This is a genomic window from Pantoea sp. SGAir0430, assembly GCF_043549295.1.
This window is the reverse complement of record NZ_CP039427.1, coordinates 1,605,037-1,660,816: the sequence shown is the minus strand read 5'-3', so window position 1 is coordinate 1,660,816 and position 55,780 is coordinate 1,605,037. Positions and strand designations below refer to the sequence as shown.

Below are 55,780 nucleotides of genomic sequence, written 5' to 3'. Positions count from 1 at the left end.
TGCGTCAGGCGACACTCAAAGTTGACCGGGCTCTCCGCTACCATGCTGACGTTAACGTGGGAAGCGGCCAGCGGCGTCAGGCCGGCGAGGGCAAACTCGTCGTGATCGGGCGGCACTGAGGCGGAGCTCTCATTCATGGCTTCTGCCAGCGGACGCGTCGCCAGGTTCCAGACAAACTCGCCGGTTTCGCTGATGTTCTTGACGCTGTCTTTCCAGCCGCTGCTGGCAAAACCAATGATTGGCGGATGGTAGTTAAAACAGTTAAAGAAACTATAGGGCGCCAGATTGCGCTGGCCGCTGGCGCTTTGCGAGCTGACCCAGCCAATCGGGCGCGGGCCGACGATGGCGTTGAGCGGATCGTGAGGCAGACCGTGTCCACTGCGTGGCTGATAAGTGTAACGTTGACGCATTTGCGCTCCTGATTCGTCCTTTATACTGCGTGTTCCGGCGGCGCTGGCGGCTGGACGCAGTATTGCGGATGCAGTTTTAGGGAGAATAGATTTAAATTCGTTGCACTAAATTTTCCTGGCGGATTGTGCGCTGCCGTCATCCAGCGTATCTTACGCGCGCATTAATGTCCGGAGAATCTATGAACAAGCCTGCCGCTACCGCGCTCTTTCATCCGCGTAACCGCCATCAGGGCCGTTATGATTTTGCTGCCCTGACTGCCGCGCATCCGCCGCTGGCGGACAAAGTGCGCCCCAACGGTTACGGTGAGCTGTCGGTTGATTTCGCCGATCCGCACGCGGTGCTGCTACTGAATCAGGCGCTGCTGAAACTGTTTTATAACCTGAACTGGCAGCTGCCGGAAGGCTATCTGACGCCGCCGGTGCCGGGCCGCGCTGACTATATCCATGCGCTGGCGGATCTGCTGGCCAGCGATAACGGTGGCGTGCTGCCGCGCGATCTCGACGTGATGGATATTGGCTGCGGTGCCAACTGCATCTATCCGCTGATCGGTCACGCGGAGTATGGCTGGCGCTTTACCGGCACCGACATCAGTGCAGACGCCGTTAACGCCGCCAGTCAGATTGTCGCCAGCAATCCCGGCCTGCAGCGCGCCATTCGCCTGCGCCGTCAGAAGCAGGAGAGCGCGATTTTTGCTGGCGTGGTGCACAAGAACGAACGCTATCACGCGGTACTGTGTAATCCGCCGTTTCATGCTTCGGCGGCCGATGCGGCGGCCGGCAGCCAGCGTAAAGTGCGCAATCTCGGCCTGAGCAGGCAGGCGCCGCTTAACTTCGGCGGTCAGCATAACGAGCTGTGGTGCGACGGCGGTGAGCGCGCGTTTATCGGCCGGATGATCGATGAAAGCGTCGCGTTAGGCGATCGCATCGTCTGGTTTACCTCGCTGGTGTCGCGCAGGGAGCATCTGCCCGAGCTGCGCGATCGGCTGAAGGCGCACGACGCTTATCAGGTACGCATCGTCGACATGGCGCAGGGCCAGAAGCAGAGCCGCTTTATCGCCTGGACATTTTTACCGCCCGCCACGCGCGCGCAGCGGCTGGCACGCTAAGCGCTGCTCAGGTAAAAAAAAAGCCGCTACGGGGATCCGCAGCGGCTTTGTTGTTTTTACGCCGTATTAAGAAACGTGCTGCAGGAACTCACGCAGACGGTCGCTCGGCGGGTTAGTGATCAGATCGTCCGGATTGCCATCTTCCGCGATGGTACCTTTGTCGATAAAGATCAGGCGCGACGCCACTTTCTGTGCGAAGCCCACTTCATGGGTCACGATCACCATGGTCATGCCTTCTTCCGCCAGATCCTGCATCACTTTCAGCACTTCGTGACGCAGCTCGGGATCGAGTGCCGAGGTAGGCTCATCGAACAGCATCATCTTCGGCTTCACCGCCAGCGCACGGGCAATCGCCACGCGCTGCTGCTGGCCGCCGGACAGCTCAGAAGGGAAGTGGTGCGCGCGCTCGGCGAGGCCGACCTTGCCCAGCAGCTCACGCGCCAGTTTGTGTGCGGCGTCTTTCTTTGCCCCGCGCACGCGGATCGGACCAAAGGCCACGTTGTCCAGCGCGCTCATCTGCGGGAACAGATGGAACTGCTGGAACACCATACCGGCTTCCTGACGGATCAGGCGTTCATCCACTTTCGGATCGTTAACTTTCATGCCATCGACAATCAGTTCGCCGCTGCTGATCTCTTCCAGCTTGTTGATGCAGCGCAGCAGGGTAGATTTACCGGAGCCGGACGGCCCGATGATTACCACCACTTCACCCTGATTAATTTTCAGGTTGATGTCGTGCAGTACCTGAGTCTGGCCGAAGTTTTTCGAGACGTTTTTAAATTCAATCACAGGATTTTCACCCTTTTCTCAATACGGCGCAGCACAAAGCTCAACACCAGCGTAATAACCAGGTAAATGATGGCAACGGCACTCCAGATCTCCAGCGCGCGGAAGTTACCGGCGATGATCTCCTGGCCCTGACGGGTCAGTTCTGCCACGCCAATCACGATGAACAGCGAGGTGTCTTTGATGCTGACGATCCACTGGTTGCCCAGCGGCGGCAGCATGCGGCGCAGCGCCAGCGGCATGATCACGTAGCGCAGCGTTTCGCGGCGCGACAGGCCAAGCGCCAGGCCGGCTTCACGGAAACCTTTGTTGATCGACAGCACCGCACCGCGGGTAATCTCCGCAATGTAGGCACCGGAGTTGATCATGATGGTCACGACGGCGGCGGTGAACGGGTCGATGCGCAGGTCCGGGAAGGCCATCGGCAGGGCGAAGTAGATGAACATCACCTGCACCACGATCGGCGTGCCGCGAATCAGTTCAATGAACACTAACGCGATGTTGTTGGTGATCCAGCCGCCGTAGGCGCGGGCGAAACCGGCCACGAGGCCGATAACCAGGCCGCCAATCAGGCCGAGGATCGAGATAAGCAGGGTCATTTTGGCGCCTTCGATCAGGATCGGTAAGGCGGGCCAGATGACGCTCCAGTCAAACTCCATGGTGTGACTCCAGAATCTGTTGCAGTGGAAATGTAAAAAGCAGGGAGAACAACGCTCCCTGCTGATAAAAAGGCGTCAGGCCTGAATTATTTAGGTTCGCTGCCGAACCATTTTTTATAGATAGTGTTGTAGGTACCGTTGTCGTGCAGGGTTTTCAGCGCGCCATTCACTTTCTCACGCAGGTCGTCGCTGCCTTTCGGGAAAGCGATGCCATACTGCTGTGCTTCGATGGAGTCGCCGACGGCTTTGAAACGGCCTTTACCAGCGGTGTGGATGAAGTACAGGATGTTTGGCGTGTCGTGCAGCACGGCGTCAGCACGGTTAGTGCCTAACTCCATGTACGCGTTATCGATGTTCGGGAACTGGCGCAGATCTTTGGTTTTGATATGCGCTTTGGCGTAATCCACCGACCCAGTGCCGCTTTTCACTGCGACCACTTTACCGTTCAGATCGTCGATGCCTTTGATGTCATTTTCGTTGTTACGCACCATTACCAGCAGGCCGCTTTTATAGTAGCCGTCAGAGAATTCGATGGCTTTTTTACGTTCTTCGGTAATGGTGATGCCGGCCAGTGCCAGGTCAACGTTTTTGGTTTGCAGCGCCGGAATGATGCCGCTGAAATCCATCGGCTTCAGGGTGTAATCCAGCTTCAGCTGTTTAGCGATAGCGTCCCACAGGTCGATATCGAAGCCGACGTACTTGTCGCCCTGTTTGAATTCAAACGGAACGAAGGCGGTGTCGGTAGCGACCACCAGTTTTTTGTCTGCTGCAGTGGAGGAAAGCGAGAAGGCCAGCGCCAGCGCGGCCACGGAGACTTTAATCAACGACTTCATCATTTTTTTCCTTATTACCCGTCAGGCCTGGTGGCCCGATGTACGGCTCATCATATGAAAAAATTATGCCAACTTTTCTCAAACGCCAAAATCAACAGATTGCCGGGGCAGGCTGACACGATTCTGCACGCGGGGAAAAGTTTGCACCAGAATGAATCACCAAAATGGTGCATTGTGCTGTGGTGGTGCAGGCACAGTGTGCATCAGAGTGATAATAAGGGAAAGAAAGGATTAAGGAATTGTTAACGGCGTCAAAAAAGCCGTGTGGATGACAGGCATAAAAAAGGCGGGATAACCCGCCTGATTGAGCATTACTCGATGTTGGATTCGATGAACCACAGGAACTTATCAAGGTCACGCGATGCGGCAGTAAAGATATCCGCCGTGTCTTCGTCTTTCACTTCGCTGATGGCTTTGCGCGTGTCGTTAGCGACGACGGCGTAACGATCGGCCAGCGCTTTCAGGTGATCCTGTACGCTGTGAATATTCAGCGGATAGCTTTTCAGCGGAGACTTGTCGTTAACCACCTGCGTGGTGCCCAGCGCAACGCCGCCCAGCTGTACCACACGTTCTGCAATGGTGTCCTGGTGATCGGTAATCGCGGTACGGAAGCCATCCAGCATTTCATGTACGCCAATGAAGTTCGCGCCACGCATGTTCCAGTGCGCCTGCTTGGTGATCAGCGACAGGTCAATAAATTCCACGACCAGACGGTTGAGCACCTCGATGGTAGCTTTCTTCTCGCTATCAGCCACGTCATTGCGGGTATAAATCAGATCGGAAGATTTTGTTTTAACCAGTTTTGCGGTACTCATCATTAATGTCCTCTTATTGATGGTTGTCCTAATCAAGCACGGGAATAAGTATAGCAGCAGTTTTTCACTCTGCAGGATTGATTAAATCAATGACAGGAATAGCTAAAGCTTAATGTTAAGCTGCGAAAATAGCGGTTTTATTAAAATTGATTAAAATCAGTTTGTTATGGTGAATGTTAATTATTCTTCTATCATGTTGCAAAATAATAACAGCTTACCGTGCGGCTATTTAAGAAATGATAATGAGAATGTGTCTATATACAGCCGGTTAAATAACCGGCTGACCTGTACGGCTTATTGCGGCGTGTTGATATCCACTTCATTTATATGTGCCGCTTTCTGTTTCATGGTGAGCGTCGAGCCAGCAGATGCGGCGATGATCGCCTGCAGCGCCAGCCATTGCTGCAGCGTCAGCTGCTCGCCGAGGAACAGCATGCCGGAGAGCGCCGCCATCGCCGGTTCCAGACTCATCAGCGTGCCGAAAATGCGCGCCGGCAGACGTGTCAGCGCCATCATTTCCAGCGAGTAAGGAATGGCGCTGGAGAGCAGGGCGATGAGCAACGCCAGCGGCAGAATTTCCCACTGCCAGATACCGGGCGCGGCAAAGGTCAGACCGAGCGGCACAAAAATCACTGAGGCGATCAGCGAGCCCATTGCCACCGTGGCCGGGCCGTGTTCGGCGCCTGCCCGCTGGCCCGCCAGAATATAGACCGCCCAGCAGGCGCCGGCACCCACGGCCAGCAGCGCGCCGGTGGGATCGATATGGTTCAGGCCATGACCAATCGGCAGCAGGAACCACAGGCCGGTGACCGCCAGCAGCACCCAGAGAAAATCCAGCGGACGGCGTGCGCCGGCCAGCGCCAGCGTCAGCGGGCCGAGAAACTCCAGCCCCACCGCTACGCCCAGCGGCACGGTGCGGATCGAGAGATAGAACAGGTAATTCATGCAGCCCAGCGCCAGTCCATACATCAGCAGCGGTTTGCGCTGCTTTGCACTGAAGCGCAGGCGCCAGGGTTTGAAAATCGCGCACAGGATGAGCGTGCCCAGTCCCAGACGCAGCGCGGTAATGCCAGGCGCACCGACGGTGGGAAATAGCGATTTCGCCAGCGATGCGCCGCCCTGCAGCGACAGCATGGCGATCAATAATACGGCAACCGGCAGCACTACCGGCGCCAGTTTGGGGTGGGAAAGAGGTGCAGACATCCTGTGATCAATTCCTGTGATGATGAATAACCAGGCAACGGGCAGCCAGTGTAAAGCAATCGGCGGGAAATAAGGAGGCGGCTGAGGCAATGATGCAGGGTTTCTGTCACCGCTTTATCATCGGGCGCGCTCGCCTCGCATTATCCTGGCGTCAGTGACGCCTCATTCAGACCGCTTTTCGGGCGAAATTTCCAGCGAACAAAGCGCGACGGCGGAAAAAATGCACCAGCGACTGGCTGAAAAAACGCCATTTTCAGGGCCATTTCCGTAAAGAAATGTCAGGTTAGTTTAGGAATTTACTTAAACCGATAATTTTCTGTGCGCAGGATTATTGCAGAAAGATGATGCTTTTTATAAGAAAAATGAATGACATAGGAAAGTTCATTAACTTTCTGTTACACCAAACAATCTGTTAGACAACAAAATGCGGGCAGAGTTTCTTGCTAAGTTTTGTTATATTTTTAGCGTTGTCAGGAGAGAAGTATATTCACATTTGAGGTGGTTATGAAAAAAATTGCATGTCTTTCAGCACTGGCTTGTGTACTGGCAGTTTCCGCTGGTTCCGCCATGGCACAGAGCACCGTTTCTGCCGGCTACGCGCAGAGCGACTATCAGGGCGTTGCTAACAAAGCTAACGGCTTCAACCTGAAATACCGCTACGAAGACGGTTCTAACCCACTGGGTTGGATCGGTTCTTTCACCTACACCGAAAAAGATCGCACTGAAGATGGCGTGTACAACAAAGGTCAGTATTACGGCATCACCGGTGGTCCGGCTTACCGTCTGAACGACTGGGCCAGCATCTACGGCGTAGTAGGTATCGGCTACGGCAAATACCAGCAGAACCAGACTGCCGGTCAGTCTAAAACCGACAGCAGCGACGTAGGCTTCTCTTACGGCGCAGGTATGCAGTTCAACCCAATCCAGAACGTTGCTCTGGACGTGGGCTACGAGCAGAGCCGCATCCGTAACGTCGACGTGGGCACCTGGATTGCTGGCGTAGGTTACAGCTTCTAAGTTTTTGCTTAGACCAGAGTTGCACAGAAACGGCCCTTTACGGGCCGTTTTTTTATGCCTGAAAACACTGCCGTGAAGGGCGTTTTTCGCAGGCAAAATAAAACCCGCTGCATGCAGCGGGTCAGACTGTGAAGCCCTGAGGAAACTCAGCCGCGCCAGATCAGATTCGGGCAGGGCTGCGCGGCGATTTTTTTGCCGGTCAGTTTCTCAAGCAGCATCAGGCGCAGGGCAAAAGGCGAGCGGCTAAACAGACACAACAGCGACTTCAGCTCAAAAGCCGGTTTGCTTTGTACGGTCTGGAAGCATTTGCCGCAGTCGAGGCAGCTTTTCATCGTGCTCATCTTTACCTCCTGGAAAACGGGTAACTCAACAGTAAGCACAGCCCTGCAATAAACAGCAGGAAAAGGAGCAGCAACAGCCAGGGTTCGTTCATCGTTGCCTCCTTTGTAGGCTATTCGCTTACAACATGTACAAAGATAGCACTGGCTATACTCTTTAGCCAACACTATTCAGGAAAAATTTGTGCTTATTTGTGCCTGGTTTACAATGAGCGCAGCCAGCCCGCACCGCAGGTAAAGTGCGGCAGATAATAAAGAGGAAGCTGAATGAGTCGTCGTGCGAAAAGCGCCACCCACATGCCCCAGGGGCCGCTGAAAGATATTGAGGAGCATGTCGAAGGATTTCGCCAGGTACGCGAAGCGCATCGCCGTGAGCTGATTGATGATTACGTTGAGTTAATCTCTGATTTAATTCGTGAATTTGGCGAGGCGCGCCAGGTTGACATGGCGGCACGCCTGGGCGTTTCGCAGCCGACCGTGGCCAAAATGCTGAAGCGTCTCAGTACCACCGGTCTGGTTGAGCAGGTGCCGTATCGCGGCGTATTCCTCACCCCGGAAGGCGAGAAGCTGGCTGAAGCCAGCCGCGTGCGCCATCACATCGTTGAAACCTTTCTGCTGGCGCTGGGCGTCAGCCCGGAAACCGCCCGCCGGGATTCCGAAGGGCTCGAGCATCACGTCAGTGATGAAACCCTCGCCGTGTTCCAGAAATTTTACGAGAATCGCTAACCTACAAGGCCTTCTGCCATCATGCCCATCGTGCTTCGTTCCTTAATGCGTGACCGCGTTTTGCATTTACTGTTGCTGTTGGGCGTGATTCTGTTGCCGCTGGCGGATTACCGCTGGCCGCAGCTGCCCGCCGCCGTTGACTGGCACACCATCATGACGCTCACCGGTTTGCTGATGCTGACAAAAGGGCTGGAAAACAGCGGCTATTTTGATGTGCTCGGTGCGCGGCTGGCGCAGGGCTTCCAGCACGAACGCACGCTGGCGCTGTTTATGGTGTGTGCGGCGGCGCTGCTCTCGACCTTCCTGACCAATGATGTGGCGCTGTTTATCCTGGTGCCGCTCACGCTGACGCTGCGCAAGTTCTCGCGCCTGCCTATCTCACGGCTGATCATCTTTGAAGCGCTGGCGGTCAACGCCGGCTCGTTGCTGACGCCGGTCGGCAACCCGCAAAATATCCTGCTTTGGAGCCACGGCACGCTCAGCGTGGCCGGTTTTATCGGTCAGATGGCGCCGCTGGCGGCGATGCTGATGCTGACACTGGTGGTGCTGACGTGGTTTAGCTTCCCGGCGCGCAGCATTGAGAAGCATGATGCACCGGGCAATCAGCAGTGGCAGAAACCGCTGTTTATCGTCAGCGTCCTGCTGTACGTGGTGTTTATCGTCGCGCTGGAGCTGAAACTCACCGGCTGGGCGCTGCTGCTGGTGGCGGGCTGTTTTCTGCTGATGGCGCGTCAGGTGCTGGCGACCATCGACTGGAGCCTGCTGCTGGTGTTCGTGGCGATGTTCATTGATGTCTTTTTACTGATGCACCTGCCGATTCTGCAGCCGCATTTTGCCGCCATCGGTCAGCTGGGCGAGGGGGGGATCTATCTGCTGGCGATTGGCCTGTCACAGGTGATCAGCAACGTGCCGGCCACCATTCTGCTGTTACAAAAAGTCCCGCCTTCCGAAGTGCTGGCCTGGGCGGTGAATATCGGCGGCTTTGGCCTGCTGCCGGGATCACTGGCCAACCTGATTGCGCTGCGCATGGCACAGGACGCCAAAGTGTGGTGGCGTTTCCATCTGTTTTCCCTGCCGATGCTTGCCTGGTCGATGCTGTGCGGCTGGCTGTTGTTACAGCTGCTGCGTTAACCCTGACCAACCTGTCCGCCTTTGCAAGACGCGCTGATTTATCAGCGCGTTAAGTGATGTGGCAGAAAATGCGTCGGATGTTAGCTTATGTAAAGTTACACTGGCATTTGTCAATTTCCCATCTAAGGTTAAGTTGACCGTTTCGCCCGGGGATCGGGATTACCAGCCAGTGATGACAAATTATGAGTGAAAACCACAATCCGCCATCCGCCGATGAGCAAAAAGACAACAACACGTCAGATTCCAGTCAGGATAACGAGCAATCACCCCGTAAACGCCCCGGCAAAAAGCCGCTGATCATTCTGGCGATTGTGGTGGTGATTATGCTGCTGGTGGGATTCTGGTTCTGGTTTAGCACGCGCAACATTGAAACCACCGACGATGCGTTCACCGAAGGCGATGCCGTGACCATCGCGCCCAAAGCGTCGGGCTACGTGGTGCAGCTGCTGGTAAAAGATAACCAGCGGGTGAAGAAGGGCGATCTGCTGGTGCTGATCGATCCGCGTGACAACGCCGCACAGCGCGATCAGGCCAAAGCACAGCTCGGTCTGGCGCAGGCGCAGCTGCATCAGGCGCAGGCGCAGCTGGCGCTGGCACGGGTGCAATATCCGGCGCAGCGCGATCAGGCGCTGGCCGACCAGGCGCGGGCGCAGGCCAATTTACTTAATGCGCAGGCGGATTATCGTCGTCAGCGCGGGGTTGACCCGCGCGCGACCTCGCAGCGCAATATTGATACCGCCGCCGCGCAGTTACGCTCGGCTGAAGCGCAGCTGCAAAGCGCTAAAGCGCAGGTCGAAGTGGCCTCGCAGGTGCAGTTGCAGATTCGCCAGCAGGAAACCAATGTTGAAGCGCGGCAGCAGCAGGTCGAGCAAGCCCGGGCTCAGCTCAACACTGCCGAGCTTAACCTCTCTTACACCGAAGTACGCGCGCCGTATGACGGTTTCGTCACCAAACGCAACGTGCAGCCCGGTACGCTGGTGCAGGCCGGCAGCGCGCTGTTTTCGCTGGTATCGCCGGATATCTGGATCACCGCCAACTTCAAAGAGTCGCAGCTGGCGCGCATGAATCCGGGCGATAAAGTGGAGATTGGCGTTGATGCCTGGCCGGACATGAAGCTGGAAGGGCACGTCGACAGCGTGCAGATGGGCTCCGGCTCGCGCTTCTCTACCTTCCCGGCCGAGAACGCCACCGGTAACTACGTGAAGATTGTGCAACGCGTGCCGGTGAAAATTGTGATTGATAAAGGACTCGACCCGAATCATCCGCTACCGCTTGGCCTGTCGGTTGAACCGAAGGTGACGGTGGAATGAGTGCGAGCGAAAGCTGGCGTCCGGCCAGCAATCCCTGGCTGGTTGCCATCACGGTAACGCTGGCGGTGTTCATGGAAATTCTGGACACCACCATCGTTAACGTTGCGCTGCCGCACATCGCCGGGTCGCTGTCATCCAGCTACGATGAATCCACCTGGGTACTGACCTCCTATCTGGTCGCCAACGGCATTGTGCTGCCGATCTCGGCCTTTTTCAGCCGCCTGTTTGGGCGCAAGCAGTTCTTCCTGATCTGCATCGTGATGTTTACTATCTGCTCCTTCCTGTGCGGCATTGCCACCGAGCTGTGGCAAATCATTCTTTTCCGCGTACTGCAGGGCTTCTTCGGCGGCGGGCTGCAACCGGTGCAGCAGTCGGTGCTGCTGGATTACTTCAAGCCGGAAGATCGCGGTAAGGCTTTTGGCCTGTCATCGATTGCCATTATCGTCGCGCCGGTCATTGGCCCGACGCTCGGTGGCTGGATCACCGACAACTACAGCTGGCGCTGGGTGTTCTTTATTAATATTCCGGTGGGGATCCTCACGGTGCTGGCGATCTATCAGCTGCTGGAAGATCCGCCGTGGGAGCGCAAGTGGGAGAAGGGCCGGCTGAAAATCGACTATATCGGCATCAGCCTGATTACCCTGGGTCTCGGCTGTTTGCAGGTGTTTCTCGATCGCGGTGAAGACGAAGACTGGTTCGCTTCACACTTCATTCGCCTGTTTGCCATGCTGGCGGCCGTCGGCATCGTCGGTGCGGTTTACTGGCTGCTGTATGCGCGCAAGCCAGTGGTAGATATCACGGTGATGAAGGACCGCAATTTCTGGGTGGCCGGTCTGCTGATGGCGGGCATGGCGATGATTCTTTATGGCAGCTCGGTGGTGTTACCGCAGCTGGCGCAGCAGGATCTCGGTTATACCGCCACCTGGTCCGGGCTGGTGCTGTCGCCCGGCGCGGTCCTGATCGTGCTCACCATCCCGCTGGTGCTGAAGCTGATGCCGATTGTGCAAACGCGCTACATCATCGCCTTTGGCTTTACCTGTCTGGCGCTGGCCTTCTTCTATTCCAGCACCCTGACGCCCAACGTGGATTTCACCACGCTGGTGCTGATGCGCAGCGCGCAGTCGATTGGCCTCGGCTTCCTGTTTGTGCCGCTCACCACCATTGCCTTTATCACCGTGCCGCAGCGCCTGAATGCGGATGCCTCCGCGCTGTTCACCATGTTCCGTAACGTGGCCGGTTCGATCGGCATCTCGCTGGCCACGGCCGGCATCACTGAACGTGAACAGGTGCGATCGGCCCACATGGTGCACAACATGTCGCCGCTCAATGAGCAGTTCAACCTCACGCTGCAGCACTGGGCGCAGGCGATTCGTGACTTTACCAGTGCGGTGGGCGATCCGCTGACGCTGGCCAGCGGTCAGCTCTATCAGGAGATGATTGCCCAGGCGCGTATTCTGGCTTACATCGACGTGTTCATGGGCCTGAGTATTGTCGCCGTGCTATTGATTCCTTTTTGTTGGTTGCTTTCGCCGATCAAGAGCGAAGGCAGTGCAGGAGCACATTAACATGATCACCTCTTCGCGCGTTACGCCGTCGCTGACGCTGCTGGCGCTGTCCATGCTGCTGGTGGGTTGTGCCGTCGGGCCCGATTATCAGCCGCCGCAGGCGCACACGCCCGGTAGCTACCGTGATTTGCCCTCTCAGGAAGCTTCAAAACCGCTGGCGTCCGCGACCAATCCTTCGTGGTGGAAAAGCTTTAACGACCCGCAGCTCGATAGCCTGATTGAGCGCGCCATCGCTGGCAACCTGACGCTGCAACAGTCGGTGCTGCGCATCGCCGGTGCGCGCGAACAGCTGGCGCAGGCACGTGGCGGGCTGTTCCCGTCGCTTAACGGCTCGGCCAAAGTGACGCGTCAGCAGCTCGGCCTGAAAGGCATGCTGAAATCCAACGGGGTGTACGATCAGGTGGATGATGACGTGGCGGATCAGCTCAACGGCCTGACCCATTCGGTCACGCTGTATCAGGGCAGCTTCGACGCCAGCTGGGAACTGGATTTATGGGGCAAAGTACGACGCCAGATGGAGATGGCGGACGCGCAGCAGCAGGCGGCGATTGAGCAGCGTAACGATGCGCTGGTGTCGCTGGAAGCCGAGGTCGCGCGCGCGTATCTGCAGCTGCGCGGCGCGCAGGCGGTGCTGGCAACGCTGCAACAGCAAATCAACGTGGCGCAGCAAACCTGGGAGCTGACGCAAAGCCAGCAGCGTAACGGTCTGGCGCCGCTCACCGACGTTGAGAATGCCCGTGCGCAGCTGGCCTCCCTTAACGCGCAGCTGCCACAGTATCAGGCCCAGGAACGTCAGGCGATGAACGGGCTGGCAGTGCTGCTGGGCAAAACGCCGGGCGCACTGGATAACGAACTGATGAGCAGCAAAGCGCTGCCGGCGTTGCCGAAGCTGGTGGCGGTGGGCATTCCCTCGACGCTGGCGCGTCGTCGTCCGGATATCCGCCAGGCCGAAGCGAATCTGCATGCGCAGACCGCCAATATCGGCGTATCGGTCGCGAACCTGTTCCCCAGCCTGTCGCTTACCGGGCAGCTGGGCGTGCGCAACACCGATGCCAGCTACCTTGACGACTGGAGCAGCCACTTCTTCAGCGTCGGCCCGGCGCTGTCGATCCCGATTTTTCAGGGCGGACGTCTGGTTTCCAGCGTGAAACTGGCGCGCGCGCAGCAGGCGAGCGCGGCGCTCGATTATCGCCAGACGGTACTGACGGCGCTGCAGGATGTGGAAAATGCGCTGGTCAGCTACCGCGCCGATCAGCAACAGGTTACCGCGCTGGATGAGACTACCGGCGCACTGCAGCGCGCCTTTGACCTCGCCAGTGACAGTTACAAACAGGGCATCTCCACCTTCCTTGAGGTGCTGGATGCCCAGCGCCAGCTGGCGCAGTCGCAGGCGCAATCCACCCAGGCGCGCATGCAAAGCGCGCTGGACCTGGTAGCGCTGTATAAAGCGCTGGGCGGCGGCTGGGAGCCGTATCAGCAGGTGACGCTGCCGGACTATGACGTCTTTGGTCCGGCCACCGCAGTCAATTAATCTGCCATCGCTGACCGCATTCACTGCGTGCGGTCAGCGCCTTCCTTGAAATAAATATTCTCCCTTTTGTTTGTTGTGCAAAATTTGCACTGCCTTCTCTGCGCCCTGAATCAGGTTGTGTGATCATTATCTCAATTAAAGGCAAAGGTAATGACCCGTGGCGCAAAATTTAAATTTCATATTTATTTATTGTGGTGGAAATAATCTATTTTAAGGCTTCTTATCTCAGGAAAGGAGTTGGTTATGTCCCGCGAAACCTGGATGACGCCCAATCCGGCATCAGGTCCAAACAGCAGCACGCGCACCGAGCCTTTTGTGAAAGTCATTGCGCTGATTGCCACCCTCGGTGGTTTGCTGTTTGGCTACGATACCGGCGTGATCTCCGGCGCACTGTTATTCATGGGCGACGATCTGCATCTCACCCCATTTACCACCGGGCTGGTGACCAGCAGTCTGCTGTTCGGCGCGGCGTTTGGCGCACTGGCTTCCGGTCACTTTGCCGCCGCGGTCGGGCGGAGAAAAATTATTCTGGTACTGGCGATTATTTTTGCGCTCGGCGCGCTGGGTACCGCACTGGCACCCGATGTCAGCTGGATGATTTTCTTCCGCCTGGTCCTTGGCGTGGCCGTGGGCGGTGCGTCCGCCACCGTACCGGTGTATATCGCCGAAATGGCACCGGCCAACAAACGGGGTCAGCTGGTGACCATGCAGGAGCTGATGATCGTTTCCGGCCAGATGCTGGCCTATATGTCGAACGCCGGCTTCAACGCGGCCTGGGGGGGCGACACGACCTGGCGCTGGATGCTGGCGGTCGCCACGCTGCCGGCGGTGCTGCTGTGGTTCGGGATGATGTTTATGCCGGACACGCCGCGCTGGTATGCCATGAAAGGCCGTCTCGCTGAGGCGCGCAAGGTTCTGGAACGCACCCGCGCGCGCGAAGACGTTGAGTGGGAGATGATGGAGATCGAAGAGACGCTGTCGGACGAGCAACAGCAGCGTCCGCGTCTGCGGGAACTGCGCCAGCCATGGCTGATCAAACTGTTCCTGATCGGTATCGGTATTGCCGCCATCCAGCAACTGACCGGCGTGAATACCATCATGTACTACGCGCCGACCATGCTGAAAGCGGTGGGGATGAGCAATGACGCTGCGCTGTTTGCCACCATTGCCAATGGCGCGGTATCGGTATTAATGACCTTTGTGGGGATCTGGCTGCTGGGGCGCATCGGTCGCCGCACCATGACGATGATAGGTCAGTTTGGTTGTACCGCCTGTCTGGTGTTTATTGGCACCGTCAGTTACCTGATGCCGGAAACAGTTAACGGTCAGCCGGATATCTTGCGCAGTTATATGGTGCTGCTGGGTATGCTGATGTTTCTGAGTTTCCAGCAGGGCGCGTTATCACCGGTCACCTGGCTGCTGCTGTCAGAAATTTTCCCCACACGGTTACGCGGTATTTTTATGGGCGGCGCGGTATTTGCGTTGTGGATCGCCAATTTTCTTATTTCTCTGCTGTTCCCGGTTCTGCTGGCGTCGGTTGGCTTATCCGGCGCGTTCTTTATTTTCGCGCTGATTGGCATAGGCGGCGCGATTTTTGTTATTCGCTGGGTACCGGAAACACGCCATCGTTCGCTGGAGCAGATTGAACATTATTTGCACGACCGGCTGTCTGATGCGTCGGTGCCCCAGGTATTGCGACCGGCAGTGAAGAAAAGCGGATAACCACAGACATACGATTTTTGCATGATGGCCGGTGAACAACCGGCCTTTTTTTATTTATTTAATGGCAAAATGAGATATTGCTCGCATCTGTGACGCTAATGCCATCCGCGTTAAAAACGGATTTTACTTACACTATTAATGTTTTTTTACCTTTATGCTGACTACTGCCTCAGCGCACAATAAGCGCTAAACGCTTGTTTCCTACGCGTGAATAAGCAATGAAATCGATTCCAGTTCCAGCCGGTGGTACTGAACCGCTGATGTTAATTCACCGTTAATTCACGCCGCACATTGGTTTAAACGCGCCTGCCAGGAATATGCTAATCCATTCGGATTAATCCGGTCTGCAAAATTAATTTATTTTTTTATTTGAATTGGGTAATCTTGCCACTACAGTTTATTTAACCCCCTTAAGCAAGGACATTGTGATGAGTGACGCATTTAAAGTTCTGAACAACATTCGCACATTACGTGCACAGGCTCGTGAACTGCCACTGAGCGATCTGGAAGAAATTCTGGAAAAATTAACCGTCGTGGTGACTGAGCGCCGCGACGAAGTTGAAGCGGAAGAAGCGCAGAACCGCGAAAAAGAAGAGAAGCTGTCTAAATACCGTGAAATGCTGCTGGCAGACGGTATCGACCCGAACGAATTACTGGGTGCACTGGAAACCGGTAAAAAACGCGCCAAGCGTGCGCCGCGTCCGGCGAAATATTCTTACACCGACGAAAACGGTGAAGAGAAATCATGGACCGGTCAGGGCCGTACCCCAGCTGCGATTAAAAAAGCGCTGGATGCAGGTAAAAGCCTCGACAGCTTCCTGATCAAATAATCTGCACAATCCTTGTAAGCGGGAGCCGGAGGCGTCAGCGTCTCCGGCTTTTTTATTGGCCTCGCTCCGGGTACGGGCGGCGGGTCATTTCCCGCGCCGTGGATAACCTGTCCGGCACGGTCGCAATTATTTTACCTCTGGCAACAAGGTGTTCTCCGCCTTGCCTCTGCGTATCCGGGTGCAGAGGTGGCTCATCCAGGCCGCTTCTGGCATAATGCCCGCTGTTTTTTCCTCCACTGCGTAACAAAGGTCAATGCCGTGTTAGTTTCCAGCAATATCACTATGCAGTTCGGCAGTAAGCCACTGTTTGAGAATATCTCCGTTAAATTTGGCGGCGGTAATCGTTACGGTTTAATCGGTGCGAACGGCAGCGGTAAATCGACCTTCATGAAAATACTGGGCGGCGACCTGGTTCCGACTAACGGAAATGTTTCCCTCGACCCCAATGAGCGCATCGGTAAGCTTCGCCAGGATCAGTTTGCTTTCGAGCAATATAGCGTGCTGGATACCGTGATTATGGGTCACCAGGAATTGTGGGCGGTGAAGCAGGAGCGCGATCGCATATATGCATTGCCGGAAATGAGCGAAGAGGAAGGCTATAAAGTCGCCGATCTTGAGGTCGCCTACGGTGAAATGGACGGTTACAGTGCCGAATCACGCGCCGGAGAATTATTACTCGGCGTGGGCATTCCGGTGGAGCAGCATTACGGTCCGATGAGTGAAATTGCCCCAGGCTGGAAATTGCGTGTGCTGCTGGCGCAGGCATTATTTGCTAACCCGGATATTTTGTTACTCGACGAACCGACCAACAACCTGGATATTGACACCATTCGCTGGCTGGAGCAGGTGCTTAACGAACGTGACAGTACCATGATCATCATTTCGCATGACCGTCACTTCCTGAATATGGTGTGTACGCACATGGCGGATCTGGATTACGGTGAGCTGCGTGTTTATCCCGGCAATTATGACGAATATATGACGGCGGCGACCCAGGCGCGCGAGCGTTTATTAGCGGATAACGCCAAGAAGAAAGCGCAAATTGCCGATCTGCAATCCTTCGTTAGCCGCTTTAGCGCCAACGCCTCAAAATCGCGTCAGGCCACTTCGCGCGCGAAGCAGATTGATAAAATCAAACTGGATGAGGTAAAAGCCTCCAGCCGTCAGAACCCGTATATTCGTTTCGAGCAGGATAAAAAGCTGTTCCGTAATGCGCTGGAAGTGGAAGCGCTGACCAAAGGATTTGATAACGGCCCGCTGTTTAAAAATCTTAACCTGCTGCTGGAAGTGGGTGAGAAACTGGCCATCCTCGGCGCCAACGGTATTGGTAAATCCACGCTGCTGAAAACGCTGGTCGGCGAACTGCAGCCGGATAGCGGCACGGTGAAATGGTCGGAGAATGCGCGCATTGGTTACTACGCGCAGGATCACGCCGAAGATTTTGCTGACGACCTGAGCGTGTTCGACTGGATGAGCCAGTGGAAGCAGGAAGGCGACGACGAGCAGGCGGTGCGCAGTATTCTTGGTCGTCTGCTGTTCAGCCACGACGACATCAAGAAGCCAGCAAAAGTGCTGTCCGGTGGTGAGAAGGGCCGCATGCTGTTTGGCAAGCTGATGATGCAGAAGCCAAACATCCTGGTGATGGACGAACCGACCAACCACCTGGATATGGAGTCGATCGAGTCACTGAACATGGCGCTGGAGATGTACGAAGGCACGCTGATTTTCGTCTCGCACGACCGTGAGTTCGTCAGCTCGCTGGCGACGCGCGTGATCGAGATGAAAGGCGATCGCATCGTTGACTTCACCGGCAACTACGAAGATTACCTGCGCAGCCAGGGCATCGTCTAACGGCGTAGCCGTTTAGCAGCCGCCCTCATCAGCGGCGCAACTTATCGCCTGATAAATTGCGCCGCTCAGCAATACCTGACGCTTATGTCACGCCCTGACGTTATTCCTCACGCTGGCCACACACTTCACATTGCGCATCCTGCGCCACTTTCAGGCTACGAAACTCGGCGCTCATCGCATCGTACATCAGCAGTCGCGTGCTGGCCGGCTGGCCAAAGGCGCTCAGCACCTTCAGCGTTTCCATCGCCTGCATCGCACCTACCACGCCGACCAGCGGAGCCATTACGCCGGCTTCGACACAGCTCAGCGTCTGCTCGCCGAACAGGCGGCTGATGCAGCGGTAGCAGGGCTCGCCGGGCTGCCAGGTAAACACGCTGAGCTGGCCTTCCATGCGGATGGCGGCGCCGGAGATCAGCGGCACCCGATGCTGAAAACATCCGCGGTTCACCTGTTCGCGCGTGGTGACATTGTCGCTGCAGTCCAGCACCGCATCGTGACGCGCGATCAGTTCGCCGAGCGCGGCTTCATCCAGCTGCGCATCGATCGGCTCCAGCGTGCAGTGCGGATTGAGTGCCGCCAGCTGCTGACGGGCCGAGGCGACTTTTGCCATGCCGATGCGCGCATCGTTGTGCAGAATCTGGCGTTGCAGATTACTCAGGCTGACGCGATCGAAATCCAGCAGCGTCAGATGGCCGACGCCGGCGGCGGCAAGATAGGGCGCGGCGGCACAGCCCAGTCCGCCCAGGCCAACGATAAGCACCCGTGAGGCTTTTAGCCGTTCCTGGCCGTCGAAATCGAAGCCGCGCAGCACAATCTGCCGGTTGTAGCGCAGCATCTCTTCATCGCTCAGCTCTGTGTGCATTAGCCCTCCAGCAGGCTGTTGAAGGCCTCGACATCAACCCATTCGCCCGGCTCAACGTCACCGCGATCGCGCTCCAGCACAATAAAGCAGTCGGCCAGCGCAAAGGAACTGAACACGTGCGAGCCCTGCGCACCGGTGCTGCGCACTTCCAGTACGCCATCATCGCCGCGACTGAGGATGCCGCGCTGAAAATCGAGCCGGCCCGGCGCTTTCTTCAGACGCTGCGTTGCGCGCGCGCGCTGGCGCAACGGCATGATGCGCGTGGTCTGGCCGGTCAGCGTGGCCAGCAGCGGCTGCACCAGCTGATAGAAGGTCACGGCTGCCGACACCGGATTGCCCGGCAACCCGCAGAACCAGCTGTTGGCCAGACGGCCAAAGGCAAACGGCTTACCGGGCTTGATCGCCAGCTTCCAGAAGGTAATCGCGCCCAGCTCTTCGAGCATCGCTTTGGTGAAATCCGCCTCGCCCACTGACACGCCGCCGGTGCTGATCACCACATCGGCCTGGCGGTCGGCTTCGCTGAAGGCCTGGCGCAGCTTCGCAGGATCGTCAGCGATCACGCCGAGGTCGATCACCTCGCAGCCAAGTTTGCGCAGCATCAGCGCCACGGTGAAGCGGTTGGTGTCATAAATCTGGCCTTCAGCCAGCGGCTGGCCCACCGCCTGCAGTTCGTCACCGGTGGAGAAAATGGCCACGCGCAGCTTACGCAGCACACTGACCTCCGCAATACCCAGCGACGCCAGCAGCGGCAGCTCTGCCGCACCGAGCCGCACGCCGGCATCCAGTACCTGCTTACCGGCCTGAATATCCTCCCCGATGCGGCGAATATTTTGCCCGGCACGCACTGGCGCGGTGATAACAATGCCGCCGTCACGCGGTTCGGTTTGCTCCTGCATCACCACGGCGTCGCAGCCGGCCGGGACGGGTGCGCCGGTCATGATGCGAATCACGCTGCCGGCTGGCCGCTCGCCATTAAACGGGGCGCCGGCAAACGCTTTGCCCGCTACCGGCAACACGCGGTCAGCGGACAGGTCGCTCAGGCGCAGCGCGTAGCCGTCCATCGCAGAGTTATCGAACGGCGGCACGTCCAGCGGCGAAATCACCGGCTTCGCGGTAATGCGCCCGGCGGCATCGGCCAGCGCGACGCTCAGGCAATCGCTAATCGGTTGCAGCTGCTGCAGCATTTTCTGCTGCGCGTCTTCAAGGGAAATCAGTCCGGCGGTAAAAGGTTCCATGTCCATCTCTGTCGGGTTAAAGGCGAATGCTGCCTATTATGGTGGCATTTGTCCGCTGAGTCACATGCGACAAAAAAGCATAATCCACATTAAAAGGTTATGACCGCTGATACACTTTCTGCTTTACAAGCAGGGAGGGGCTTTCTATAGTCGAAAATTGCCAAAAAAAGATGAAAACCATTCTAAATCAGTGTTTTTGGCTCTGATTCCTTGACAGGGTAACGGTTATGGCTAAAGCAGTTATCGCAATTCACGGCGGCGCCGGCGCGATTACGCGTGCGGCAATGAGCGCCGAAAAAGAGCAGCACTATCGTCAGCAACTGGCCGCGATTGTCAGCGCCGGCCAGCAGATTCTGGCCAGCGGCGGAAGCGCGCTGGATGCCGTGACCGAAGCGGTACGGCTGCTGGAAGAGTGCCCGCTGTTCAATGCCGGCAGAGGTGCCGTGTTCACCCATCAGGGCACCCATGAACTGGATGCCAGCCTGATGGATGGCCGTACGCTGGATATTGGCGCCGTCGCTGGCGTCAGCCGTATCCGCAATCCGATTCTTGCCGCGCGTAAAGTGCTGGAAGCCAGTCCGCACGTGCTCTTTATTGGCAGCGGGGCGGAAGCCTTTGCCGCGCAACAGGGGCTGACGCCGGTCGAGCCTGATTTCTTCTCGACGCCAGAACGCTGGGAGCAACTGCAGCGCGCGCTGGGCAGCGAACAAATGCTGCTGGATCATGATGGCGCGGCGCAGGGGAGCGATCCGCTGGACCCGGATCGCAAATTTGGCACCGTGGGCGCGGTGGCGCTCGATTTGCAGGGTAATCTGGCGGCCGCCACCTCCACCGGCGGCATGACCAACAAGCAGGCGGGCCGCGTCGGCGATTCACCGCTGGCGGGCGCCGGCTGCTATGCCAACAACGCCACCGTGGCGGTCTCCTGTACCGGTACCGGCGAAGTGTTTATTCGTACGCTGGCGGCTTACGATGTCTCAGCGCAGATGGAATATGGCGGTCGTTCGCTGCAACAGGCCACCGCCAGCGTGATTCATGACAAAGTGCAGGAGCTGGAGGGCAGCGGCGGGCTGATAGCCGTTGATGCCCACGGCAACGTGGCGCTGCCGTTTAACAGCGAAGGCATGTACCGCGGATTCGCTTATGTGGGCGGCGAGGTTGAGGTGGCGATTTACCGCGACAGCTAAGGAGCAGGCATGACGGATCTACAGCAGCAGTTTGCGCCGCAGCAGGTGCTGGCGGTACGCGACCTCTGCGTGCGCTTTGAGCATGAAGGGCGCGTGACGGAAGCGGTGCGCCAGCTTTCGCTCGATCTGCACCGCGGCGAGACGCTGGCGCTGGTGGGCGAATCGGGTTCAGGCAAATCGGTCACGTCGCTGGCGCTGATGCGTCTGATTGCACAGGCCGGCGGCGCGGTCAGCGGTGAAATCCTGCTGCGGCGGCGCAACGGCGAGGTGCTGGATGTGATGCGGGCGTCCGCCAGCCAGATGCGCCGGGTGCGCGGTGCGGACATGGCGATGATCTTTCAGGAGCCGATGACGTCGCTCAACCCGGTGTTCACCGTCGGTGAACAGATCGCCGAATCTATTCGTTTGCATCAGGGGAAAAGTCACCAGCAGGCGCAGGCCGAAGCGCGACGCATGCTGGATCTGGTGCGCATTCCGGAAGCGCACAATGTGCTGTCGCGCTATCCGCATCAGCTCTCTGGCGGTATGCGCCAGCGCGTGATGATCGCCATGGCGCTGTCGTGCAAGCCGGCGCTGCTGATTGCCGATGAGCCGACCACCGCGCTGGATGTCACCATCCAGGCGCAGATTCTGCAGCTGATTCGCGTGCTGCAAAAAGAGATGCAGATGGGCGTCATCTTTATTACCCATGATATGGGCGTGGTGGCGGAGATGGCCGATCGCGTGCAGGTGATGTATCGCGGCGATGTGGTTGAGCGCGCGCCGGTGCAGCAGTTGTTCGACGCGCCGCAGCAGCCGTATACCCGCGCGCTGCTGGCGGCCGTGCCAAAGCTCGGGGCGATGAGTGGCCAGCCGCTGCCGGCGAAGTTTCCGCTGCTGCATACCAACGGCCGCGAAGAAGCCAGCACGCCGCAGGATACCGTGCGTCACGATCGTCCGCCGATTTTACAGGTGCGCGATCTGGTTACGCGCTTTGATATTCGCGGCGGGCTGCTCAATCGGGTTAAGCGTCGCGTCCACGCGGTGGAAAAAGTCAGTTTCGATCTTTATGCAGGCGAAACCCTCGCGCTGGTGGGCGAGTCCGGCTGCGGCAAATCTACCACCGGACGCTCGCTGCTGCGGCTGGTCGCCAGCCAGGGCGGCAGCATCACCTTTGACGGCCAGCGCATTGATGCACTGCAGGGCAGGGCGCTGGCCACGCTGCGCCGCGATATTCAGTTTATCTTTCAGGATCCGTATGCGTCGCTCGATCCGCGCCTTACCGTCGGCTTTTCAATTATGGAGCCGCTGCTGGTGCATCGCAGCATGGGGCGCGCGCAGGCAGAGAAACGCGTCGCCTGGCTGCTGGAACGCGTCGGTCTGCTACCCGAACACGCGCAGCGCTACCCGCACGAGTTTTCTGGCGGTCAGCGCCAGCGTATCTGCATCGCACGCGCGCTGGCGCTCAATCCTAAAGTGGTGATCGCCGACGAGTCCGTCTCCGCGCTGGATGTGTCGATCCAGGCGCAGATCATCAATTTGATGCTGGATTTACAGCGTGAATTTGGCATCGCCTTCCTGTTTATTTCGCACGACATGGCGGTGGTGGAGCGCATCAGCCATCGCGTGGCGGTGATGTATCTCGGGCAGATTGTGGAGATGGGACCGCGTCAGGCGGTGTTCGAACAGCCGCGCCATCCTTATACCAAAAAACTGATGGCCGCGGTGCCGGTGGCCGATCCGGCGCATCGGCACCGCGAGCGGGCGCTGATGGTCGATGAGATCCCCAGCCCGATTCGCCCGCTGGGTGATGAGCCGGAAGTGGCACCGTTACTGGAAGTGGCGCCGGGCCATTTTGTCGCCCGCCATGCCATTAGCGGCGCCTGAGCAGCAACCAACCGCGCCCTCTGTGCAGGGCGCGCAAGACAGGGACTACAGGAGAACGATAACGATGCACCATATCATGCGAAAAGGGGTTATCACTGCCGGGTTGTTGAGTTCGGCGCTGGCGCTGCCCGCCTGGGCGGCCAAAGATGCGGTGATTGCCGTGGCGTCGACCTTCACCACGCTGGATCCGTACGACGCCAACGACACGCTGTCGCAGGCGGTGGCCAAGTCTTTCTATCAGGGCCTGTTCGGCTTCGATAAAGACATGAAGCTGGTCAACGTGCTGGCTGAAAGCTATCAGGCCAGCAGCGATGGGCTGACTTATACCATCAAACTGCGTCCGGGCGTGAAATTCCAGGATGGCACGGATTTCAATGCTGAAGCGGTGAAGGTCAACCTCGACCGCGCCAGCAATCCGGACAACCATCTCAAGCGCTATAACCTGTTTAAATATATCGCCACCACCGAAGTGGTCGATCCGTCCACGGTGAAAATTACCCTGAAGCAGCCGTTCTCAGCGTTTATCAACAATCTGGCACACCCGGCTGCGGTGATGATCTCGCCAACCGCGCTGAAAAAATATGGCAAGGACATCGGTTTCCATCCGGTAGGCACCGGACCTTATACCTTTGACACCTGGAACCAGACCGACTTTGTCAAAGTGAAAAAGTGGTCGGGCTACTGGAAACCGGGCTATCCAAAACTCGACAGCATTACCTGGCGCCCGGTGGTGGACAACAACACCCGCGCGGCGATGCTGCAAACCGGCGAGGCCAGCTTTGCCTTCCCGGTGCCGTTAGAGCAGGCCAAACTGTTGCAGGGCAATAGCAAGCTGGATGTGGTGACCACACCATCGATCATGCAGCGTTACATTAGCCTCAACGTGACACAAAAGCCGTTCGATAACCCGAAAGTGCGTGAAGCGCTGGAGTACGCCATCAATCGCCAGGCGCTGGCCAAAGTGGCCTTTGCCGGTTACGCCACGCCAGCTACCGGCATCGTGCCGCCGCGCATTGATTTTGCCCAGAGCTATCCGGCCATCAAATACGATCCGGCCAAAGCGCGCGAGTTGCTGAAGGAAGCGGGCTACCCGAACGGTTTCGAAACCACGCTGTGGTCATCGCATAACCACAGCACCGCGCAGAAAGTGCTGCAGTTCACCCAGCAGCAGCTGGCGCAGGTGGGTGTGAAGGTGAAAGTCACGGCGATGGATGCCGGCCAGCGCGCGGCGGAAGTGGAGAGTAAAGGGCAGAAAGAGAGCGGGGTGCGCATGTTCTACACCGGCTGGTCAGCCTCCACCGGCGAAGCCGACTGGGCGCTGACGCCGCTGTTCGCCACCAGCTCGTGGCCACCGGCGATCTTCAACACCGCGTTCTACAGCAACCCGCAGGTGGATAAAGATCTGGCGGATGCGCTGAAGACCACCGATCGCGACCAGAAAGCCAGACTGTATAAAGACGCGCAGGACCGCATCTGGAACGATCACCCGTGGATTCCGCTGGTGGTGGAGCAGCTGCTGTCTGCGAACAATAAAAACCTGACCGGTTTTTACGTCATGCCCGATACCTCATTCAATTTTGATGAGGCGGATCTGAAGTAACAGATGCGGCCAGCCTTACGGGGCTGGCCGATGCTGCGCGGGATTTCGCATGCTCAACTATTTTCTTAAACGCCTGCTCGGGCTGATTCCCACGCTGCTGATTGTCGCAGTGCTGGTGTTCCTGTTCGTGCATCTGCTGCCGGGCGACCCGGCGCGCCTGATTGCCGGACCGGAAGCGGATGCCTCAGTGGTGGCGCTGGTGCGTCAGGAACTGGGGCTCGATCAGCCGCTGATTCAGCAGTTCTGGCACTTTATCCTCAATGCTTTGCAGGGTGATTTTGGTCAGTCGATGGTGTCAAAGCGGCCGGTCTCTGCTGAAATTGCCGCGCGCTTTTTTCCTACTCTGTGGCTGACGCTGAGCAGCATGGTGTGGGCGGTACTGTTTGGCATGGCGATCGGCATCGTTTCGGCGGTATGGCGCAATCGCTGGCCGGACCGCATCGGCATGACGCTGGCGGTTTCCGGCATCTCCTTTCCGGCGTTTGCGCTGGGTATGCTGCTGATGCAGGTCTTTTCGGTCGAGCTCGGCTGGCTGCCAACGGTGGGCGCCGACAGCTGGCAGCACTACATTCTGCCGTCGATTACGCTCGGTGCCGCCGTGGCCGCGGTGATGGCGCGCTTTACCCGCGCTTCGTTCGTTGAGGTGATGCAGGAAGATTATATGCGCACCGCGCGGGCCAAAGGGGTGCGCGAATCGCTGGTGGTGGTCAAACATGGGCTGCGCAATGCCATGATTCCGGTGGTCACCATGATGGGGCTGCAGTTCGGCTTTCTGCTCGGCGGCTCGATTGTGGTGGAAGTGGTGTTTAACTGGCCCGGACTGGGCCGTCTGCTGGTGGATTCGGTGGAGATGCGCGATTACCCGGTGATTCAGGCCGAGGTGCTGCTGTTCTCGCTGGAGTTCATTCTGATTAACCTGATCGTCGATATGCTTTACGCGGCGATCAACCCGGCTATTCGCTACAGGTAAGGAGTCGCAATTGAAGAACTGGCGACGCGAGGCGGCACTGAAATCCCTGCCGCTGATGACGGAAAACCGGGTTCGCACGCCGTGGCGTGAATTCTGGCGGCGCTTTCGCCGTCAGCATGTGGCGCTGCTGGCGGGCGCGTTTGTGTTGCTGCTGATTGTGGTGGCGTTTATCGCCCCATGGATCGCCCCGTTTGATGCCGAAAACTATTTTGACTACGACCGGCTCAACGAAGGGCCGTCGTGGATGCATCTGTTTGGCGTCGATTCACTTGGACGCGATATCTTCAGCCGGGTGCTGGTCGGGACGCGCATTTCGCTGATCGCCGGCTTCTTCTCGGTGGCGATTGGCACGGTGATCGGCACCGTGCTGGGGCTGCTGGCGGGCTATTACGAAGGCTGGTGGGATCGCATCACCATGCGCATCTGCGATGTGTTGTTTGCGTTTCCCGGCATCCTGCTGGCGATCGCGGTGGTGGCGATCATGGGCAGCGGCATGAGCAACGTGATTGTGGCGGTGGCGATTTTTAGTATTCCGGCATTTGCCCGTCTGGTGCGTGGCAATACGCTGGTGCTGAAACATCAGACCTATATCGAGTCGGCGCGCAGTATTGGTGCTTCCGACTGGACCATTATCATGCGTCACATTTTGCCCGGTACGGTGTCGTCGATTGTGGTCTATTTCACCATGCGTATCGGTACTTCGATCATCACCGCTGCCAGCCTGTCCTTTCTCGGCCTGGGCGCGCAGCCACCGACGCCGGAGTGGGGCGCGATGCTCAACGAGGCGCGCGCCGATATGGTGATTGCACCGCACGTGGCGATCTTCCCCAGCCTGGCGATTTTTCTCACCGTGCTGGCGTTCAATTTGCTGGGCGACGGCCTGCGCGATGCGCTGGACCCGAAACTGAAGAGCTGATTTTCGAGCTGGCAGGCATGAACCGGAGCCACAGTGCCGCCATTCAGGGGAAATATTTGTCCGTGCAGTATTTGGGTCACCATGAATGGCGACCCTACAAGGTCATTGCGCAACATATTGTCGGCTGCACATTGAGATATGAGGGCATTGCGCGTTTTTTACCGCTCGCACATTAATGTCCAGCGGCATTGCTTGTTGTAGGGTGCGCATTCATGCGCACCGGTATCCTTTTACGCCTTAGCCCATCAAAACGTTTCCCAGTTGTCGTTACCGTGGCTCACCGCCGCGGGCAGGGCGCGGGTCGGGGCGGGCAGCACCGGTTTCACCACCCGCTCGGTTACTGCTGCGGGTGGGCGCGCGCCGGTGTTGAAACGTGCCACCGCTGATGACAACCGGCTGGCCTGCTGCTCCAGCGATGCCGAGGCGCTGGCCGATTCCTGCACCAGCGTGGCGTTCTGCTGCGTCACGCGATCCATCTCATTCACCGCCTGGCCAATCTGGTCGATACCGCGGCTCTGCTCATCAGAGGCAGAGGCAATCTCGCCCATGATATCGGTGACGCGCGTCACCGCGCTGACAATCTCCTGCATGGTATCGCCAGCGCTGCTGACCTGCTGCGAACCGAGATCCACGCGCTGCACGGAGTTTTCAATCAGCAGTTTGATCTCTTTCGCCGCCTGCGCGCTGCGCTGGGCCAGGTTGCGCACTTCGCCCGCCACCACCGCAAAACCGCGCCCCTGCTCACCGGCACGCGCCGCTTCTACCGCGGCGTTAAGCGCCAGAATGTTGGTCTGGAAAGCGATACCGTCGATGACGCTGGTAATGTCGGCGATTTTTTTCGAGCTGTCCGCAATGTCACGCATGGTTTTCACCACGCCTTCCACCACGCTACCGCCTTTATCGGCGGTGTCCGACGCGGTTTTCGCCAGCTGCGTGGCCTGACGCGCGTTGTCAGCATTCTGCTTCACGGTCGCGGTCAGCTGTTCCATGCTGGCGGCGGTCTCTTCCAGTGAGGCAGCCTGCTGTTCGGTGCGCGCCGAGAGATCGTTATTACCGTTGGCGATGGCACTGGCGCTGCCAAAAATGGCATCCGCGCTGTCGCGCACGTTATTAATGGTACCAAGCAGCGCCTGCTGCATATGATTCAGGCTGGCGGCAATGGCCGCCATTTCACTGCGGCCTGCCACCTGCAGGCTGGCTGACAAATCGCCTTCGGCAAAGCGCTCGATCTGCTGCTGCACCTGCTGCATCGGTGCCAGCAGCACGCGGCGTACCAGCGTCCATACCGCCGCCACCATCAGCACCACCACCAGCGCGATGACGGCAATCATGATCAGCACCTGCTGATAGTTGCTGTCATTTTGCAGGCTGCGCTGATTGATCAGCTGCATGTTTTCATCGCGCCACTGCTGATAAGCCTGTTCCAGTTCATCCTGCGCCTGCTGCGCATCGAGGTTGCCGTAGGCCGCGTAGTTATTGGCTTTCAGAAACACGGCGGACTGCTGCAGCAGCGCGGCAAACGCTTTGAATTTATTGTCGATCAGATCGGCGGTCGACGCACTCTGGCCGTCGATGCGCGGATAGCTTCTATACTGATTGAAGTGCTGCTGCGCCGCTTCCAGCGAGGCACCGGCTGCCAGCAGCAGCTTGTTGATCGCCGCCAGCGACTGCTCGTCAGTCTGATTTTTCAGAATACGGATCGCCACGCGGTTGATGGTGACGCGGGTTTTCACCAGCGTTTGCCAGCCGTCGCCCAGCTCGCGCTGCTGATGAGACAACTGATTGCTGGCGGTGAAATTATGTTGTCCCGCGCGCAGCGAGGAGAAAAAGAGCGAGCCGGATATGGCCTGCATGGCTGTGAATACCACCAGAATAACCACAATGGCGGTCACAATTTTCATCTTGTTGAACATGTGAGCATCTCTTAGCAAATGAGCCGGTAGTTATGTTATCGGTGGAAAAAAGCATCACTAAAGTGCGGCAGCGAAATAATTCACCGCAGTAATGGTTACGGACAGGAGGCCAGGGGATGAAGCCCTTCAATTACCAGCAGGATTTTAAACAGCTCGACTTTCGTCAGCATCCGGAGCTGTATCAGGTCGGGCGCGGCGAGCAGGGGGTGCTGATGGTGGAACCTTATAAGAGCGAAATTCTGCCGCACTGGCGCTTTCGCACCGTCGAGTTGGCGCAGCAGTCATCAGAAAAAATCATGCAGCTGTTCGAGGCGTATCGCGCGCAGGATGATTTTGTCGGTATGGATATGGCGCGCAAATTTATTCAGATGGGTTACACCCGCGCGCGCCGCTACAGCAATCATCAGGGCGGACGGAAATACGATGCCGACGGCAAAGAGCTGCCACGTACGGTAGAGAAAGAAAAGGCCGCTGCGGCGGCCGTGTTCAAAGCATGCTGGGACCGGCTGCGCGCCGATAACGATTATCTGGCGCGCAAAAAAGCGCACCAGCAAAAGTACGGTTAAACGCGCGAGCCCCACAGGTCGTATTCGTCGGCGTGTTCGACTTTGACCCGCACCACCTCGCCGACCTTCACCTGGCGATCGCCATTCAGGTACACCGCACCGTCGATTTCCGGGGCGTCGGCCATGCTGCGGCCGACCGCGCCTTCTTCATCCACTTCATCGATGATCACCAGAATCTCGCGACCGATTTTCTCCTGCAGACGCTCTGCGGAGATCTGCTGCTGCAGCTGCATGAAGCGGTCAAAACGCGCCTGCTTGACGTCGTCCGGGACCTGATCCGGCAGCTGGTTAGCCGTGGCGCCTTCAACCGGGCTGTACTGGAAGCAGCCAACGCGATCGAGGCGCGCTTCACGCAGGAAGTCGAGCAGCATCTGGAAATCTTCTTCGGTTTCGCCCGGGAAACCCACGATGAAGGTGGAACGCAGCGTCAGCTCCGGACAGATTTCACGCCAGCGTTTGATGCGCTCCAGCGTGCGCTCAACCGCGCCCGGACGCTTCATCAGCTTCAGGATGCGCGGGCTGGCGTGCTGCAGTGGAATATCGAGGTAAGGCAGGATTTTGCCTTCGGCCATCAGCGGGATCACGTCATCGACGTGCGGATACGGATAAACGTAGTGCAGACGCACCCAGACGCCGAGTTTCGCCAGCTGCTCACACAGGCTGACCATGCTGGTTTTCACCGGCGAACCGTTCCAGAAACCGGTGCGGTGTTTAACATCGACGCCATACGCGGAGGTGTCCTGCGAGATCACCAGTAGCTCTTTTACGCCGGCTTCCACCAGACGTTTAGCTTCATCAAGTACTGCGCCAATCGGACGGCTGTCCAGATCGCCACGCATTGACGGGATGATGCAGAAAGTGCAGCGATGGTTACAGCCTTCGGAAATTTTCAGGTAAGCGTAGTGGCGCGGCGTCAGTTTCACGCCCTGTTCCGGCACCAGGCTGAGGAACGGGTTGTGCTCGGGTTTTGGCACGTAAGTGTGCACGTGCGACAGCACCTGCTCGTAGCTGTGCGGGCCGGTGATCTCCAGCACTTTCGGATGCACTTCGCGAATCTGATCCACTTTGGCGCCGAGGCAGCCGGTGACGATCACTTTGCCGTTTTCGTTCAGCGCTTCACCAATCGCTTCCAGTGATTCCTGTACGGCACTGTCAATAAATCCACAGGTGTTAACGATGACGATCTCCGCATCATCGTAGCGTGGCACCACGTCGTAGCCTTCTGTCCGCAGTTCCGTCAGGATGCGTTCAGAGTCGACGAGGTTTTTTGGGCAGCCGAGAGAGACGAAGCCTACACGCGGCGGATTTTTGACATGGCTCATAAGGATAAAAATTCATCATAATTAAGGTGGACAGGAGCGCGATTGTACAGAGGTTGACGAGGAAAATGTATAGGGAAGCGCTGTCGAAATCAGAGAAAAAGGCCACGCAAACGGTGGCCGGGGGAATTACAGCAATAATTGTTCCGGACGGCAGCTGTAGAGTCGGGCTAAGCGCTCGCGCGTTTTTTTCTGTGGTTTACTCTCTTTGCGTTCCAGTTGGGAAATTGCACTTTGCGTGGTCCCTAATTGTTCAGCTACATACTGCTGCGAGAGGTTACGGTAAACACGCCAGGCCGCCTGCAGACTGATATCCTGGCTGAGCATAATGCCAACCACGTCATGCGGCACGGTTTCATCATCATGTTCATCCGCTTCAATTGCGAGGGTTGTCCAGTTGCTTTCCGCATCTGAAAGCAGCTTTTCGTACTCCGCGACAGGCAGAACCACGAATTGCGGTTCGCCTGCTTCATCATAAATATACTGTTTTGACATACGTTATCCGGGTAGCGTCAGGTCGCGGCCAATGTCATCAGGTGCATAGCTGCGGGGTTTCCCCCGCAGAGTATCAGTAAGTATGAGAGGTTCTGCGTGCAACTTCTACAATCTCAAGAACGACAGGCTCTCCCTCTATCAACGCAAAGATAACCCGATAATCGCCCACCCGCAGACGGTAACGATTATCACTCTGCTGCAGCTTCCTGATGTCCAGGGCGACGGCCGGAAAGGCGATCAGCTGGGATGTCTTTTCAAAGATGCTTTTTTGATAGCGTTTGTCGATCTTCATCAGGTGTTTCAGGGCACGTTTAGACCAGGATACTTCAACCACAATGCACCTCTTTTCACCTGCCATCCCTGCAAGGGATAATTAGAAAATAAAGAGTAAATCTAATATTGTCAATCTAATAATATTATATGTCAGGGCAGGGCGGTTACCTGGCGCAACATTTTGTTTGGTGTACGCTTAGTGAGCATGGCGGACATCCGGGTTGTGCAAGCGGGTCGATTTTGCTTAAATATCGGGTTGGTAATTGTAAGTTATTATCGACATTACAGAATTTTAAAGCGCGCCAGCGGTGAGTTTCTCTCTGCCGGGGCTGAAGTGGATAATGTGAGAGCAGACAAATGCAAGAGATCGTCAAAGGTTTTCTGAATTTTCAACAGAATGTGTTTCCTGAAAGGAAGGATCTTTTCAAGAGTCTGGCGTCCAACCAGAATCCTAAAGCTTTATTCATCTCCTGTTCGGATAGCCGTCTGGTGCCAGAGCTGGTGACTCAGTCGGAGCCGGGCCAGCTGTTTGTGATCCGTAACGCCGGTAATATCGTCCCGCCGTTTGGTCCGGAGCCGGGTGGCGTGTCGGCAACCATTGAGTATGCGGTGGTCGCGCTGGGCGTAACCGAGATTATTATTTGTGGTCACTCCAACTGTGGTGCGATGAACGCGATTGCGTCCAACGCCGATCTCGAGAGCATGCCGGCGGTTGATCACTGGCTGCACTACGCCAATGCGGCAAAAGCGGTGGTGGAAGAGCGCAACTACGAATCGGTTGAGAAACGCCTCAACGAAATGGTGAAAGAGAACGTGATTGCCCAGCTCAACAATATCAAAACGCATCCTTCCGTTTCGGTCGCGCTGCGTAAAGGCAAGCTGCGCCTGCACGGCTGGGTTTATGATATTGAAAGCGGCGGCATTATTGCCCTGACCAAAGGCGGTGAATCCTTCATTTCACTGTCGGAAAACCCGGAAACCTGCTTCGAATAATCCTGCCTGCTATCCGCCCGGCCACTGCGCCGGGCTTAATGTTTTGTAAATCCTGCACATCCTTTCTTACTGGCTGACTACCCTTAACGGCAGACTGTGAAAAGGAGAATCCCATGCGTTTATGGCGTGTTGCGCTGCTGGCTGGCGCGCTCAGCGGTTCCTTTACCGCGCTGGCGGCCGATGTCCAGGTGCAGGTGTTACAGGACAAGCTCGATCATCCGTGGTCGGTGGCGTTTCTGCCCGACCAGCAAACCCTGCTTATTACCGAACGTTCCGGACAGCTGCGCAGCTGGCAGCCGGGCCGGGGGCTATCGCAGCCGATTAGTGGCGTACCCGACGTGTGGGCCAACCGCCAGGGCGGTCTGCTGGATGTGGTGCTGGCGCCGGACTTCGCGCAAAGCCGTCGGGTGTGGCTTAGCTATACCACCGCCGATGACACCGGCCGCGCGGGCGGCGTGGTGGGTTACGGCACGCTCAGCGCAGATCTCCGTCATCTGCAGGATTTTAAGGTGGTGCTGGAGCAAACGCCGAAACTGTCCGGCGGTGCCAACATCGGCACGCGACTGGCGTTTGATCGCCAGGGCTATCTGTACATCGCGTTCGGCGATAACTTTGCCAGCCGCAGCGCGCAGCAGCTGGACAAACTGTCGGGCAAAATTGTTCGCCTGACGCAGGACGGCAAGGTGCCGGCGGATAATCCGTTTAACCATCGTCAGGGCGCACGCGCGGAGATCTGGTCTTACGGCGTGCGCAACCCGCAGGGGCTGGCGCTCAATCCATGGACGCAGCAGATGTGGGAGAGTGAACACGGCCCGCGCGGCGGCGATGAGGTGAATCTGGCGGCGAAGGGCAAAAATTATGGCTGGCCGCTGGCGACATACGGCATTGATTACAGCGGGCAGAAAGTGCCGGAAGCGCAGGGCAGCGCCGTTGCCGGCACTGAGCAACCGCTGTTTTACTGGCAGCAATCGCCGGCCATCAGCGGCATGGCGTTTTACAATAGCGCGCGCTTTCCCCAGTGGAAAAACTCGCTGTTTATCGGTGCGCTGAAAGATAAAAGTCTGATCCGTCTGCGCGTTAACGGCGAGAAGGTCGAAGAGGCGCAGCGGCTGCTGGGCGACCGTGGCGAACGCATCCGCGATGTTCGTCAGGGGCCGGATGGTTATCTGTATGTGCTGACTGATGAGGCCAATGGCAAGCTGCTGAAAGTCGGGCTGGCGGATGCCGCCAGCGCCGCGCGCGGTTAATCAGCGCACCCAGTTACACACCTGCCAGCCGCGCTGCTGCGCTTCCTGCTGCAGCAGCGCGTCCGGGTTAATCACCCATGCATGATCGGCATGCGACAACAGCGGCAGATCGTTCATCGAATCGCTATACGCCCAGGTGCGCTCAAAACGTTGATCCTGCTGCAGCGCTCGCCAGTCGCTGAGGCGTGAAACTTTGCCTTCACGGTAAGTGGCGGTGCCGTAAATCTCACCGCTGTAGCGTTCATCGACCACTTCCACGCCAATCGCCAGCGCGCCGTGTACGCCCAGCCGTTCCGCAATCGGCACGGCGAGGTGATCGCCGCTGGCGGTAATAATCATTACCGTGTCGCCACGCTGCTGATGCCACTGAATGCGTTCGCGCGCGGCGGGAAAGACGCGCGGCAGGATATCGCGATGAATAAAGCGCCGCACCCAGCCTGCGACGGTGAGGGTCGCCATACCGGTGAGCGGTGAGAGCGTGGTGCGCATGTACTCTTCAATCGACAGGCTGCCGGCGTGGTATTGCGCCATCAGCGCCTGCTCCTGACGAATGATCTCTTCCGGTGCAAACCCCTGCGAAACCAGCCAGCGCAGCCAGAGGCTGGTGCTGTCTTCACAAATCAGGGTTTCATCCAGATCGAAAACGGCTAAGTCCATCATGATTCTCCTCGGGCTGACTGGCATCAGGTTAGCGGAATTTTGTGACTGGCTTAACTGTTCTGCGAAAATTCGGAATTTCTCGCAATTTTTCCTCTGCCCTGACGCCCGCGCACTGGCAGCGCAGCGGCCTTAATGCCAGGGTTACTCTAACAAACTCTAAAAAACTTTACGGTTTGGCGGTTTTTTTCACCGGCGTGAACCGTTAGCGTTTGGTAAGACATGTCTTACCTGCACAAATCCGTGATTTTACAAGGACAATTGGGTCACGCTCATGAGAAAAACTTCCCTGACTTCGGTCTGGCGGCCAGTGGCGGCCACTTCATTATTATTGCTTTTCGTTCCCGTCACCACTCAGGCCGAGCAGGCACCTCCGCCACCGCAGATTGAGGCCAAAGCGTGGATTCTGATGGACTACAGCAGCGGCAAAGTGCTGGCGGAGTCCAATGCCGATCAGCGTCTCGATCCCGCCAGTCTGACTAAAATGATGACCAGCTATGTAGTGGGTCAGGCGCTGAAATCCGGCAAAATTACTAACAACGATATGGTCACTATCGGCCAGGACGCGTGGGCCACCGGCAATCCGAAACTGCGCGGATCGTCGCTGATGTTCCTCAAGCCGGGCGATCGCATCCCGGTCTCGGAACTGAATAAGGGCGTGGTGATTCAGTCAGGGAATGATGCCTGTATCGCGCTGGCGGATTATGTCGCCGGCAGTCAGGATGCCTTCATCGGCCTGATGAACAATTACGTTAAAGCCTTTGGCCTGCAAAACACCCACTTCATGACGGTGCACGGTCTGGACGCCGAAGGCCAGTACAGCACCGCACGCGACATGGCGATCATCGGCCAGCGCCTGATTGGTGATGTGCCGGAAGAGTATGCGCTGAACAGCGAAAAAGAATTTACCTTTAATAATATCAAACAGATGAACCGCAACCGCCTGCTGTGGAGTAGCAACCTTAAGGTTGACGGCATCAAAACCGGGCATACCTCAGGGGCGGGCAACAATCTGGTTGCTTCAGCGGTCGATGGCGATATGCGCCTGATTTCGGTGGTACTGGGCGCGCAGACCGATGCCATTCGCTTTCGCGAGAGTGAAAAGCTGCTGACGTGGGGCTTCCGTTTCTATGAAACCGTTACGCCGATTAAAGCGGATAAACCGTTTGCCCAGCAGCGCGTGTGGTTTGGCGAAAACAGCCAGGTCAACCTCGGCGTGGCGAAGGATGCGGCGATCACTATCCCGAAAGGGCAGATGAAAAATCTCAAGGCCAGCTTTACCCTCAACACACCGCAGCTGGAAGCGCCGCTGAAAAAGAATCAGGTAGTGGGCACTATCGATTTCCAGCTGGATGGCAAAACCATTGAGCAGCGTCCGCTGGTGGCGATGGAGGATGTACCAGAAGCCGGCTTTATTGGCCGCATCTGGGATTTCATTATGATGAAATTCAACGGCTGGTTTGGTAAGTGGTTCAGTTAATCTCAGGACGGCGGGTCAGCCCGTGGCTAACCCGCCTGCCGGCTGAGTTTATCCGCGCACCCAGCCTTTTTTAATCGGCATCGCGAACAGGGCGCGGTAGAGTTGATGCGTCAGCGCCAGCATGCGCTGACCGTACAGCTGCCACGCCAGATGCGAAGCCAGACAGCCAAGCAACCCCACCAGAAAACCGCCCAGCATATCCAGCGGCCAGTGCACGCCGAGATACACGCGTGACCAGGCAATAGCGCTGCCAATCGCCAGCAAAACCACCCCGGACCACAGACGGTGCCAGAAAATAAACGCCAGCGCGAAGGTAAAAATCGTGGTGCCGTGATCGCTGGGATAGGAGTCATCAGCAGCGTGTGACAGGAACTGGTGACCAAAGCCAATGGCGAACGGGCGCGGGTGTGGCAGCAGCTGGCCCACGCACCAGGAGATGCTCAGCGCATAAATCAGCGCCATGCCGGTTTTCAGCACCAGCGCGCGCTGCGACTGCAGCTGATCGCGCGGTCCCCATAGCCACAGGGCGACAATCAGCAACGGTACAATCGCAATCACATCTTTGGCGATAAAGGTCGCCAGGCTGAGCAGCCACGCGGGTGAATCCGGCGTGGCGTTAATCCATAAAAAGAGGGTGTGGTTAAGAGCTTCCATCACGTTTCCTCGTCCTCGTCTTGTTTACCCAAAAAGAAATTGCGGCAAAAATCAGCAGCTGGCTGAGCCACACCCACCAGCCCGCCCACAAATTGTGGGAGAAAAAGTGCGCACCACGCATCACCTGGCCATAGCCCATCAGCAGGCCACAGGCGATTCCCACTGCCAGCGCCAGCAGCGCGCGGCGTGGACGCTCCGGCCACCACAAAAAAAACAGCGCCATCAACGCAAAGCCGCTGGAAGCATGGCCGCCCGGAAAGCACTGGCCGGGGCCACTGTTGGCCGGCACCGCCGCCAGCAGCGGAAAGCTCGCGGCATTGCCGCCGAACAGCGCCAGATCCCACGGACAGGAGTGCGCGCTGTGCGCCTTCAGCATGCCCACCACCAGCGGCCCCATACCAAACAGCAGGACCACCAGCACACGCCGGGCGTCACGCTGTTGCAGGCCGCGCAGTAATAGCAGCACCGCGCCAGCGATAATCATATCCTTCATCAGCCGATGGTTGATCAGATCCAGCCAGCGGTTGTGCTGCCACGGAAAACGCCGGGTGAGCGGATCAAACCAGCGCTGGCTGATGGCGATGTCGAGGCTTTCGTTACGCGACCACCACAGAAACGCCAGCGCCAGAATTGCCAGCAAAATAAGGTTGATAGCGTAGAAGCGCGCGGACAGAGAATAAATAGCCGCGCTCCGAATCTCACTGCGGGTTGTTGGAGTGTTTAACTTTGATGAAAGTTGCATGAATATTTGCAAATAGCGAAACCAGAGTCACAGGGTGGCAAATCACGCTTAGGGAAACCTTAAGGGGGGCGCGTAGCAGGCATAAAAAAACCCGCTAGCAGAAGGCTAACGGGCTCCTCAATTTGGGGATTTCAAAGAAAAGCAGTGGCACTTATTCAGACTGCATCGCGTCCGATTAGTTCTGACGCGTGTAAAAATATTTTTAAACAGGCAAAAGCGGCCAGATGATGACGATCAGCGTCCCCGCCAGCGTCAGCAAGACGTTGGCAATGGCGTAGGTGCCGGCATAGCCGAGCGCCGGAATGCTGCTGCGCGCGGTATCGCTGATAATCTCCATGGCCGGTGCGCAGGTGCGCGCGCCCATGATGGCACCAAACAGCAGCGCGCGGTTCATGCGCAGCACATAAGCGCCGAACAGATAGCAAATCACCACCGGCATCAGACTCACCAGCAGGCCGCTCAGCAGCATCAGCGCGCCCGCACTGCCGAGACCGTGCTGCAGGCCGCTGCCGGCGCTCAGGCCAACCCCGGCCATAAACACCATCAGGCCAAACTCTTTCACCATGGTCAGTGCACCCTGCGGGATGTAGCCAAACGTCGGGTGGTTGGCGCGCAGGAAGCCGAGCATGATGCCGGCAAACAGCAGCCCGGCGGCGTTGCCCAGGCCAAAGCTGAAGTTACTGAACTGGAAAGTGATCATGCCGATCATCAGGCCGATGATAAAGAAGGCGCAGAACGCCAGCAGATCGGTCATCTGGCTGTGAATAGCAATGAAGCCGATGCGATCGGCCAGGCTTTTCACCCGGCGCGCTTCGCCGCTCACCTGCAGCACATCGCCTTTGTTGAGCATAATGCTGTCGTCGATCGGCATCTCAATCTGGCTGCGGATCACCCGGTTCAGGAAGCAGCCATGATCGGTCAGTTTTAAATGACTCAGGCGTTTATTCACCGCGTTGTGGTTTTTCACCACGATCTCTTCGGTGACGATGCGCATGTCGAGCAGATCGCGATCGAACACCTCTTTACCATTACGGAAACTGGCGTCGAGACGCGCATGGGCATCCGGATAGCCCACCAGAGAAATTTCGTCGCCGAGCTGCAAAACTGCATCACCGTCCGGGCTGGCGAGAATGCCGTTACGCCGCAGGCGCTCAATGTAGCAGCCGGTCTGACGGTGAATCCCCAGCTCACGCAGGTTTTTGCCGCCGCTCCACTCAACCAGCTCCGGACCAACGCGGTAGGCGCGAATTACCGGCAGGAACACTTTACGCTGGCTGTCCGCATCCAGACCGCGCTCGCGCGCGATTTGCTGGGCGCAGGTCGGCAAATCCTGATGCTGCAGGCGCGGCAGGTAGCGTGCGCCGAAAATCAGGCTGACCAGCCCAATCAGATAGGTGAGGGCGTAACCCAGGCTGAGATTATCCTGCATGCGCCCCAGCAGCTGCGTGTCGCTGATGCTTTGCCGCAGCGTATCGCCTGCGCCCACCAGCACCGGCGTTGAGGTCATCGAGCCGGCCAGCATGCCGGCGGTGAGGCCGATATCCCAGCCAAACAGTTTGCCGAGCGTCAGCGCAATCAGCAGGGCGCTGACCACCATGACGATCGCCAGAAAGAAATAGTTCTTACCGTCGCGGAAAAAGATGGAAAAAAAGTTGGGACCGGCTTCCACCCCGACACAAAAAATAAACAGCATAAAGCCCAGACTTAAGGCGTCAGTATTAATCGCGAAGTGTTGCTGACCCAGAATCAGCGAAACCACCAGCACACCAATAGAATTACCGAGTTGTACGGAGCCAAGGCGTAATTTACCCAGGCACAGGCCGAGGGCTAATACGACAAATAATAACAGAACGTCATTTCCGCTTAACAATTCTGCGACGTTAATGTTCACGGTTTAACTTCTTATTTACCTGTAACGGGTTGATGGGAGGGGATTTTTTCGCTATCTTGTGACGGCAGCGCACGGCCCGGTCACCGAATGTTCTTAATCTGTGACCCACATAAAGCGGCGCCATTCTAATCATAATTAACACCCTCAGCTATCAGCAGTTTTCATTCCTTCTGCCTTCAGCTGTTTCTTTTTATTTCCACGTAAGCGCATCAGGGCAGTTAAAAGTTTCAATATTGTTAACGTCAAAGTTGAGGAGAGGTATGTTGCAGCGCAATAATCGCTGGCCAGCATCGGTTCTGGGCGTGATGCTTTATACGCTGGTGTTTATTTTTGCACATCATTTTTGGTCCGCCGCCGCGACGCAGGCGGTGCGTGGACAGCCGGAACTGCTGCTGTTTCTGCTGCCGGGCATCGTGATGGCGCTGCTGCAGCCGGACAGTCCGCTGATCGGCACACTGTGGATCGCGCTGGGCGGGACGCTGCTGGGTATGATGTGGGTGTGGCTGGTGATGCCGATGACGCACAGCTTGCTGCTGGTGACGGCGTGGAGCCTGAGTGCACTATTCTGGGCGGGGTGCGGTGCGCTGCTGGTGCGCCTGCTGCGCATTATGCTGGCGATGCGCACCAGCTGAGTGAAGCGAAGGCGGGCCCGCAGGCCCGTCAGGTCAGGCTTCGATGCCGAGGTTTTCTTTGGTCCACGCCGCAAATTCGGTGTAACCACCGATGTGCTGGTCGTCGAGGAAGATCTGCGGCACGGTAGAAACCGGTTTGCCGGCACGCGCTTCCAGATCGGCTTTGGTGATGCCGGTCGCCTGGATATCGACGTACTGATAATTAAAATCGTCGCGCTCGCTGGTTAACTTCGTGGCTAACTCTTTTGCTCGTACGCAGTAAGGGCAGCTGGAACGGCCAAAAATCACTGCAATCATTGCTTCTCTCCTTCCGCTGCTGTTTTGTGACTTGTCTCACATCACAGCGTGAATAATGCGTCACATCATGCCCGCCCATCCTGCTTAAGAAAAGCAGAAATTGCCTGTTACTCTAATGCGCGCTGTCTATACCCGGTCACAATGCCGTACTACAGTAATCGGGTATCACCTGCAGCAGAAACAGATGAACACTGAGGAGCCCTGAACCATGCGTAATCTGGCGACGTTGCCCAAACCCGTGCTACTGCTGGAAGCGCTGGGCGTGCTGGCAGTGATTGGCGCGCTGCTGCTGGTCAACGACTGGCTGGCGGCACCGGCATTCATGGCGAAAAAACCGCTGGCAACGCTGCTGTTTTTCCTCGGCATTGCGCTGATGTTGCCGGCAGCGTGGCTGATGATGTGGCGCACCGCAAAGGCGATGGCACCGCAGTTGTTCAATCACAACCACAAAAAGAAGTAACCGGAGAGGATTATGACGCCGACTATTGATTTGCTTTGCAGCCACCGTTCCATTCGCGCCTTTACTGAGCAGGGGATTGATGACGCCCAGCGCAGCGCGATTATCGCTGCGGCGCAGGCGGCCTCGACCTCCAGTTTTTTACAGTGTTCCTCCATCGTGCGTATGACCGACCGTGCCCTGCGCGAGCAGCTGGTGCAGCTCACCGGCGGCCAGCCGTGGGTCAGCGCCGCAGCGGAGTTTTGGGTATTCTGCGCCGACTTCAACCGCCACCAGCAAATCTGCCCTGAGGCCCAGCTGGGCCGTGCCGAACAGCTGCTGCTGGGCTGTGTCGATACCGCGCTGATGGCGCAGAACGCCATGATCGCTGCGGAATCGCTCGGTTTAGGCGGCGTGTTTATTGGCGGCATTCGCAACAGCATCGCGCAGGTGACGGAGCTGCTGGGGCTGCCGAAGTTTGTGCTGCCGCTGTTTGGTTTCTGCATCGGCCATCCCGACGCGTCACCGGACGTCAAGCCGCGCATGCCGCAGGCGATGCTGGTGCATGAAAACCGCTACCAGCCGCTGGATAAAGCGGTGCTGGCGCAATATGACCAGCAAATCACCGCTTACTATCAGCAGCGCGACAGCAATCAGCGCTCGGAAACCTGGAGTGAACTGATTCAGCGTTTGATCATTAAAGAAACGCGACCGTTTATGCTGGACTACCTGCATCAGCAGGGCTGGGCAACGCGCTAAGTACAGGGACCGCTGCAATGAAGATGGCCATTCTCACCCGTGACGGCGCGCTCTACTCCTGTAAACGCCTGCGTGAAGCCGCGGAAGCGCGTGGCCATCAGGTGCAGATGATCGATCCGCTCTCCTGCTACATGAACATCAACTCCGACTCGCCGGCGGTGCACTATCGCGGTGAGGCGCTCGGCCATTTTGACGCGGTGATCCCGCGCATCGGCACCGCCACCACCTTTTACGGTACGGCGGTGCTGCGTCAGTTCGAGATGCTCGGCAGCTATCCGCTCAACGAGTCGGTGGCCATTACCCGTGCACGCGACAAGCTGCGCTCGCTGCAGCTGCTGGCGCGCGAGGGCATCGACATGCCGGTTACCGGCTTTGCCTCGTCGCCGGATGATACACAGGATGTTATCGCCATGGTCGGCGGCGCGCCGCTGGTGGTGAAACTGGTGGAGGGGACGCAGGGGATCGGCGTGGTGCTGGCGGAAACCCGCCAGGCGGCAGAGAGCGTGATCGATGCGTTTCGCGGTCTCAATGCGCATATTCTGGTGCAGGAGTTCATTAAAGAGGCGCGCGGGCGCGACATCCGCTGCCTGGTGATTGGCGACGAAGTGGTGGCGGCGATTGAGCGGGAAGCGAAAGAGGGCGATTTCCGCTCTAATCTGCACCGTGGCGGCAGCGCCCGCGCCGTCACCATTACCGATCAGGAGCGCGAGATCGCGGTCAAAGCGGCCACGACGCTGGGATTAGCCGTGGCGGGCGTGGATATTCTGCGCGCCAACCGGGGTCCGCTGGTGATGGAGGTCAATGCCTCACCGGGGCTGGAGGGCATCGAAGGCAGCACCGGTTTAGACATTGCCGCCATGATGATCCGCTGGATTGAGCAGCACGCCTGTCCCGGTTATCGTCCGAAAACCGGGGGCTGAACCGCGCTTTTGCGCGGTTTTCGTGGCATCTGCGACTGTTTTTCCGTAAGCTAAGGCGCTTATTTATTCACCCCACAGGATACAACGATGGATTCACTGGTCGTTCCTGACATCGACATGCTGCGTCGCTGGCTGGATCAACAAAATATCACCTGGTTCGAATGCGACGCCTGTCAGGCTTTGCATCTGCCGCATATGCAGAATTTTGACGGGGTGTTTGACGCGAAAATCGACCTGGTGGATAACGTTATCCTCTTCTCGGCGCTGGCAGAAGTAAAGCCCACCGCGCTGATCCCGCTGGTTGGTGAACTGTCGCAAATCAATGCCAGTTCGCTGACGGTGAAAGCCTTTATCGATATACAGGATGACAACCTGCCGAAGCTGATTGTCTGCCAGTCAATCAGCGTAAGCGCCGGCATCACCTTTGGTCAGTTCACCCACTTCATGAAGCAGAGCGAAGAGGGGATTTCGATGGTGATCATGGAAGCGTTCGCCAATCATCTGCTGATGATGGGCGAAGACGAGGAGCGTCCGCCGAGCGTCAGCAGCCACAGCATGCTGCACTGATTTTTCCCCTCCTGCTAACTGCCGCTTTTTGCGGCAGTTTTCATTTCAGGCCCACCACTTTTTATTCTGCATTTTGCCCTTTATTGCCAGATATTAGTCGTGCTTTATGCCGCTAGTGCCAGAGTGCATAGCAGAAACATGCATAACTTATCGCAAAAAGGCGTTTTTTAAGCTGAGATCTGGCACGCAGGAATCAGGGGGGCTATTCTTGCGGGGCTGTCTGATACGTGCAACTACGGCGCAGCTATAGGTTTTTGCTATTAAACTCCCGCTGAATATTGATTCATTGTGTGGCTGTAATTTTACAGACAACGCAACGACCGGATCGCGTGTATGCAGCGTTGTGATGACCCGCTCAGGAGGAAGAAAAACATGATCAACCAGTCAAAAAAATGGTTGCCAGGTGTGGTTGCAGGTGTGCTGATGGCTGCGGCCGTGGGCGCTCAGGCAGAGGATAAAACGCTGCACGTTTATAACTGGTCCGATTATATTTCGGCCGACACCGTGCCCAATTTTGAAAAGCAGACCGGCATCAAAGTGGTCTACGACGTGTTTGACTCCAATGAAGTGCTGGAAGGCAAACTGATGGCCGGCAGCACCGGTTATGACGTGGTGGTACCGTCGTCGAGCTTCCTCGCGCGTCAGCTGCAGTCTGGTGTGTTCCAGGAGCTGGATAAGAGCAAGCTGCCTAACTATAAAAATCTCGATCCCGATCTGATGGCGAAAGTGGCCCAGCACGATCCGGGTAACAAATACGCCATTCCTTACCTGTGGGGCACCACCGGTATTGGCTATAACATCGATAAAGTCAAAGCGGCACTGGGCGCCGATGCGCCGGTGAACAGCTGGGATCTGGTGCTGAAGCCGGAAAACCTGGAAAAACTGAAGAGCTGCGGCGTTTCGTTCCTCGATGCGCCAGAAGAGATTTTTGCCACCGTGCTGAACTACCTCGGCAAAGATCCGAACAGCTCTGACGCGAAAGATTACACCGGCGCGGCGACCGATCTGCTGCTGAAGCTGCGGCCGAATATCCGCTACTTCCACTCTTCGCAGTACATCAATGACCTCGCCAACGGCAACATCTGCGTCGCCATCGGCTGGTCTGGCGATATTCTGCAGGCGAAAGATCGCGCGGTGAAAGCCAACAACGGTGTCCATCTCGGTTACAGCGTACCGAAAGAGGGCGCGCTGGCGTTCTTCGACATGATGGCCATTCCAAAAGACGCGAAAAACCTGGATGCGGCTTATCAGTGGCTGAACTACATCATGGATCCGAAAGTGATTGCCGACGTCTCCAACAAGATGAACTACGCCAACGGCAACAAAGCGTCGCTGCCGCTGATCAATGCGGATGTGCGCAACAATCCGGGTATCTTCCCGACGCCGGAAGCGATGGCCAAACTGTTTGTGCTCAAGGTCCAGGATCCGAAACTGGATCGTGCGCGTACCCGTGCATGGACTAAAGTAAAAAGTGGTAAGTAATTCGTTCTGAACGGATTCCCTTATCGGTAAACGACAACAGAGGCGCGGTGCTGGCCTCTGTTGTGTCATTTAGCGGCTGGCTGTGCCGCGCTATCCCGCTTAGCGCCGGAGACATGTGAGTGAACGACGCGATTCCCCGCCCCCAAAATAAAACGGCTAAGGCGTTAACGCCGCTGCTGGAAATCCGCAACCTGACGAAATCGTTTGACGGCCAGCACGCCGTGGATGATGTCAGCCTGACCATTTACAAAGGCGAAATTTTCGCACTGCTGGGCGCTTCCGGCTGTGGCAAGTCCACGCTGCTGCGGATGCTGGCCGGCTTTGAAATTCCCAGCAGCGGCCAGATTGTGCTGGATGGTCAGGATCTGTCCCACGTGCCGCCGTATCAGCGGCCCATCAACATGATGTTCCAGTCGTACGCGCTGTTTCCGCACATGACGGTGGAACAGAACATCGCTTTTGGCCTGAAGCAGGACAAATTGCCGAAAGGCGAAATCAGCAGCCGCGTGGCAGAGATGCTGGCGCTGGTGCATATGGAAGAGTACGCCAAACGTAAGCCGCACCAGCTTTCTGGCGGCCAGCGTCAGCGCGTGGCGCTGGCGCGTAGCCTGGCGAAACGTCCCAAGCTTCTGCTGCTCGACGAACCGATGGGCGCGCTGGATAAAAAACTGCGTGACCGCATGCAGCACGAAGTGGTAGATATTCTGGAGCGCGTAGGCGCTACCTGCGTGATGGTGACCCACGACCAGGAAGAAGCCATGACCATGGCGGGCCGCATCGCCATCATGAACCGCGGTAAATTTGTGCAGATCGGCGAGCCGGAAGAGATTTACGAGCACCCGACCAGCCGCTACAGCGCCGAGTTTATCGGCTCGGTGAATGTGTTTGATGGCCTGCTGCGCGAACGCCGCGACGAAGGCGTGGTGATCGACAGTCCGGGGCTGATGCATCCGCTCAAGGTGCAGACCGATGTGTCGATTGTGGACAACGTGCCGGTGCACGTGGCGCTGCGGCCGGAAAAAGTCATGCTGTGCGACGAGGTGCCGGCCGACGGCTGCAACTTTGCCGTCGGCGAAGTGGTGCACATCGCCTATCTCGGCGATCTGTCGATTTACCACGTACGGCTGCGCAGCGGCCAGATGATCAGCGCCCAGCTGCAGAATGCGCATCGCTACCGGAAAGGCGCGCCCACCTGGGGCGATGAAGTGCGCCTGTGCTGGGATGCCGACAGCTGTGTGGTCCTGACGGTTTAAGGAGGCGCTATGAGCCAGATTTCTCAACGCAGCGAGCCGGAGGTAGCGGGCACACCGCTGCAGCGCTGGGGCACGCGCATGAAAATGCAGCACGGTCGCAAGCTGGTGATCGCGCTGCCTTATCTGTGGCTAATCCTGCTGTTTATGCTGCCGTTCCTCATCGTGCTGAAGATCAGTTTCGCCGATATTGCGCGCGCCATTCCGCCGTACACCGATTTGGTGACCTGGGCGGACGACCAGCTCAACCTGGTGCTCAATCTGGGCAACTACCTGACGCTGACCGACGATCCGCTGTACGCCGAAGCTTATCTCACCTCGCTGAAGGTGGCGGCGATCTCAACGGTGATCTGTCTGCTGATCGGTTATCCGCTGGCGTGGGCGGTGGCGCACAGCAAGCCCTCAATGCGCACCATCCTGCTGCTGCTGGTGATCCTGCCGTCGTGGACCTCGTTCCTGGTGCGCGTCTATGCGTGGATGGGACTGCTGAACAACAACGGGATCCTCAACCGCTTCCTGATGTGGCTTGGCGTGATCGATCATCCGCTGATCATCCTGTATACCAACACGGCGGTGTATATCGGTATCGTTTACTGCTACCTGCCATTTATGGTGCTGCCGATCTACACCGCGCTGACGCGTATTGATTATTCGCTGGTGGAAGCGTCGCTCGACCTCGGTGCGCGCCCGCTGAAAACCTTCTTCAGCGTCATCGTGCCGCTGACCAAAGGCGGCATTATTGCTGGCTCAATGCTGGTATTTATCCCGGCGGTGGGCGAGTACGTGATCCCGGAACTGCTCGGCGGACCGGACAGCATCATGATTGGGCGCATTTTGTGGCAGGAGTTCTTCAACAACCGCGACTGGCCGGTGGCCTCGGCGCTGGCGGTGATCATCCTGCTGATCCTGATTCTGCCTATCGTCTGGTTCCACAAACATCAAAACCGTGAAATGGGGGAGAAGGGATGAATCAGCTACCGGTAATCCGCTCTCCGTGGCGCACCGCGATTCTGGCGCTGTGCTTCCTGTTCCTGTATGCGCCAATGCTACTGCTGGTGGTTTACTCCTTCAACAGTTCGCAGCTGGTGACGGTATGGGAGAGCTTCTCGTTTCACTGGTATCGCGTGCTGTTCCAGGATGATGCGATGCTGGATGCGGTTGGCCTGAGCCTGACCATCGCGGCGCTGTCGGCCACCATGGCAGTGGTGCTCGGCACCATGGCGGCGGTGATTATCGTGCGCTTCGGGCGTTTTCGCGGCCACAGCGGCTTTGCTTTCATGCTCACCGCGCCGCTGGTAATGCCCGACGTGATCACCGGTCTGTCGCTGCTGCTGCTGTTCGTGGCGATGGGCAATACCTTTGGCTGGCCGGGCGATCGCGGCATGCTGACCATCTGGCTGGCGCACGTCACGTTCTGTACCGCCTACGTGGCGGTGGTGATCAACTCGCGGCTGCGCGAGCTGGATCGCTCAATTGAAGAAGCGGCGATGGACCTCGGCGCCACGCCGCTGAAGGTGTTCTTCGTGATTACCGTGCCGATGATTGCCCCGGCAATCATTACCGGCTGGCTGCTGGCGTTTACTCTGTCGCTGGACGACCTGGTGATCGCCAGCTTCGTCACCGGGCCGGGCGCTACTACGCTGCCGATGGCGATCTTTGCCACGGTGCGGCGCGGCGTCAATCCGGAGATCAACGCGCTGGCCTCGCTGATTCTGTTTGTGGTCGGGCTGGTCGGCTTTATCGCCTGGCGCTTTATGGCGCACGAAGAAAAACAGCGATTGCGCGATATTCAGAAAGCAAAACGTGGCTGAGTGACGCAACATTTGCCAATATAAGCAAGGCTGACTCTGTCAGCCTTTTCTTATGGAGCGCGCGCAATGTCGGAAACGTTGAAAAACCTGGTGTTAACCTCCACGCCCGTGCCGGTGACCATTGCCGGCAGCGCCATTATCGCCACGCGCTGTATCAGCGTGCTGATGCTGGCCAATGAGCTGGGCTATGACGAAATCGCCAATTTCGTGCACCGCAGCGCGCAGGCGTGGGACTCCACGCTAATCTTTATCGCCAGCCAGCTGATTTTCCTGTTTGAATTGCGCTGTGCCTTTACCCTGATGCGCGGCAGTAATGCCGGGCGCTGGGGCTATGTGGCCACGCAGATCATGGTGCTGCTGTACATGCTGATGGCGTCGGTGGGCTGGATCTATCCGGAGATTTTCAGCATTCCCGGCGAGAATAACGCGCAGATTATTCACCACACGCTGCTGCAGAAACTGCCGGATGTGCTGGTGCTGCTGCTGCTGTTTGTGCCGGCCAGCAGTCGCGCATTTTTCCGCAGCCGGTGATACAATCGGCCCCCGTTTTTGCTCCCGATTCTCAATACAGGCCTTTCCATGCATTGCGCGCTTTATCAGGCCGGTCGCTGTCGCTCATGTCAGTGGCTGGAAAAACCCTATCCGCAACAGCTCAGCGACAAGCAGACGCAGCTGACGCAGCTGCTGGACGGCATGCCGGTCGCCGACTGGCGGCCGCCGAACACCTCGGCGCAGCAGGGGTTTCGCAATAAAGCCAAGATGGTGGTGAGCGGCAGCGTGGAAAAACCGCTGTTCGGCATGGTGGCGCGTGACGGCGAGCCGGTGGATCTCTGCGCCTGTCCGCTCTATCCCGCCAGCTTCGCGGCGGTATTCGACGTGCTGAAACCCTTTATCGCCCGTGCCGGTCTGACGCCGTACAACGTGGCGCGCAAACGCGGCGAGCTGAAGTTTTTGCTGCTGACGGAGAGTACCCAGGGCGGCATGATGCTGCGTTTTGTCCTGCGCTCGCACAGCAAACTGGCGCAGCTGCGCGCCGCGCTGCCGTGGCTGCAACAGCAGCTGCCGCAGCTGCAGGTGATCTCCGCCAATATTCAGCCGGTGCACATGGCGATACTGGAGGGCGAGGAGGAGATTGCGCTGACGCCTGAGCAGGCGCTGCCGGAACGCTTTAACGACGTGCCGCTGTATATCCGCCCGCAAAGTTTCTTCCAGACTAACCCGCAGGTGGCGGCTGCGCTGTACGTAACGGCACGCGACTGGGTGGCAGAACTGCCGGTGCACAGCATGTGGGATCTGTTCTGTGGCGTTGGCGGCTTTGGCCTGCACTGCGCCACGCCGCAGATGCAGCTGACCGGCATTGAAATCAGTGCGGAAGCCATCGCCTGCGCGCAGCAGTCGGCGCAGCAGCTGGGGTTAGAGCAGGTGAGTTTTGCCGCGCTGGATTCCACGCAGTTTGCCACCGGGCATACGAGCGTGCCGCAGCTGGTGCTGGTCAATCCGCCACGTCGCGGTATTGGCGCAGAACTGTGCGCCTGGCTGAGCCGCATGGCGCCGGACTACATCCTGTATTCCAGCTGCAATCCCGCCAGCATGGCGCAGGACATTGCCCGCCTGGCCGACTATGACATCAGCCGCGTTCAGCTGTTCGATATGTTCCCGCACACCGCACATTTCGAGGTGCTGACATTACTACGTCGTAAGGGTGGAATCGCGTAGCGCCCGGCTGCGCTGAGGACGTGCAGAACCTGGCAGGCCCGGCGCCACGCAACTCCATAATGCTTATTCCGGGAACCACTTCTGATTGATCTGCTGCCAGCGACCGTTGGCTTTCAACGCCGCCAGCGCGCTATTCAGCTGTTGCAGCAGCGCGCTGTTGCCCTTGCGCACCGCAATGCCGAGCCCGGTGCCGAAGTAGTCGCTGTCGGTAATGTGCTCGCCGACCGCGCTCAAATCCGCATTGGCCTTCAGCCACTGATTGACGACTGCGCTGTCACCAAACACGCCGTTGAGCCGGCCATTTTTCAGGTCGAGGATCGCGTTCTGGTAGCTGTCGTAGGCCACCGCAATCACTTCCGGATGCTTTTCCAGCAGGTATTTCTGATGGGTGGTGCCGTTTTCCACGCCGATGCGTTTGCCTTTCAGTTGGCTAAAGTCGCTATATTCACCTTGGTGGGCGATGACAATCGCCGAATTGGCGTAGTAGGGCTGGGTGAAATCGACCTGCTTACTGCGCTCGGCGGTGATATCCATGCCGGAAATGACCGCGTCATAGCGACGGAATTTCAGCGAAGGAATCAGGCTATCAAAGGCATTGTTGGTGAAAGTGCACTCGGCCTGCATCTGCTGACACAGCGCTTTAGCGAGGTCGATATCAAAACCGACAATCTGGTTATTCTGATCGAGTGCTTCGAACGGGGGATAGGTGGCTGAGGCAGCAAAGCGAATTTTCTCTGCCGCATAAGCATTCATTGCCAGTGTTGCCATCACTGCCGCAACAATCCATTTTTTCATTATAAGGCTCCTGTAAACCATGCCAGAGGCGAAACGATTTACACGATGCCAGTTAATGCATTTGTATGCAATAAATATGATTAAAAATTTATTTCGCTATGATCAAATACAGTGAGGAAGGACGCGGCGCTTTCCTTCGCACCGCGTCAGACGATCAGTTGCGGCGCTCAAACGCCAGCGCGCGCTTCTCGACCAGGCGCATCAGCAGCGTCAGCAGGCCGTTAACCACCAGATAAATCAGACCGGCGGCAGCATATACGGTGACGTCGTAGGTGCGGCCATACAGCAGCTGGCCGTGGCCCATCACTTCCATCAGCGTAATGGTATAGGCCAGCGAAGTACTCTTGAACACCAGCACCACTTCGTTGGAGTAAGAGGAGAGGGCGCGCTTAAACGCGTACGGCAGCAGAATACGCAGCGTATCGCGGCGGCGCATGCCCAGCGCGGCGCAGGACTGCCACTGCCCGGCCGGAATGGCGCGCACCGCGCCGTAGAACAGCTGTGTGGTGTAGGCTGCGCTATTAAGCGACAGCGCCAGCATGGCACACAGCCACGGCTGCGACAGTAAATGCCAGAGCCACGGCACGTTCTGAATGCTGGGGAACTGGCCGGGACCGTAATAGATCAGGAAAATCTGCACCAGCAGCGGCGTGCCGGTAAACAGGGTGATATAGCCTTTGACCAGCCAGTTGAGCAGCGGCAGCTTCAGCGCCAGCACAATGGTGCACAGCAGCGCCAGCAGCAGCGCGGCGACCAGCGAGGCGGCCGTCAGCGTCAGGCTGGTATGCAGGCCTTTCAGTAGCTCAGGTAAATACGCCAGCATGCGTCAGGCCCCCCGCTCGAAGCGCGTGGTACGTGATTCAATACGGCGCAGCACCGCCTGACTGAATAGCGTAATCACTAAATAGATCGCGGCAGCCACCAGATACCAGGTAAACGGCTCCTGGGTGCGCGTCGCAATGCTTTTGGTCTGCAGCATGAGATCGTTGACGCTAATCAGCGACACCAGCGCCGTATCCTTGAGCAGCACCAGCCACTGATTGCCGAGTCCGGGCAGCGCATGGCGCCACATCTGCGGCATAATCAGGCGGAAGAAAATCGCTGACTTTTTCATGCCCAGCGCCTGGCCTGATTCCCACTGGCCGGACGGCACCGCTTTCAGCGCACCGCGCAGCGTTTGAGAGGCGTAAGCCGAATAGAGCATCGCCAGCGCAATCACGCCGCACAGGAACGGGCTGACATCAAAGTTCTCAATCTGCATCTGCACCGGCAAGGTGAACAGGCCCAGATTGAGCTGGAAGCCGTCCGACAGCGTCAGCAGCAGCTGCGAGGCACCGAAATAGATAAACAGCACCACCAGAATTTCCGGCAGGCCGCGAATCAGCGTCACCAGCCCGGTACCAATCCACGCCAGCGGTTTCCAGCGCAGCGATTCCCAGCCAGCAAAAATCATCGCCAGCGCGAGGCCGGCGATCAGGGCACAAACGGCAAGGCCGACGGTCATGCCGGCGGCGCTTGCGAGTGGAATCATTTCATTCATCAGAAATTACTGCTGAAACCATTTGTTGTAGATGGTTTTGTAGGTGCCGTCGGCTTTGATCTTATCCAGCGCGCCGTTGAACTTCTGCTGCAGTTCGCTGTTGCCCTGACGCACGGCGATGCCGAGGCCGGTGCCGAAGTAGGCTTTGTCGGTCACTTTCTCACCCAGCGCGGCGAGGTTGGCGTTCTGCTTCAGCCACTCGTTAACCACGGCGGTATCCCCGAACACCGCATCAATACGGCCATTTTTTAGGTCGAGCACCGCATTCTGGTAGCTGTCGTAAGGCACGATGGTGATGTCGCTGTGCTTGTCAGAGAGATATTTCTGGTGCGTGGTGCCGTTCTGCACGCCCACACGCTTGCCTTTCAGCGCCGCAACGTCCGCCAGCTTGCCTTTCTGCGCGATGAAGGTCGCAGAGTTGTCGTAATAAGGTTTGGTGAACAGCACCTGCTTTTCACGCTCTGGCGTGATATCCATGCCGGCCATCACCGCGTCAAAACGGCGGAATTTCAGGCTGGGGATCAGGCTGTCGAAGGCCTGGTTGGTAAAGGTGCAGGTCGCATCGATCTCTTTGCACAGCGCATTGGCCAGATCGACATCAAAGCCCTGGATTTTGTTGTCGGAGTCGACAAATTCAAACGGCGGATAAGACGCCTCGGTCGCGAAACGCAGGGTCTGCGCGGCAGAAGCGCTCAGGCTCAGGCTGGCAAGCAGTGCAGCAAGTACAACTTTTTTCATTAGAAGCATCCTGACTTAGTGCGAAAGATAATGAGCAAACGCGTCGGTTTGCGGCTGTGTAAAGTGGCTGGCATCGCCCTGTTCAATGATGCGACCGTTCTCCATGTACACCACCTGGCTGGCGGTTTTGCGCGCCACCTCGACTTCGTGGGTCACAATCACCTGGGTGATCTGCGTCTGCGCCAGCTCACGAATGATGCTGACGATCTGTGCGGTGATTTCCGGGTCGAGCGCCGCGGTCGGTTCATCAAACAGCAACACCTGCGGCTCCATCATCAGCGCGCGCGCAATTGCCACGCGCTGCTGCTGGCCACCGGAAAGGTGCAGGGGAAAACGATCGGCGTACGGCGTCAGGCGCAGGCGTTCCAGCAGTTTATCGGCGCGCGCGCGTGCCGCATCTTTGCTGAGTCCGAGCACACGACAGGGTGCTTCAATCAGGTTCTGCATCACGCTGAGGTGCGGCCACAGATTGTACTGCTGGAACACCATGCCGACATTCTGGCGCAGTTCGCGAATCGCGTTGTCGGACGGCGTCTGGCTGAAATCGAAGTGGTTGCCGGCAATCTGCAGGCTACCGGAACGCGGCAGCTCCAGCAGGTTGAGCACGCGCAGGAGTGAACTTTTACCCGCGCCACTCGGGCCGAGCAACACCAGCGTTTCGCCCTGCGGGCAGGCCAGGTTGATATCGAACAGCGCCTGATGGGCACCGTAAAAACAGTTGATGGCGTTTAGTTGAATACTCATGCGCAAAAAATGAATAGCAATTAGTGTCGCAAATCTTAACGTCACCAGAATAGTTATGCAATTGAGGTGGGTTAAAATTTATTAAAGAGCAATTAAACAGCAAAAGCGTAGCACAAAATCGGGCAGGGCAGCGGGGAAAGGGGCTGACGGGCAAGCGTCGGCTGTTGCGCGGAAGCTTAGCGGCGCCGCAATGGTGCGGCGCGCTAATGGTTGCGGCTGAGTGCGGAAAAAATGCGCGACTATTTTTTCTCTTCCAGCAGCTGGCTGAGCGAACCGCCACCGGCGTGTGCCCAGTCGCCGACGTAGCGCACATCATCCACCACCCAGCAGGTGCCTTCGTGGATCATCAGCACCTCATCGCGCCAGCTTTTATCGCCGCGGCTCAGCGTCACGCGCAGCGGAATGTTACGCGCGTCGCGGTTAGGAATGCTGGAGGCGCTGGCCACGTCAGCGGCAGTGGGCCCCTGTGCCAGGCTGGAGAACAGATCGCCCTGGCGCCACGCTGCCGGTGGGTTGCTCTGGCTGCTGGCATGCAGCAGTTTCTGATACAGGTTGTCGCTCAGGTACGGGCGATATTTTGCCAGCGTGGTGCTGTCCGGCAATCCCTGGGTTGGCTGGCTGACACGTAAATCGTAGAACTGCTGCGCCACGCTGTCCGGACCGCCGTCAACGCAGGGTGCGGTACGCGGCCCGTTGTCCTTGATCACCGGCTCAACGGTGGTACAGGCACTCAGCAGCAATGCAGCGGGAACAAGCAGCGCAAAGGCTTTGTTTCTCATCTCGATTTCCTTATTGTTCACTGGCAAAGCGCCATTTTTAGCATAGAGTATAGCCGTGCTTTTACGCCGTACGAGCTATCGCCTCATGAATCACCACAGGAGAGAACGATGAAATTTTCGACTACGCCAACCCTGGAAGGGCACAGCATCACTGAATATTGCGGCGTTGTGACCGGCGAAGCGATTCTCGGTGCCAACATTTTCCGCGACTTCTTTGCCGGCATCCGCGATATCGTCGGCGGCCGCTCCGGTGCCTATGAGAAAGAGCTGCGCAAAGCGCGGCAGATCGCCTTCGAAGAGCTGGAAGAACAGGCGAAAGCGCTGGGCGCCAATGCGGTGGTTGGCATTGATATTGACTACGAAACCGTGGGCAAAGACAGCAGCATGCTGATGGTGAGCGTTACCGGTACTGCGGTGATCGTGCGCTAATGCGCGCGGTGTTACTGCTGGCGATGGCGCTGCTGCTCAGCGCCTGCCAGTCGACGCTGGAAGCGCGCAACGGCTATTGGGTCGATAGCGCGCATCCGGCGCAGGGGGCCAGACCACGCATCAAAGTGGTGGTAATCCACTACACGGCGGAGGACTTTCCCTCGTCGCTGGCGACCCTGACGGACCGCAACGTCAGCGCGCACTATCTGATTCCGCAGCAGCCGCCGCAGAAAAACGGCGCCGGGGTGATCTGGCAGCTGGTGCCTGAAAACCAGCTGGCGTGGCATGCCGGACCGAGCTACTGGCGCGGCGCAACGCGCATTAATGACACCTCAATTGGCATCGAAATCGTCAATGACGGCTATCGCCGCACGCTGACCGGCCGGCAGTGGCAGCCGTTCACCGCCGCGCAAATCACTGCCCTGACCGCGCTGGTGCGCGATATCAGCCAGCGTTACGGCATCAGTCCGGAAAATATTGTCGGGCACAGTGATATTGCGCCGCAGCGCAAGCAGGATCCCGGTCCGCTGTTTCCGTGGCAACAGCTGGCCCGGCAGGGGCTGGGAGCGTGGCCGGATGCCGCCACGGTACAGCGCTATCTGGCTAACCAGCCGCCGGATGCGCCGGTGGAGTGCGCAGCGCTGCTGACTGCGCTGCAGCGCTATGGTTATGACGTTGCCGCTGCGCCAACGCCGCAGATGCAGCGCAAACTGATTGCGGCGTTTCAGATGCATTTCCGCCCGCGTGATTACCGTGGCGAAGCCGATGCCGAAACGCTGGCCATTGCCCGTGCGCTGCTGGCGAAATACGGCGCGGCACCGTAGCCGCGCGTAGCGGCGTTACGGCTGCAGAAAGGCCTGCCAGCGCGCCACCAGCTGCTGTAATTGCTGGCGGCTGACATCCAGATGGGTAACGATGCGGGTCTGCGGACCTACGCTGAGCAGCACGTCGCCCGCCTGCATCCAGCGCTGTAGTGGTGCGACCTGCTCCGCCGGCACTTTCACGAACAGCATGTTAGTGTGCTGGCTCACCACTTCCACACCAATAGCGCTGAGCTGTGCGCCGAGCCACGCGGCGTTGTCATGATCCTCCTGCAGACGCGCCACGTTATGCTGCAGCGCGTAGAGACCGGCAGCCGCCAGAATGCCGGCCTGGCGCATGCCGCCGCCGGTCATTTTGCGCCAGCGCCGCGCCTGCTCGATATAAGCTTCATCACCACACAGCAGGGAGCCAACCGGCGTGCCCAGTCCTTTCGACAGGCAGATGGTCAGGCTATCGCAGTAGCGGGCGATATCGATCAGCTGCACACCCTGCGCCACCACGGCATTAAAGATGCGCGCGCCGTCAATGTGCAGCGCCAGCTGGCGCTCGCGGGTAAATTGCCACGCCTGTTCAAGGTAGCTCAGCGGCAGCACTTTGCCGTGATGGGTATTTTCCAGGCTTAGCAGGCGGGTGCGGGCAAAATGCATGTCGTCCGGCTTGATGGCGGCCGCCACGTCGTGCAGCGGCAGCGTGCCGTCGGCAGCCGCGAGGATCGGCTGCGGCTGGATACTGCCGAGCACCGCGGCACCGCCAGCCTCATATTTGTAGTTGTGCGCCTGCTGGCCGACGATGTACTCATCGCCGCGCTGGCAGTGGCACAGCAGCGCCACCAGGTTGGCCTGGGTGCCGGTAGGGAAGAACAGCGCAGCCGCTTTACCGCTCAGGCGCGCCGCTTCAGCCTCCAGCGCATTGACGGTGGGATCATCGCGATAGACATCATCGCCGGTTTCGGCCGCCATCATCGCATCCAGCATCGCGGCACTCGGGCGGGTCACGGTATCACTGCGTAAATCGATCACGTTGTTCTCCTGACATAAAAAAGCGGGCTAAACGCCCGCATGATGATTAATCCGGCAAGTCTCTTCGTTTTACCGCAGCCAGTTAGTTTTCGCCAGCTCGACGATTTCATCACCGCGGCCATTCAGGATCGCGCGCAGCATATACAGGCTGAAACCTTTAGCCTGCTCGGCTTTGATTTGCGGTGGCATCGACAGTTCTTCCTTGGCGGTGATCACGTCCACCAGCACCGGACCGTCATGGGCGAACGCCTGTTGCAGCGCGCCATCCAGCTCCGAGGCTTTTTCCACGCGGATCCCTTTGATGCCGCAGGCGGTGGCGATGGCGGCGAAGTCCGGGTTCTCCAG

Annotated in this window: 58 protein-coding genes (2 of these 58 running past the window's edge); 32 read left to right on the top strand and 26 right to left on the bottom strand. The window is 57.8% G+C overall.

Translation table 11 applies throughout. The features are described from left to right. Positions 1 to 410: the 5' portion of a flavin reductase family protein gene (locus E7738_RS08015; protein WP_222985512.1), read on the bottom strand. The gene continues 220 nt to the left of window position 1, outside the view; only the first 410 of its 630 coding nucleotides appear in the window; the start codon lies at positions 408 to 410; its stop codon lies beyond the left edge, outside the window. A 179-nt stretch (positions 411 to 589) separates the two neighbouring features. On the opposite strand from E7738_RS08015, the gene rlmF reads away from it, so the two are divergent. Then, positions 590 to 1,516: a 23S rRNA (adenine(1618)-N(6))-methyltransferase RlmF gene (rlmF, locus tag E7738_RS08010; protein ID WP_394516269.1), complete on the top strand. Its 927-nt coding sequence runs from the start codon at positions 590 to 592 to the stop codon at positions 1,514 to 1,516. A gap of 66 nt (positions 1,517 to 1,582) precedes the next feature. On the opposite strand, the gene glnQ is transcribed toward rlmF, so the two are convergent. The 5 genes from glnQ to rhtA form a co-directional block, all read right to left on the bottom strand. Beyond that, on the bottom strand, positions 1,583 to 2,305 hold the full coding sequence (gene glnQ, locus E7738_RS08005; RefSeq protein ID WP_021508424.1) for a glutamine ABC transporter ATP-binding protein GlnQ: 723 nt from the start codon (positions 2,303 to 2,305) through the stop codon (positions 1,583 to 1,585). After that, positions 2,302 to 2,961: a glutamine ABC transporter permease GlnP gene (gene glnP / locus E7738_RS08000; protein WP_021508423.1), complete on the bottom strand. Its 660-nt coding sequence runs from the start codon at positions 2,959 to 2,961 to the stop codon at positions 2,302 to 2,304. Before glnP ends, glnQ begins: the two co-directional genes overlap by 4 nt. An 86-nt stretch (positions 2,962 to 3,047) precedes the next feature. Then, on the bottom strand, positions 3,048 to 3,794 hold the full coding sequence (glnH, locus tag E7738_RS07995) for a glutamine ABC transporter substrate-binding protein GlnH (protein ID WP_021508422.1): 747 nt from the start codon (positions 3,792 to 3,794) through the stop codon (positions 3,048 to 3,050). Positions 3,795 to 4,105: 311 nt separating this feature from the next. Beyond that, entirely contained in the window at positions 4,106 to 4,609 is a 504-nt protein-coding gene (gene dps, locus E7738_RS07990; RefSeq protein ID WP_021508421.1) for a DNA starvation/stationary phase protection protein Dps, read from the bottom strand. A 294-nt stretch (positions 4,610 to 4,903) separates the two neighbouring features. Next, complete coding sequence (gene rhtA / locus E7738_RS07985; protein WP_394516268.1) at positions 4,904 to 5,812, bottom strand: threonine/homoserine exporter RhtA; 909 nt, start codon at positions 5,810 to 5,812, stop codon at positions 4,904 to 4,906. Positions 5,813 to 6,316: 504 nt separating this feature from the next. Here rhtA and ompX point away from each other — a divergent pair. After that, positions 6,317 to 6,829: an outer membrane protein OmpX gene (ompX, locus tag E7738_RS07980; RefSeq protein ID WP_031279869.1), complete on the top strand. Its 513-nt coding sequence runs from the start codon at positions 6,317 to 6,319 to the stop codon at positions 6,827 to 6,829. Between the two features lie 146 nt (positions 6,830 to 6,975). Here the strand turns inward: ompX and E7738_RS07975 are convergent, their stop codons facing one another. Further along, positions 6,976 to 7,170, bottom strand: coding sequence for a hypothetical protein (locus E7738_RS07975; protein WP_021508417.1), 195 nt, complete (start codon positions 7,168 to 7,170; stop codon positions 6,976 to 6,978). A gap of 264 nt (positions 7,171 to 7,434) precedes the next feature. Between E7738_RS07975 and mntR the strand changes: the two genes are divergently transcribed. From mntR to E7738_RS07935, 8 genes are all read left to right on the top strand, one after another. After that, positions 7,435 to 7,893: a manganese-binding transcriptional regulator MntR gene (mntR, locus tag E7738_RS07970; protein WP_021508415.1), complete on the top strand. Its 459-nt coding sequence runs from the start codon at positions 7,435 to 7,437 to the stop codon at positions 7,891 to 7,893. A 21-nt stretch (positions 7,894 to 7,914) separates the two neighbouring features. Continuing rightward, positions 7,915 to 9,024 carry an SLC13 family permease gene (locus E7738_RS07965; protein WP_058769512.1) on the top strand — a complete coding sequence of 370 codons (1,110 nt, stop codon included), beginning with the start codon at positions 7,915 to 7,917 and terminating at the stop codon, positions 9,022 to 9,024. Between the two features lie 182 nt (positions 9,025 to 9,206). Further along, positions 9,207 to 10,334 carry an HlyD family secretion protein gene (locus E7738_RS07960; protein ID WP_021508413.1) on the top strand — a complete coding sequence of 376 codons (1,128 nt, stop codon included), beginning with the start codon at positions 9,207 to 9,209 and terminating at the stop codon, positions 10,332 to 10,334. Next, positions 10,331 to 11,899 carry a DHA2 family efflux MFS transporter permease subunit gene (locus E7738_RS07955; protein ID WP_058775341.1) on the top strand — a complete coding sequence of 523 codons (1,569 nt, stop codon included), beginning with the start codon at positions 10,331 to 10,333 and terminating at the stop codon, positions 11,897 to 11,899. The genes E7738_RS07960 and E7738_RS07955 overlap by 4 nt, the downstream gene beginning before the upstream one ends. Position 11,900: 1 nt before the next feature. Next, positions 11,901 to 13,430, top strand: coding sequence for an efflux transporter outer membrane subunit (locus E7738_RS07950; protein WP_394516267.1), 1,530 nt, complete (start codon positions 11,901 to 11,903; stop codon positions 13,428 to 13,430). A 243-nt stretch (positions 13,431 to 13,673) separates the two neighbouring features. After that, the gene (locus tag E7738_RS07945) at positions 13,674 to 15,152 is read left to right on the top strand and encodes a sugar porter family MFS transporter (RefSeq protein WP_058780836.1); all 1,479 of its coding nucleotides are present in this window, start codon (positions 13,674 to 13,676) and stop codon (positions 15,150 to 15,152) included. Positions 15,153 to 15,580: 428 nt separating this feature from the next. After that, a complete protein-coding gene (locus tag E7738_RS07940) occupies positions 15,581 to 15,982 on the top strand; it encodes an H-NS family histone-like protein (protein ID WP_021508409.1) in 402 nt (133 codons plus the stop codon). Between the two features lie 258 nt (positions 15,983 to 16,240). Further along, complete coding sequence (locus E7738_RS07935; protein WP_031279866.1) at positions 16,241 to 17,833, top strand: ABC-F family ATPase; 1,593 nt, start codon at positions 16,241 to 16,243, stop codon at positions 17,831 to 17,833. Between the two features lie 100 nt (positions 17,834 to 17,933). Here the strand turns inward: E7738_RS07935 and moeB are convergent, their stop codons facing one another. Continuing rightward, positions 17,934 to 18,695 carry a molybdopterin-synthase adenylyltransferase MoeB gene (gene moeB, locus E7738_RS07930; protein ID WP_104187027.1) on the bottom strand — a complete coding sequence of 254 codons (762 nt, stop codon included), beginning with the start codon at positions 18,693 to 18,695 and terminating at the stop codon, positions 17,934 to 17,936. Further along, on the bottom strand, positions 18,695 to 19,930 hold the full coding sequence (moeA, locus tag E7738_RS07925; protein WP_394516266.1) for a molybdopterin molybdotransferase MoeA: 1,236 nt from the start codon (positions 19,928 to 19,930) through the stop codon (positions 18,695 to 18,697). Before moeA ends, moeB begins: the two co-directional genes overlap by 1 nt. A 227-nt stretch (positions 19,931 to 20,157) precedes the next feature. Here moeA and E7738_RS07920 point away from each other — a divergent pair, with 227 nt between their 5' ends. The 5 genes from E7738_RS07920 to gsiD all read left to right on the top strand — a co-directional run bounded on the left by E7738_RS07920 (position 20,158) and on the right by gsiD (position 26,469). After that, positions 20,158 to 21,117 carry an isoaspartyl peptidase/L-asparaginase family protein gene (locus E7738_RS07920; RefSeq protein ID WP_058769516.1) on the top strand — a complete coding sequence of 320 codons (960 nt, stop codon included), beginning with the start codon at positions 20,158 to 20,160 and terminating at the stop codon, positions 21,115 to 21,117. A gap of 9 nt (positions 21,118 to 21,126) precedes the next feature. After that, positions 21,127 to 22,983: a glutathione ABC transporter ATP-binding protein GsiA gene (gsiA, locus tag E7738_RS07915; protein WP_394516265.1), complete on the top strand. Its 1,857-nt coding sequence runs from the start codon at positions 21,127 to 21,129 to the stop codon at positions 22,981 to 22,983. Between the two features lie 64 nt (positions 22,984 to 23,047). Then, complete coding sequence (gene gsiB / locus E7738_RS07910; protein ID WP_058757797.1) at positions 23,048 to 24,583, top strand: glutathione ABC transporter substrate-binding protein GsiB; 1,536 nt, start codon at positions 23,048 to 23,050, stop codon at positions 24,581 to 24,583. Positions 24,584 to 24,632: 49 nt separating this feature from the next. Further along, positions 24,633 to 25,553, top strand: a complete 921-nt coding sequence (gene gsiC / locus E7738_RS07905) for a glutathione ABC transporter permease GsiC (protein WP_058769519.1) — start codon at positions 24,633 to 24,635, stop codon at positions 25,551 to 25,553. Positions 25,554 to 25,563: 10 nt separating this feature from the next. Further along, a complete protein-coding gene (gene gsiD / locus E7738_RS07900; RefSeq protein WP_058757796.1) occupies positions 25,564 to 26,469 on the top strand; it encodes a glutathione ABC transporter permease GsiD in 906 nt (301 codons plus the stop codon). Positions 26,470 to 26,714: 245 nt separating this feature from the next. On the opposite strand, the gene E7738_RS07895 is transcribed toward gsiD, so the two are convergent. Continuing rightward, positions 26,715 to 28,382, bottom strand: coding sequence for a methyl-accepting chemotaxis protein (locus tag E7738_RS07895; protein WP_021508398.1), 1,668 nt, complete (start codon positions 28,380 to 28,382; stop codon positions 26,715 to 26,717). A gap of 116 nt (positions 28,383 to 28,498) precedes the next feature. Between E7738_RS07895 and E7738_RS07890 the strand changes: the two genes are divergently transcribed. Further along, positions 28,499 to 28,948, top strand: coding sequence for a DUF4385 domain-containing protein (locus tag E7738_RS07890; protein ID WP_058775349.1), 450 nt, complete (start codon positions 28,499 to 28,501; stop codon positions 28,946 to 28,948). On the opposite strand, the gene rimO is transcribed toward E7738_RS07890, so the two are convergent. The 3 genes from rimO to E7738_RS07875 form a co-directional block, all read right to left on the bottom strand. Next, positions 28,945 to 30,270, bottom strand: coding sequence for a 30S ribosomal protein S12 methylthiotransferase RimO (gene rimO, locus E7738_RS07885; protein WP_104187018.1), 1,326 nt, complete (start codon positions 30,268 to 30,270; stop codon positions 28,945 to 28,947). The two genes, E7738_RS07890 and rimO, sit on opposite strands and share 4 nt — an antisense overlap. A 126-nt stretch (positions 30,271 to 30,396) precedes the next feature. Then, complete coding sequence (locus tag E7738_RS07880; protein ID WP_021508395.1) at positions 30,397 to 30,762, bottom strand: helix-turn-helix domain-containing protein; 366 nt, start codon at positions 30,760 to 30,762, stop codon at positions 30,397 to 30,399. A gap of 73 nt (positions 30,763 to 30,835) precedes the next feature. Then, entirely contained in the window at positions 30,836 to 31,096 is a 261-nt protein-coding gene (locus tag E7738_RS07875) for a type II toxin-antitoxin system RelE family toxin (protein WP_031279864.1), read from the bottom strand. 296 nt (positions 31,097 to 31,392) lie between these two features. Here E7738_RS07875 and E7738_RS07870 point away from each other — a divergent pair, with 296 nt between their 5' ends. Further along, entirely contained in the window at positions 31,393 to 32,028 is a 636-nt protein-coding gene (locus E7738_RS07870) for a carbonic anhydrase (protein WP_021508393.1), read from the top strand. Positions 32,029 to 32,141: 113 nt separating this feature from the next. Continuing rightward, on the top strand, positions 32,142 to 33,275 hold the full coding sequence (locus E7738_RS07865; protein ID WP_127833855.1) for a PQQ-dependent sugar dehydrogenase: 1,134 nt from the start codon (positions 32,142 to 32,144) through the stop codon (positions 33,273 to 33,275). Here the strand turns inward: E7738_RS07865 and E7738_RS07860 are convergent, their stop codons facing one another. Then, a complete protein-coding gene (locus E7738_RS07860) occupies positions 33,276 to 33,932 on the bottom strand; it encodes an HAD family hydrolase (protein WP_058780827.1) in 657 nt (218 codons plus the stop codon). 274 nt (positions 33,933 to 34,206) lie between these two features. Between E7738_RS07860 and E7738_RS07855 the strand changes: the two genes are divergently transcribed. After that, positions 34,207 to 35,412: a serine hydrolase gene (locus E7738_RS07855; RefSeq protein ID WP_058780826.1), complete on the top strand. Its 1,206-nt coding sequence runs from the start codon at positions 34,207 to 34,209 to the stop codon at positions 35,410 to 35,412. A gap of 48 nt (positions 35,413 to 35,460) precedes the next feature. Here E7738_RS07855 and ybjG read toward each other — a convergent pair whose 3' ends face one another. The 3 genes from ybjG to E7738_RS07840 form a co-directional block, all read right to left on the bottom strand. After that, positions 35,461 to 36,066 carry an undecaprenyl-diphosphate phosphatase gene (gene ybjG, locus E7738_RS07850; protein WP_021508389.1) on the bottom strand — a complete coding sequence of 202 codons (606 nt, stop codon included), beginning with the start codon at positions 36,064 to 36,066 and terminating at the stop codon, positions 35,461 to 35,463. Continuing rightward, on the bottom strand, positions 36,053 to 36,808 hold the full coding sequence (locus E7738_RS07845; protein ID WP_394516264.1) for a phosphatase PAP2 family protein: 756 nt from the start codon (positions 36,806 to 36,808) through the stop codon (positions 36,053 to 36,055). The genes ybjG and E7738_RS07845 overlap by 14 nt, the downstream gene beginning before the upstream one ends. Positions 36,809 to 37,010: 202 nt before the next feature. Continuing rightward, positions 37,011 to 38,699 (bottom strand): aspartate:alanine antiporter, encoded by a 1,689-nt coding sequence (locus E7738_RS07840; RefSeq protein ID WP_394516263.1) that lies wholly within the window; start codon positions 38,697 to 38,699, stop codon positions 37,011 to 37,013. 260 nt (positions 38,700 to 38,959) lie between these two features. On the opposite strand from E7738_RS07840, the gene ybjM reads away from it, so the two are divergent. Further along, positions 38,960 to 39,331 carry an inner membrane protein YbjM gene (gene ybjM, locus E7738_RS07835; RefSeq protein WP_021508386.1) on the top strand — a complete coding sequence of 124 codons (372 nt, stop codon included), beginning with the start codon at positions 38,960 to 38,962 and terminating at the stop codon, positions 39,329 to 39,331. A 33-nt stretch (positions 39,332 to 39,364) separates the two neighbouring features. Here ybjM and E7738_RS07830 read toward each other — a convergent pair whose 3' ends face one another. Further along, entirely contained in the window at positions 39,365 to 39,628 is a 264-nt protein-coding gene (locus E7738_RS07830) for a GrxA family glutaredoxin (protein ID WP_010618314.1), read from the bottom strand. 208 nt (positions 39,629 to 39,836) lie between these two features. Here E7738_RS07830 and E7738_RS07825 point away from each other — a divergent pair, with 208 nt between their 5' ends. The 10 genes from E7738_RS07825 to rlmC all read left to right on the top strand — a co-directional run bounded on the left by E7738_RS07825 (position 39,837) and on the right by rlmC (position 48,569). Continuing rightward, positions 39,837 to 40,088: a DUF1418 family protein gene (locus tag E7738_RS07825; protein WP_021508385.1), complete on the top strand. Its 252-nt coding sequence runs from the start codon at positions 39,837 to 39,839 to the stop codon at positions 40,086 to 40,088. A 12-nt stretch (positions 40,089 to 40,100) separates the two neighbouring features. Continuing rightward, positions 40,101 to 40,823 (top strand): oxygen-insensitive NADPH nitroreductase, encoded by a 723-nt coding sequence (nfsA, locus tag E7738_RS07820; RefSeq protein WP_394516262.1) that lies wholly within the window; start codon positions 40,101 to 40,103, stop codon positions 40,821 to 40,823. Between the two features lie 17 nt (positions 40,824 to 40,840). Then, positions 40,841 to 41,743, top strand: coding sequence for a 30S ribosomal protein S6--L-glutamate ligase (gene rimK, locus E7738_RS07815; RefSeq protein ID WP_021508383.1), 903 nt, complete (start codon positions 40,841 to 40,843; stop codon positions 41,741 to 41,743). A gap of 87 nt (positions 41,744 to 41,830) precedes the next feature. Then, positions 41,831 to 42,310, top strand: a complete 480-nt coding sequence (locus E7738_RS07810) for a type III secretion system chaperone family protein (RefSeq protein ID WP_021508382.1) — start codon at positions 41,831 to 41,833, stop codon at positions 42,308 to 42,310. 372 nt (positions 42,311 to 42,682) lie between these two features. Then, entirely contained in the window at positions 42,683 to 43,792 is a 1,110-nt protein-coding gene (gene potF / locus E7738_RS07805; protein WP_021508381.1) for a spermidine/putrescine ABC transporter substrate-binding protein PotF, read from the top strand. Positions 43,793 to 43,911: 119 nt separating this feature from the next. After that, positions 43,912 to 45,045 (top strand): putrescine ABC transporter ATP-binding subunit PotG, encoded by a 1,134-nt coding sequence (potG, locus tag E7738_RS07800; RefSeq protein WP_021508380.1) that lies wholly within the window; start codon positions 43,912 to 43,914, stop codon positions 45,043 to 45,045. Between the two features lie 9 nt (positions 45,046 to 45,054). Beyond that, positions 45,055 to 46,011 carry a putrescine ABC transporter permease PotH gene (potH, locus tag E7738_RS07795; RefSeq protein ID WP_021508379.1) on the top strand — a complete coding sequence of 319 codons (957 nt, stop codon included), beginning with the start codon at positions 45,055 to 45,057 and terminating at the stop codon, positions 46,009 to 46,011. Further along, a complete protein-coding gene (gene potI, locus E7738_RS07790; RefSeq protein WP_058757786.1) occupies positions 46,008 to 46,853 on the top strand; it encodes a putrescine ABC transporter permease PotI in 846 nt (281 codons plus the stop codon). Before potH ends, potI begins: the two co-directional genes overlap by 4 nt. Before the next feature lie 66 nt (positions 46,854 to 46,919). Further along, positions 46,920 to 47,384: a YbjO family protein gene (locus E7738_RS07785; protein ID WP_262256125.1), complete on the top strand. Its 465-nt coding sequence runs from the start codon at positions 46,920 to 46,922 to the stop codon at positions 47,382 to 47,384. A 48-nt stretch (positions 47,385 to 47,432) separates the two neighbouring features. Beyond that, positions 47,433 to 48,569, top strand: a complete 1,137-nt coding sequence (gene rlmC / locus E7738_RS07780; protein ID WP_262256124.1) for a 23S rRNA (uracil(747)-C(5))-methyltransferase RlmC — start codon at positions 47,433 to 47,435, stop codon at positions 48,567 to 48,569. 63 nt (positions 48,570 to 48,632) lie between these two features. On the opposite strand, the gene artJ (E7738_RS07775) is transcribed toward rlmC, so the two are convergent. The 6 genes from artJ (E7738_RS07775) to E7738_RS07750 all read right to left on the bottom strand — a co-directional run bounded on the left by artJ (E7738_RS07775) (position 48,633) and on the right by E7738_RS07750 (position 53,165). Next, positions 48,633 to 49,364 carry an arginine ABC transporter substrate-binding protein gene (gene artJ / locus E7738_RS07775; RefSeq protein WP_394516261.1) on the bottom strand — a complete coding sequence of 244 codons (732 nt, stop codon included), beginning with the start codon at positions 49,362 to 49,364 and terminating at the stop codon, positions 48,633 to 48,635. Between the two features lie 154 nt (positions 49,365 to 49,518). Continuing rightward, positions 49,519 to 50,187, bottom strand: a complete 669-nt coding sequence (artM, locus tag E7738_RS07770; protein WP_021508374.1) for an arginine ABC transporter permease ArtM — start codon at positions 50,185 to 50,187, stop codon at positions 49,519 to 49,521. A gap of 3 nt (positions 50,188 to 50,190) precedes the next feature. Next, a complete protein-coding gene (gene artQ / locus E7738_RS07765) occupies positions 50,191 to 50,904 on the bottom strand; it encodes an arginine ABC transporter permease ArtQ (protein WP_021508373.1) in 714 nt (237 codons plus the stop codon). A 6-nt stretch (positions 50,905 to 50,910) separates the two neighbouring features. Beyond that, positions 50,911 to 51,642 (bottom strand): arginine ABC transporter substrate-binding protein, encoded by a 732-nt coding sequence (gene artJ, locus E7738_RS07760; RefSeq protein ID WP_021508372.1) that lies wholly within the window; start codon positions 51,640 to 51,642, stop codon positions 50,911 to 50,913. Between the two features lie 15 nt (positions 51,643 to 51,657). Then, positions 51,658 to 52,386 carry an arginine ABC transporter ATP-binding protein ArtP gene (gene artP, locus E7738_RS07755; protein WP_058769534.1) on the bottom strand — a complete coding sequence of 243 codons (729 nt, stop codon included), beginning with the start codon at positions 52,384 to 52,386 and terminating at the stop codon, positions 51,658 to 51,660. A 239-nt stretch (positions 52,387 to 52,625) separates the two neighbouring features. Further along, positions 52,626 to 53,165: a lipoprotein gene (locus tag E7738_RS07750; protein ID WP_211726444.1), complete on the bottom strand. Its 540-nt coding sequence runs from the start codon at positions 53,163 to 53,165 to the stop codon at positions 52,626 to 52,628. A 108-nt stretch (positions 53,166 to 53,273) separates the two neighbouring features. On the opposite strand from E7738_RS07750, the gene E7738_RS07745 reads away from it, so the two are divergent. Together E7738_RS07745 and E7738_RS07740 are read left to right on the top strand one after the other, a co-directional pair. Beyond that, entirely contained in the window at positions 53,274 to 53,594 is a 321-nt protein-coding gene (locus E7738_RS07745) for a heavy metal-binding domain-containing protein (RefSeq protein ID WP_058757780.1), read from the top strand. After that, positions 53,594 to 54,418, top strand: coding sequence for an N-acetylmuramoyl-L-alanine amidase (locus E7738_RS07740; RefSeq protein ID WP_262256115.1), 825 nt, complete (start codon positions 53,594 to 53,596; stop codon positions 54,416 to 54,418). The genes E7738_RS07745 and E7738_RS07740 overlap by 1 nt, the downstream gene beginning before the upstream one ends. A 15-nt stretch (positions 54,419 to 54,433) precedes the next feature. Here the strand turns inward: E7738_RS07740 and ltaE are convergent, their stop codons facing one another. Both ltaE and poxB read right to left on the bottom strand, forming a co-directional pair. Further along, complete coding sequence (gene ltaE / locus E7738_RS07735) at positions 54,434 to 55,435, bottom strand: low-specificity L-threonine aldolase (RefSeq protein WP_021508367.1); 1,002 nt, start codon at positions 55,433 to 55,435, stop codon at positions 54,434 to 54,436. A 69-nt stretch (positions 55,436 to 55,504) separates the two neighbouring features. Then, positions 55,505 to 55,780 carry the 3' portion of a ubiquinone-dependent pyruvate dehydrogenase gene (gene poxB, locus E7738_RS07730; RefSeq protein WP_021508366.1) on the bottom strand. 1,446 nt of this gene lie beyond the right edge of the window, so 276 of the gene's 1,722 nt are visible here — the last part of the coding sequence; the start codon falls outside the window, past its right edge — the gene reads right to left on this strand; it ends in the stop codon at positions 55,505 to 55,507.

Excerpts from the sequence above, each read along its gene's own strand:
- artQ (WP_021508373.1), bottom strand. The coding sequence starts at position 50,904 with ATGAATGAAATGATTCCACTCGCAAGCGCCGCCGGCATGACCGTCGGC.
- artJ (WP_021508372.1), bottom strand. The coding sequence starts at position 51,642 with ATGAAAAAAGTTGTACTTGCTGCACTGCTTGCCAGCCTGAGCCTGAGC.
- E7738_RS07740 (WP_262256115.1), top strand. The coding sequence starts at position 53,594 with ATGCGCGCGGTGTTACTGCTGGCGATGGCGCTGCTGCTCAGCGCCTGC.
- gsiC (WP_058769519.1), top strand. The coding sequence starts at position 24,633 with ATGCTCAACTATTTTCTTAAACGCCTGCTCGGGCTGATTCCCACGCTG.
- E7738_RS07870 (WP_021508393.1), top strand. The coding sequence starts at position 31,393 with ATGCAAGAGATCGTCAAAGGTTTTCTGAATTTTCAACAGAATGTGTTT.
- E7738_RS07865 (WP_127833855.1), top strand. The coding sequence starts at position 32,142 with ATGCGTTTATGGCGTGTTGCGCTGCTGGCTGGCGCGCTCAGCGGTTCC.
- E7738_RS07830 (WP_010618314.1), bottom strand. The coding sequence starts at position 39,628 with ATGATTGCAGTGATTTTTGGCCGTTCCAGCTGCCCTTACTGCGTACGA.
- E7738_RS07975 (WP_021508417.1), bottom strand. The coding sequence starts at position 7,170 with ATGAGCACGATGAAAAGCTGCCTCGACTGCGGCAAATGCTTCCAGACC.
- glnH (WP_021508422.1), bottom strand. The coding sequence starts at position 3,794 with ATGAAGTCGTTGATTAAAGTCTCCGTGGCCGCGCTGGCGCTGGCCTTC.
- E7738_RS07920 (WP_058769516.1), top strand. The coding sequence starts at position 20,158 with ATGGCTAAAGCAGTTATCGCAATTCACGGCGGCGCCGGCGCGATTACG.
- E7738_RS07955 (WP_058775341.1), top strand. The coding sequence starts at position 10,331 with ATGAGTGCGAGCGAAAGCTGGCGTCCGGCCAGCAATCCCTGGCTGGTT.
- ybjM (WP_021508386.1), top strand. The coding sequence starts at position 38,960 with ATGTTGCAGCGCAATAATCGCTGGCCAGCATCGGTTCTGGGCGTGATG.
- dps (WP_021508421.1), bottom strand. The coding sequence starts at position 4,609 with ATGAGTACCGCAAAACTGGTTAAAACAAAATCTTCCGATCTGATTTAT.
- mntR (WP_021508415.1), top strand. The coding sequence starts at position 7,435 with ATGAGTCGTCGTGCGAAAAGCGCCACCCACATGCCCCAGGGGCCGCTG.
- potI (WP_058757786.1), top strand. The coding sequence starts at position 46,008 with ATGAATCAGCTACCGGTAATCCGCTCTCCGTGGCGCACCGCGATTCTG.
- E7738_RS07950 (WP_394516267.1), top strand. The coding sequence starts at position 11,901 with ATGATCACCTCTTCGCGCGTTACGCCGTCGCTGACGCTGCTGGCGCTG.
- rlmF (WP_394516269.1), top strand. The coding sequence starts at position 590 with ATGAACAAGCCTGCCGCTACCGCGCTCTTTCATCCGCGTAACCGCCAT.
- potH (WP_021508379.1), top strand. The coding sequence starts at position 45,055 with ATGAGCCAGATTTCTCAACGCAGCGAGCCGGAGGTAGCGGGCACACCG.
- gsiB (WP_058757797.1), top strand. The coding sequence starts at position 23,048 with ATGCACCATATCATGCGAAAAGGGGTTATCACTGCCGGGTTGTTGAGT.
- E7738_RS07860 (WP_058780827.1), bottom strand. The coding sequence starts at position 33,932 with ATGGACTTAGCCGTTTTCGATCTGGATGAAACCCTGATTTGTGAAGAC.
- moeA (WP_394516266.1), bottom strand. The coding sequence starts at position 19,930 with ATGGAACCTTTTACCGCCGGACTGATTTCCCTTGAAGACGCGCAGCAG.
- E7738_RS07965 (WP_058769512.1), top strand. The coding sequence starts at position 7,915 with ATGCCCATCGTGCTTCGTTCCTTAATGCGTGACCGCGTTTTGCATTTA.
- ybjG (WP_021508389.1), bottom strand. The coding sequence starts at position 36,066 with ATGGAAGCTCTTAACCACACCCTCTTTTTATGGATTAACGCCACGCCG.
- E7738_RS07810 (WP_021508382.1), top strand. The coding sequence starts at position 41,831 with ATGGATTCACTGGTCGTTCCTGACATCGACATGCTGCGTCGCTGGCTG.
- E7738_RS07890 (WP_058775349.1), top strand. The coding sequence starts at position 28,499 with ATGAAGCCCTTCAATTACCAGCAGGATTTTAAACAGCTCGACTTTCGT.
- E7738_RS07855 (WP_058780826.1), top strand. The coding sequence starts at position 34,207 with ATGAGAAAAACTTCCCTGACTTCGGTCTGGCGGCCAGTGGCGGCCACT.
- gsiA (WP_394516265.1), top strand. The coding sequence starts at position 21,127 with ATGACGGATCTACAGCAGCAGTTTGCGCCGCAGCAGGTGCTGGCGGTA.
- moeB (WP_104187027.1), bottom strand. The coding sequence starts at position 18,695 with ATGCACACAGAGCTGAGCGATGAAGAGATGCTGCGCTACAACCGGCAG.
- rhtA (WP_394516268.1), bottom strand. The coding sequence starts at position 5,812 with ATGTCTGCACCTCTTTCCCACCCCAAACTGGCGCCGGTAGTGCTGCCG.
- E7738_RS07845 (WP_394516264.1), bottom strand. The coding sequence starts at position 36,808 with ATGCAACTTTCATCAAAGTTAAACACTCCAACAACCCGCAGTGAGATT.
- E7738_RS07895 (WP_021508398.1), bottom strand. The coding sequence starts at position 28,382 with ATGTTCAACAAGATGAAAATTGTGACCGCCATTGTGGTTATTCTGGTG.
- E7738_RS07745 (WP_058757780.1), top strand. The coding sequence starts at position 53,274 with ATGAAATTTTCGACTACGCCAACCCTGGAAGGGCACAGCATCACTGAA.
- E7738_RS07960 (WP_021508413.1), top strand. The coding sequence starts at position 9,207 with ATGAGTGAAAACCACAATCCGCCATCCGCCGATGAGCAAAAAGACAAC.
- rimO (WP_104187018.1), bottom strand. The coding sequence starts at position 30,270 with ATGAGCCATGTCAAAAATCCGCCGCGTGTAGGCTTCGTCTCTCTCGGC.
- E7738_RS07785 (WP_262256125.1), top strand. The coding sequence starts at position 46,920 with ATGTCGGAAACGTTGAAAAACCTGGTGTTAACCTCCACGCCCGTGCCG.
- E7738_RS07750 (WP_211726444.1), bottom strand. The coding sequence starts at position 53,165 with ATGAGAAACAAAGCCTTTGCGCTGCTTGTTCCCGCTGCATTGCTGCTG.
- ompX (WP_031279869.1), top strand. The coding sequence starts at position 6,317 with ATGAAAAAAATTGCATGTCTTTCAGCACTGGCTTGTGTACTGGCAGTT.
- artP (WP_058769534.1), bottom strand. The coding sequence starts at position 52,386 with ATGAGTATTCAACTAAACGCCATCAACTGTTTTTACGGTGCCCATCAG.
- artM (WP_021508374.1), bottom strand. The coding sequence starts at position 50,187 with ATGCTGGCGTATTTACCTGAGCTACTGAAAGGCCTGCATACCAGCCTG.
- E7738_RS07880 (WP_021508395.1), bottom strand. The coding sequence starts at position 30,762 with ATGTCAAAACAGTATATTTATGATGAAGCAGGCGAACCGCAATTCGTG.
- rlmC (WP_262256124.1), top strand. The coding sequence starts at position 47,433 with ATGCATTGCGCGCTTTATCAGGCCGGTCGCTGTCGCTCATGTCAGTGG.
- artJ (WP_394516261.1), bottom strand. The coding sequence starts at position 49,364 with ATGAAAAAATGGATTGTTGCGGCAGTGATGGCAACACTGGCAATGAAT.
- E7738_RS07945 (WP_058780836.1), top strand. The coding sequence starts at position 13,674 with ATGTCCCGCGAAACCTGGATGACGCCCAATCCGGCATCAGGTCCAAAC.
- E7738_RS07825 (WP_021508385.1), top strand. The coding sequence starts at position 39,837 with ATGCGTAATCTGGCGACGTTGCCCAAACCCGTGCTACTGCTGGAAGCG.
- nfsA (WP_394516262.1), top strand. The coding sequence starts at position 40,101 with ATGACGCCGACTATTGATTTGCTTTGCAGCCACCGTTCCATTCGCGCC.
- glnP (WP_021508423.1), bottom strand. The coding sequence starts at position 2,961 with ATGGAGTTTGACTGGAGCGTCATCTGGCCCGCCTTACCGATCCTGATC.
- E7738_RS07940 (WP_021508409.1), top strand. The coding sequence starts at position 15,581 with ATGAGTGACGCATTTAAAGTTCTGAACAACATTCGCACATTACGTGCA.
- potF (WP_021508381.1), top strand. The coding sequence starts at position 42,683 with ATGATCAACCAGTCAAAAAAATGGTTGCCAGGTGTGGTTGCAGGTGTG.
- rimK (WP_021508383.1), top strand. The coding sequence starts at position 40,841 with ATGAAGATGGCCATTCTCACCCGTGACGGCGCGCTCTACTCCTGTAAA.